Source organism: Vicinamibacterales bacterium, assembly GCA_036504215.1.
In the GTDB taxonomy this organism is placed as follows: Bacteria; Acidobacteriota; Vicinamibacteria; order Vicinamibacterales; family Fen-181; genus FEN-299.
Map to the genome: position 1 here is coordinate 1 of DASXVO010000086.1, position 57,671 is coordinate 57,671.

The following is a 57,671-nucleotide window of genomic DNA, read 5'->3' on the forward strand; positions in this document are numbered from 1 at the left end:
CTCGGTTGAACGGGGGGGGCGGGGCCAGGCCCCGCCCCCGTGGTGATGCTCAGAAGACCAGCTTGACGGCGACCTGGAACTCCCTCGGCAGGTTGTCCTGGGACGTGGCGATGCCAAAATTCGACGACTTCGGATCGAGGCTCACGCCACCCCAATAGATCTGGTTGAACGCGTTGAGGACCTCTGCGCGGAATTCGAGACGCATGCGGCCCTTGAGAGGCGTGCGCTTGATGAACGAGATGTTCCACTCGTTCAGCAGCGGCGTGCGCAGCCCATCGATGCGCTGCGGGAACGTGCGGACGTTGTTCGACAGGCTGATGCGCGAGTCGTTCCGCTGCTTCGCCGGGTCGACCACTCCGTTTGTCTGCACCGCCGCGTCGGCGAAGTAGAAACCGGTCGTGTCGAATACCGGGAGCCCGCTCCTGGCCTGCGACCAGTCCACCTTCAACGAGTTGGGATCCCCGTTGAAGTAGAGGTTGCCCAGCGTGTCGGTGATCGGCCGGCCGCGCTGGATCTGGAACGCGGCATTGACGCTCCAGCCGGCGACGAGCCCGTTCACCACCTTGTGCGACGCCTTGAAGGGCAGCTCCCACACGAAGCTGCCGGCGACGCGGTGCGGCGTGTCGTTGCGCCCGACGTTGTGCTGGTAGTTGGGGTCGGTCGCGTTCAGCCGCAGCAGGTCTTCGCGCAGGCGGGAGAACGTGTAGTTGACGTCGACCGAGTAGCCCTTCGCGAAGCGCCTGGTGAAGTTCAGGAGGACGGAGTCGTACTGCGTCGTTCCGTCGTACAACTGCCCCGTCACGCCGGTGAACTGCGGGTACGCCCGCAACAACTGGTTGGCCTGAACGGTCTTGCTGTTCAGGCTCACGCCGGGGATCTGGTTCACGAACGGGTTGGTGACGTTGCGGCTCAACTGGTCGATGACCGCCTGATCGCGCACCTGGCTGGTGGACAGGAACTGGGCCGGAATCGCGTTCATGTCCAGGCTCGTCTTCTGGTCGTAGCCCCGGTTGGCGACGTACGACGCCTCGACGACCCAGCTGCCCCGCAGCTCGCGCTGCAGGCTCACCGCCCATCGCAGGGAGCGGCCCGTCTTTCGCGTCGTCGGTGTGAACGTGATGCTGCGGCCGAGATACGTCGCCACGCCCTGGCTGTTGCCGGCCGGCTGGAGCAGGCCGCCCGGCCACGGATTCTGCGCGCTGGCGTTGAAGGTCAGCCCGCTGTCGGGGGTCACCGAGATTTGCGTGGACTGCGCGTACCCGTACTGCTGGACGCCGTCGATGACGAACGGCATGCTGTACAGGCCGATGCCTCCTCGGAGCACCGTCTTCTCGTCGATCCGATAGGCGAAGCCCGCCCGCGGCTGGAAGTTCGTCTTGTCCGGATTCCAGAACCTCGGGTTGTCGGCGCTCGTGTACTGCAGGCCACCCTGCACCTTGAAATCGCTCGCCGGCCGCTCCGGAATGGGGCTCGCCGCGTAAGCGGTCTGGACCGCGGGGGCGATGGCCTGCGCGGCGTTCGGATCGAAGCCGCGGATGTTCCGGTTCTGGATCTCCAGGGGAGCCAGTTCGTAGTCGTAGCGGAGGCCGACGTTCAGCGTCAGCTTGGGGCTCACCCGCCAGTCGTCCTGCACGAACATCGCGTGGTACCAGGACCTGGCGTCGCTGTCCGTGTCGATGTCGATGTTGTTGCCGTTTGGCAGGCCGAGCAGGAAGGCAGCCCACTTCTGTCCGATTGGCGCCGACGACGACGAACTGGTGGCCCGGGTGTAGTCGGCCGTGAAGTTCCACTGTCCGCCCGGGTTGCCCGCGGCCGCCGAGAACTCACGGTAGCGCCGGACGTCGTACCCGGCCCGAACCGAGTGGTTCCCGAAGATCTTCGTCATGGTCGCCTGCGCGGAGAAGATGTCGTCCTGGCTCCAGCTGCCCCAATTGTTGCCGAGGTCGCTCACGTCGCCGATTTGGAAGCGGGGCAGGTACGAGATGCCCTTCAGCTGGCCCACCGTCTGCGCGGAGAACCCCAGCGATGCCATGTCGACGTTCCCCTGGGAGGGGCGGATGTCGTGCTGTTCGAACCGCGACCAGCCTCCGCGGACGTTGAGCAGCGTCGACGAGGTAATCGTGTAGGTGTGGTCGGCCGAAATGCCGTAGTTGGTCCGGTACAGGTTGTTGCCCGTCGGCACGATGCCGTTGACCGCGCCGCTCCACTGGCTCCGCTCTTCGTGGCGCTGGTTGTAGACGTAGCGCACGAAGACCCGCTGCTTGTCGGTCAAGGTGTGGTCGACGCGACCGGAGAACGAGTTGAACGCGTCGGTGCGCAGTTGCGGGCTGGAGAAGTTGTTGCGGCCCTGCGAGTCGCCCGCCTGGTTCGGCGCCGGAAAGTACTTCATGTACGCGAGGGCGACGGGGCTGATGCGATCCAGGGGGATCACGTTGTTCTTGAACGGCTGGCGCACGATGACCGACCCCTGCTTCTTCGCGGTGAAGGGGTCATAGATCTGGATGCCGAGCGGCAGCAGGTACGACAGGTCGCCGCGCCGCATGGCGTCGGTCGGAACGGTGAACTGGTCGGGCTCGGGGAACCGGTCGTTCAGCCGTTCGTACGACGCGAAGAAGAACGTTTTGTCCCGGCGGACCGGGCCGCCCGCGGTGCCGCCCCATCGGTAGTACGACATGTCGGCCTTCGGCTTGCCGGCCTTCTCGAGGAAGAAGTCGTTCGAGGCGAGCTTGTCGTTGCGCAGGAACGCGTAGGCAGTGCCTTTGAGGGCGTTCGTCCCGCTCTTGAGGGCGACGTTCACGGTCGCGCCGGCCGTGTGCCCTTGCTGGGCGTCGAACGTCGTCGTCTCGACCTTGAATTCCTGCACGGCGTCCGACGGCGGCACGTACGCCACGCGCCAGCCCTCGCCCGTGGTCCGGTTCCCGGTGTTGGGCGCACCGTCGAGCGTGAACTCGTTCCCGCCCGGAGCCCCTGCCGACGCGATCGCCGAGGTGCCGCTGTTGTCGAACGGGCGGGCGAACTTGAGGTCGCCGAAGAAGACCGTGCCCGGCGCGAGGCGGGAGAGCACGAACGGGTTCCCGTCGCCGAGCGGCAGCGAGGATACGCGCCTCTCGTCGACGATCTGCCCGAGCGATCCGCTCTCGGTCTGGAGCAACTGCGTCTCCGCCCGGACCTCGATCGTCTCGGTGAGCCCGCCCGGATGCAGCTCGAAGTTCAGCTCCAGCCGGTCGGCGATCTGCACCTGCACCCGGCGCGCCTCCTTGCGGAAACCCATGAGCTCTACGTCCACCTCGTACTCGCCCGGCTGGAGGTACGAGAGGTTGAAGACGCCGTGGGCGTTGGTGACCGACGTCGCGGTGACGTTGGTGGCGATGTTGCGGGCCGTGACGGTCGCGCCGGGAATGATGGCCTTGGTCGCGTCGGCCACGCGACCGCTGATCGACCCGCGGAACTCCTGCGCGTTGGCCGGGGCCAGGAGCAGGAGTGAGCAAACTGCGACGAGGGCGACGAACGCCGAGTGTCGGTACACATGACGGTTCACAATCAACCCCCCTTTGGCGTGCAGTTCTGTTATCGATACGTCTCGATGAAGTCCTGATACGCCGCTTCCGCGCGGTCCGCGGTTGCGATGTCCGAGAGAACCAGCACGCGGTGCCGGAACGTCACGCTCGCGCCAGGAGCGAGCGCGAAATTCAGCGTCTCCTTCCCGTCACTGAGCGCCTTCTGCCCGAGCGGGTTCGCCGCGAACAGCCCGTAGCCCCGCGCGTGCCAGTACGTTGGAAAGCCCGGATTCGACGGATGATCGAGGATGGCGATGGTGACGGGCTCGTCGCCCACCCGTCCGCTCAGCGTGCACCACCGACCCCGGGTGCCCCAGACGGCCTCACCCTTCTTGCCCTCGCTGGTCAGGTACATGCCGCTGACGCCGGTGTTGTCCATCGCCTTGACGGTCGTCGCGCGCCCGCTGGCGTCTGTGAACACGTCGGGCTTGTTCGACGGCAGTTCGAGCGCCCGCGCCACGCGGAGGCCGATCACTCCCTCCTTGTTGTCGGCCAGGGCCACGCGGTCGGCGAGCGCCTCGAGCCGCGTGATGCGGTCCACGCTCCGCCACCCAGGCCCTCCTCGGAAAACGAACCGCGCGTGCTCGCGGATGACGACCTTGCCGTCGTCCATGACCCAGTCCATGTCGGTTTCGAGTTCACCCCTGTCCGACCCGCTGCGAACCGCCGTGACGGCCCGGTGCACGATGGTGCCCATCTTCGGCCGATCCTGCGGCTTGATGGCGTCCGAGTTGTTCCAGAAGTCGATGCCGTTCACGTCGCCATAGTTGAACCACAGGCCGACGTGGTGCGGATGATCCACGCGCTCGCCCGGACGCGGGTCGAGCGGGAAGCCGCGCGTCACCAGGGTTCCCTTCGCGCTGCGGAGCGGGTAGAGCACCGGCTTCTTGAGGGTCACCGGGTAGATGTACGACGTGAACGGCTGGCCATCCACCAACACATCCACCCGCTGCGTCGCGTCGTCACGGACCAGGCGGACGCCTTTTTCGTCGGCGGCCGAGCCGGCCGCGGCCACGCACCAGGCCACGACGGCGAGCAGGACGCCGAGGCGCATGGCGGTCCTGAGCGTCGATGTCTGCTCAGCCATGGGACGGCGTGCCCCCCACCACGACTTCCTGCTTCGCATCGTCGAAGGTGACGCGCTGGCCCGTCTGGATCGCGGCGATCGTCATGCAGAGGGCAACCGAGTGGCTGTAGCCCGCCTCGACGTCGGCATTCGGGGTCTTGCGGCTGCGCACGCACTCCATCCAGTTGCGCATGTTGGCACTGGTCGCGCTGTCGGCGCCGGTGTCGGCAGCCGTCTCCACGGCGGCTGCCTTCTCGACGAGCGTCTGTTCGGCGAGCAGGTTGGCCGGAAGCCCCATGGCGGTCGCCTCCCTCTCGCGGAGCCCGCCGCCTGGCGTCACACGGTTCTTGTCCAGGTCGAGGGTCCCGCCGTTGGAGTAGTAGAGTTCCTTGGTGCCACCCGCCGAATTCGTCATGCGCGATGAGTAGACGACCTGGAACCCCTTGGCCGGGTCGTTGAGCGGGCCGTAGTCGAACACCGCCGTCATGGTGTCCCAATTGCGGCGGCCGTCCTTCCAGACGTAGATGCCGCCGTTCGCGACGACACTTCGGGGCCGCGGGAAGCCGGTGAACCAGTGGACCGTGTCGATCTGGTGGACCAGCCACTGGTCCGGGATGCCGGACGAGTACGGCCAGAACAGCCTGAACTCGAGGTACTTCCTCGGATCGAAGGGCTCGACCGGCCGATTGAGGAGGTACCGCTTCCAGTCGGTGTCCTGTTCGCGAAGCTGCTTGACGAGCGCCGGCCGCCGCCACCGTCCGGGCTGGTTGACGTTCCAGCTCATCTCGACCATGACGATCTCGCCGAACTTCCCGGAGCGGATGAAGTCGTACGCCCGCTGGTAGACGGCTTCGCTCCGTCGCTGGGTCCCGATCTGCACGATCTTGCCCGTCTCCTTCACCGCCTGCCGGATCGCCCTGGCGTCAGCCATGGTGTTGGCGAGCGGTTTCTCGACATAGGCGTCGCGTCCGGCTCGGACCGCTTCGACGCCGTGCAAGGCGTGCTGGAAGTCGGCCGTGGCGACGATGACGGCATCGACGTCCTTGCGCGCGTAGAGTTCGTCGTTGTTGCGCACCGCGATCAGCCGCTTGCCGGTCAGCTTCTCCAAGTGCGAGACGGCTTCGTCCCTCCGCTGGCTCCAGATGTCGGATACCGCCACGAATTCGAAATTCAGGGCCTCGGCCTGCTTGAGGAACGCAGGAACGAGGGCGGAACGGCAACGGTCGGAGAACCCGACGATGCCAACCCGGACACGATCATTCGCACCGAGAATGCGGGCGTAGCTCGATGCGCTCGACGCGACCACCGCGCCGACCGCCCCCGCCCCGGTTGCCTTCATGAACGTCCGCCGCGAGACATCGGACATGCACTACCTCCTCCACGCATACAAGACGACAAACCACTGCCTGGCCGAATCGACCAGGCCAAGACCGTTCAGGGGCACGACGCTTCGCGGGCGTCGGACCGTGGGCCGCCCGCGTCTTCCAAGTCCCGCCGCCACTCAACGAGCAACGTCCGATTGATGTGAGCGACAGGGGACGACAACCGCCGGCAAGGGTTCGCGCGCGTTCGACGACCAATCCGCGTATCCGGAACTCCGCCGTTCAATGGCACGAGAACACGCGCGCCGACCGTGGCGCGAGGTTCAACGACAGTACGTTCCGACGGCCGAGCGACTCACCCGTCCACAGATCGGTTACCTCCGAGTGGCGAGGCAGCCTCGAGGTGATCGTCTGCGGGAGGTCATACCAGTTCAGGAAACAGACATGACGCCTGTCCGGAAAACGAATGACGCCAATCTGTAGCGAGTCGTCTTCGAACTCCGCGGCAAGACCAGTCGGCGGCAGCAGCCTCCGCAGAATGGCCAGGCGATCCGCGGACAGCCTCGTCAGATCGTCGCCGGACAGGACCATGCCGCCGCTCGCGTACACGACCGCCGCGTGGAACAGGAACTCATTCTCCGGGAGGTCCCCGATGAGAACGATGGCGTCCGGGTCGTTCCACCACAGGCGACCGTTCTGCCAGTTGCGGCTGAGGTTTTGGCGCCCGGTGCTCGCGATGCGATCCCAGGACCGCTTGATGTCGTTGGAGCTGCGCGAGCCGTGGATCGTCCCGATCGAAGGCCAGATCGGGTGATTGCAGCCCAGGAGGAACGCGTCGCCGGCGCCGCGCGCGATGGCCTGCATACCGCGGCGGTAGGCCTCCACCCGCGTGGCACGCGGGTCGTGGAACCGCCCGCCGTGCATGGCGCCCCAGAAATTCGCGTCGAGCTTGAAGTACGTGCAGCCCCAGGCGTTGCGCATCGTGCGGAAGAGGCGCTCGAAGTGCTGTTGCACCTCGGGGTGGGTGCCATCGAGCGCATACCAGGGGCCGCGACGCCACCCCCCGAACGTGACACGGTCGGCCCGCAGCGGCTCGCCGGCGTCGTCGGCGATGAACCAGCCGGGGTGCTCCTGGAAGACGTGCGAGCCGGCCTCCGCCACGAACGGCGCAACCCAGATCGCGGGCTCGAAGCCACGCCCGCGGATGTGCTCGAGCACCGTCTGCACGCCTCCCTCGAACGCGGGGCCCGATTCGAGCCAGTCGCCCATGGCGCGCTGGTACCCGTCGTCGATCTGGATGTAGCGCAGGCCCGGGACCGTCTTGGCGATCGCATCGAGATTGTCGAGAACCTGTCGGGCGGTGACCTTCGGCCCGAAGCAGTACCAAGAACACCAGCCCGTCGGCGGTAGGGGGGCCGGCGGGCGCGGGTGGTTCCTGGCCAGCCGCGCCGCGACATCGTCGAGCAGCCTGGAGCGGTCGGGCCCGACCGCAAACATGAACTCCTCGAGCGGCCACGCCTCACCCGGCCGGATCTCGAGTCCCTCGGCCTCGAGTACCACCTGGACCGACGACGCCCGCACCTGGAGCCGCCCGCTGAAGCGGGCGCACGAGGTGAACGCGAGCACGCTGGTCGGCTGGCCGGGCGGCGTGAGGGTGATGAGGCCGTAGAAGGCGCGGGCCCCCTCCGGCTGCGGAATCTTGTAGTGGCCGACGTCGGTGTACGAGCTCAAGCCGACCGGGTGCCCGAGCGTTCCGCCGGTCTGCGTGAGCATTTGGAACCCCTCGCCGTAGAAACGCGTGTCGGGCGGCACGGTCAGCGGCACGTCGAACAGCACGATCTCGTTCAGACGAACCGCGGCCCGCCCGCGGTGAACGGCGCGCGCGCTGCAGAACGGTCCGTTCCAGTTGCGGACGACCTCGATCTCCGCCGCCTGCGTGCCGTCGATCCCGATCGCAGAGGCTGGCGAACGGACCAATGCCAGCCGATCGAGGCCAGGCCGGCCGGCGCGACCGACGCTGGCGAGGCCGGCGAGCGCCGGAGATGCCAGCGCAACCTGGAGGAACGCGCGGCGCGACGGCTTGGCAGGCCGGCCGACGGCCCCATCCGCGGGGTCTGCCGGTACGGCAACACGCGCTCGTTCACCGGTCACAGCACTGCCCCCCAGGCGATGCGCCGCACGACTCTCGCACGACGAGGCGAGGTTCCACGATGACCCGACGGGTCCGGGTCTGCGACGGGTCAGCCAGATGGGCGAGGAGCAACGTCGCCGCGTGCCGGCCGACCTCCTCCCTGGACCAGCTCACCGTCGTCAGCGGCACGCGCAGCAGGTCCCCCAGCTTGATGTCGCCGGCCCCGACCACGGCAACGTCTCTCGGAACCCGGAGCCCGGCCTCCCAGATGGCCTTCAAGGCACCAATCGCGACCGGGTCGTTCACGGCGAAGACAGCGTCGATCCTCGGACGGACGCCCAGCAGGCGCTTCATCGCCCGGTAGCCATCGATCTCCATGAACCCCGTCCGCTCCAGCCACACCCCGGCCGGCCGGACGCCCCGCGCGCGCAAGGCGTCGCGCCAGCCGCGCAGCCTGCGCCTGGCGTGGGCGAGCGGGGGGCCGCCGATGTGCGCGATGGCCCGGTGGCCGAGATCGAGAAGGTGCGAGGTGGCGAGGCGGCCGACGCGGACGTCGTCGGTCAGCACCCGGTGGCAGGGGATCTCGGGGTGGTCATCGCGGTCGATCATGACGAGCCCCGTGCCCCCGCGGGTGAGCTGGAGGAGGACGTCGCCGTTGTTCGACGCGCGGGCGGCGGCGAGCACGACGCCGTCCACCTGGCGGCCGCGCAGCAACTGGAGGTCGGCGCGCTCCTTGCGGGCGTCCTCGTTCGAGTTGCACAGCAGCACGCCGTACCCGCTGGCGCTGGCGATCGGCTCGATCCCGGCGACGATTTCGGCGAAGAACGAGTGCATCAGCTCCGGCACGACGACGCCGAGGGTGTGGGTGCGGCGCAGGGAGAGGTTGCGCGCGAGAACGTTACGCTGGTAGCCGAGTTCCTCGACCTTGGCGAGAACCCGGGCGCGGGTACCGGGACCGATATCCCCACGGTTGTTCAGGACCTTCGAAACCGTCGTGACCGAGACCCCGAGCGCAATGGCGACCCGCTTCATCGTGGGAGGCGGCATCGATCTCCTTTAGCGCTAAAGTCCGTTCACTTTAACGATGAAGTCGATTGACTTGCTGAGCGGCGGCATGGTATCACATCCGCCACCGTCGGAACCACGGGATAGTCGATGGGGGACGCCAGCCGGTCGGCCGGCGATTTCTCCTCGTGCGTCACGCGTTCACCCGCAACCGGGAATTCATCATGAGCCGTTCTATGCGGCTCGCGCCGAGCGGCACCTCTCTTTCTCCGGCACCTGCGCCAAGGCCACAGCGGCCTGCACACACGGCTCCCGTGACCATGGAGGACCACGAATGATCGACCGACCCTCGCGACGCAGCGCACTGAAACTCCTGGCGGCATCCGGACTCGGCACGGCCGTCGCCGCGCGAGCCGCCGACGCTCACCTGGCGGCGCAGGCGCCGACGCCAGCCCCGCCACCCGACTCGTCCGCGCAGGCGGCCGACCGGGATCGCCGTCTGAAGTGGTGGCACGACGCGCGCTTCGGCATGTTCATCCACTGGGGGGCCTACAGCGTCATCGGCCGCCACGAGTGGGCGATGGAGAACGAGGCCATCCCCGTCGGCGAGTACGAGCAGGTCGCCAGGCGCTTCCAGCCGAAGCCGAATGCCGCACGCGAGTGGGCGAAGCTCGCCCGCCGCGCCGGCCAGAAGTACATGGTGATGACGACGAAGCACCACGAGGGGTTCTGCCTGTTCGACACGAAGACGACCGGGTACTGCGCCTCGAAGATGGGCCCGGGCCGCGACCTGGTCCGCGAATACGTCGATGCGGTGCGGGCCGAGGGCCTCCGGGTCGGCTTGTACTACTCGCTGATGGACTGGCACCACCCCGACGGCGCGCGCTGCGCCACCGACGAGGCGGCCCGGCGGCGCTTGGTCGACTATATCCACACCCACATCCGCGAGTTGATGACCAACTACGGAAAGATCGACGTCCTGTGGTACGACGTCGCCTGGCCCCTCGACGCCGCCGGCTGGGAGTCTGAGCGGATGAACGAGATGGTCTTCAAGCTCCAGCCCGACATTCTCGTCAACAACCGCAACAAGCTGCGCGGCGACTTCACCACGCCCGAGCAGCGGATCCAGGCGGCCGGGCAGGGCTACGCCTGGGAATCCTGCATGACGATGAACGGAAGCTGGGGCTACCATGCCGCCGACGACGACTGGAAGACGCCCAAGCAGATCGTGCGGAACCTGATCACGTGCTGTCGCGATGGCGGCAACTACCTGCTCAACATCGGTCCTCGCGGCGACGGCTCGGTGCCCGAACCGTCCATCCGGACACTCGAGGCCGTCGGGTCCTGGCTGGAGCGCAACGGGGAGTCGATCTATGCGAGCGATCGATGCCAGCCGAGCCGGTCGGCGTATGCGACCTACAGCCGGAAGGGGAACACCCTCTTCATGCACGTCCACGCGTGGCCCGGCGACACCGCGGTGATGGCGGGGCTCCTCGTCCGGGTCAAGTCGGCCAGGCTGCTCGCCACCGGCCGGGCGGTCGCGTTCGAGCAGGACCCGTTGCGGGTCCGGTTCACCGGGCTCCCGGTGCAGGCGCCGGACACGCCGGTCACGACGATCGCGATCGAGTGCGACGCGGAGCCGAAGCAGGACCAATACGTGGTGCGGAACGGGCGCGAACGGGCGACGTAACGCTGTTCCTGCGCGTCGACGGAGCCTGGGGCGCCGAGATCACGGTATCCGGCGGCGATTCGGCCTCCGGCGGCCGGCGGGGTCGACAGAGACAATCATGAGCGACACGAGAAGAGGCTTGTTCATCACCGGCGACGGAAGAAACCTCGCCTTGACGTTCGTCCTCGTCAGCTCCCTGTTCCTGCTCTGGGGGCTCTGCAACGGGATGATCGACGTGATGGACAAGCACTTCCAGACGGAACTGCACCTCAGCAAGTCGCAGTCCGCGTGGGTCCAGTTCGCACACTATCTCGGGTACTTCCTGATGGCGATGCCCGCTGGCTGGCTGGCGACCCGGCTCGGGTACAAGGGCGGCATCATCAGCGGTCTCCTGATGGTGGCGCTCGGCGGGTTCTGGTTCCTCCCCGCCACGCACATCAACGCCCTCGCCCAGGCGGGCAGCGTCTCTCCGACGACCGCGTTTGTCGGCTACCTCGCGGGCGTCTGCGCCATCGCCGCGGGGCTCACGTTCCTGGAGACCGTCGCCAACCCCTACACCACGGTGCTCGGACCGCCGCAATTCGCGGCCACGCGCATCAACCTCGCGCAATCCTGCAACGGGGTCGGGTGGATCTTCGGCCCCATCATCGGCGGGATGTTCTTCTACTCGACCGACGCGGCGGGCCGGAGCACCGGCAGCGAGACGCTGTACATCCCATATGTCGTCGTGGCGATCGTCGTGGTCGTCCTGGCGATCGTCTTCGCGTTCGCCGACATCCCGGACATCGAGGCCGAGGACGACTACCATCTCGACGACGGCGCGGCCGGCCCGGCGCACTCAATCTGGCGCCACCCGCACTTCGTGATGGCCGTGGCCGCCCAGTTCTTCTACGTGGCCGCGCAGGCCGGCATCTTCAGCTTCTTCATCAACTACATGACGGCCGAAGTGCCGCCCATTCCCGCTTCCTGGCGCTCGGACCTCCTGCGGAGCTGGTTCGAGTCGGGCCAGGCAGGGGCCCTCCGTCTCAGCGACCGGGGCGCGGCCAACCTGGCCTCGATCGGCTTCGTGTGTTTCCTCGTCGGCCGGTTCACCGGCGCGGGCCTGTTGAAGAAGTTCGCCGCCCACAGGGTACTCGCGCTCTACGGTGTCCTGAACGTCGTCGCCTGCTTTCTGGTGTTCCTGAAGCTCGGCTGGCTGTCGGTGGCGTGCGTGTTCGCCAGCTACTTCTTCATGTCGATCATGTTCCCGACGATCTTCGCGCTCGGGATCTTCGGCCTTGGCGCCCGTGCCAAGAAGGCCTCCGCCTACATCGTCATGGCGATCATGGGCGGCGCCATCCTGCCGAAGTTGATGGGGCACGTGGCCGACCAGTACGACATGTCGCGCGGCTTCATCGTGCCGATGGTGTGCTTCGCCTTCGTGGCGTTCTACGGGCACTGGTGGCCGAAGGTCAGCGGCGTGGAGTCGATGACGGCGCCGAAGCCAGACGCCGCCCGATGAATGCGGCGCGCGCCGCACGCCTCAGCCGGCGCCCGCGTCGTGCCCGGGCGTCGGAATTTCAGGAGGGTGTCAGTCATGGGTGCCAATTTCCCGCTTCCCGAGGCCATCGCGAACACGCGCGCTACCGCCCGCCCGCCGAAGATCGGCATCCGTCCGGTCATCGACGGGCGCCGCAGGGGCGTACGCGAGTCGCTGGAACACCAGGTCATGGCGATGGCCCGCTCCGCCGCAACGCTCTACGAGAGAGACCTCCGGCATCCCGACGGGCGGGCGGTCGAGTGCGTGGTCGCGGACACGTGCATCGGCGGCGTGGCCGAGGCATCGGCGTGCGCGGAGCAGTTCGCACGCGCGGGCGTTGGCGTCAGCCTGACCGTCACGCCGTGCTGGTGCTACGGCACCGAGGTGATGGATGCCGATCCGGTGACGCCGAAGGGCGTGTGGGGATTCAACGGCACGGAGCGGCCAGGCGCGGTCTACCTGGCGGCCGCGCTCGCGGGCTACGCGCAGAAGGGACTCCCGGCGTTCGGCATCTACGGGCGCGACGTCCAGGACAAGGACGACACGACGATTCCCGAGGATGCCCGGCGCAAGCTGTTGCTGTTCGCGCGCGCGGGCCTCGCCGTGGCGCGGATGCGGGGACAGTCGTACCTGAGCATCGGCGGCACGAGCATGGGCATCGCGGGCAGCATCGTGGACCAGGACTTCCTTCAGAGCTACCTCGGGATGCGAACCGAGGCGGTTGACATGTCCGAAATCGTACGCCGGATGGAGGAGGGCATCTTCGACCGCGCCGAGTTCGACGCGGCGCTGGCCTGGGTGAAGGCGCACTGCCGCGAGGGTGCCGACGCCAATCCAGCGTCGAAGCAGGCCAGCCGGGCACGCAAGGACGCGGAGTGGGAGACGTGCGTCCAGTGCGCGATAATCGTGCGCGACCTGATGGTCGGGAACCCCCGCCTGCGCGAGGCGGGATGGGACGAGGAATCGCTCGGCCATCACGCACTGGTGGCCGGATTCCAGGGGCAGCGGGCCTGGACCGATCACTGGCCGAACGGCGATTTCCTCGAGTCGATGCTCAACTCCAGCTTCGACTGGACCGGGATCCGTCAGCCGTTCATCGTCGCGACCGAGAACGACTCGCTCAACGGCGTGGCGATGCTGTTCGGTCACCTCCTCACGGCGACGGCCAGCCTCTTCGCCGACGTGCGGACCTTCTGGAGCCCGGCGGCGGTCAGGCGGGTCACCGGATCCGAGTTGGCCGGCAGGGCGGCAGCGGGCGTCATCCACCTGCTCAACTCCGGTGCCGCGGCGCTCGACGCCAGCGGACGCCTCGCGCGAGGGGGCCAGCCGTGCATGAAGCCGTTCTGGGAGATCACCGAGGAGGAAGCCGACGCCTGCCTGCGCGCCACCACGTGGTGCCCCGCCGTGCGCGACTACTTCCGTGGAGGCGGCTATTCGAGCCGGTTCGTCACCTGCGGCGAGTGGCCCCTGACGATGATTCGGGTGAACATGGTGAAGGGCCTCGGCCCGGTGCTCCAGTTGGCCGAGGGCTGGACCGTCGATCTCCCCGACCAGGTCCATGCGGCCCTCGACGCGCGCACCGACCCCACCTGGCCGACCACGTGGTTCGCGCCGAAACTGACCGGCAGCGGGGCCTTCACCGACGCGTACAGCGTGATGGCCAACTGGGGGGCCAACCACGCGGCGGCCACCTACGGGCACATCGGCGATCAGGTGCTCGCCCTGGCGTCGATGCTCCGCATACCGGTCAACATGCACAACGTCGAAGCCGGTCGAATCTTCAGGCCGGCCTCGTGGAGTGCCTTCGGCACCAGCGATCCCGAGGGGGCGGACTACCGCGCCTGCGCCGCCTACGGACCGCTGTACGCCTGACGCGGGAGAAGGTATGTTCATCCTCCGAACGTTCGCGTGCGTGGCGCTCGCCGCCTTCCCCGTTCTCGCCCAGCCCGCCCGGCCGACCCCGCCGACCGGGGCGCTGGCGGACTACCATGTCCACGTGAAGGGCGGCCTCACGCTCGACGACGCCCTCAGCCGATCGAGCCAGACCGGCATCCGCTACGGCATCGTCATCAACGGCGGCCTGGGTTTCCCGGTGAGCAGCGACGAGGGGCTCGAGGCCTTTCTTCGCGAGATGCGCGGAAAGCCGGCCTTCGTGGCGTTCCAGGCCGAGGGCCGCGAATGGGTGCGCCTCTTCTCCAGGCGGACGCTCGAGAAATTCGACTACGTCTTCACGGACGCGATGACGTGGACCGACGACAGCGGCAGGCGCATGCGGCTGTGGATCGAGGACGAAGTCGGCGCCATCGCCGACCCGCAGGCGTTCATGGATATGCTCGTCAAGCGCGCCACGGGGATCTTCGACAACGAGCCGATCGATCTCTACGTCAACCCGACGTTCCTGCCGAAGCGGATCGCGGCCGGCTATGACTCGCTCTGGACACCGGCGCGCATGCAGCGAATCGTCGACCGCCTGGCCGCGAACGGCATCGGGATGGAGATCAACAACCGATACCGCATCCCGAGCACCGCCTTCATCCGTCTGGCGAAAAGATCCGGCGTCAAGTTCGCGTGCGGCACCAACAACACCGGGCCGGACGACCTGGGCCGCAACGAGTACTGCGCCGAGATGATCCGGCAGTGTGACTTGCGCGAAGCGGACTTCTGGGTCCCGCCCGCCGACGGCAGGAAGGCGGTCCAGCGCCGGCCCTTCCCCCGTGGAGGCGACGGGCTGACGCCCGCGCGGGTGGACGCACTGCGCGCCGAGATCCGCGCCCACTTCTTCGTGCCGGACCCGCTGCCGGCGCTCGATGCGCGCACTCACCGTCGGTTCGATCCGGCGCCAGGTGTCACCGCAGAGGCTGTGAGCTATGCCACCGAGTTCGGCACGCGCGTGCCCGCCATCCTCTATCTCCCGACGCCGCTGCCCAGGGGAAGAATCCCCGCCTTCATCGTCGTCAACGGGCACGGCGGCGACAAGCACTCGTGGTACTCCTACTACACCGGCATCACGTTCGCGCGCGGCGGCGCGGCGGTACTCACTTACGATCAGGCCGGCGAGGCGGAGCGAAGCGCGCACCGCGCGTCGGGTACGCGGGACCACGATCGGATCGAGGGCGACCAGGTCCTGGCGCGCCGGCTATGCGGCCTGATGCTCACCGACGTCATGCAGGCCGTCTCGTACCTGTCGACGCGCACCGAGGTCGACCCGGCCCGGATTGGCGCCGGCGGGTACTCACTCGGGTCCTTCGTGCTCGCGCTGGCCGGGGCGGTGGAGCCGCGGCTCCGCGCCTGCGTGATGGTCGGGGGCGGCAACCTCGACGGCCGTGGCGGTTACTGGGACAAGTCGAAGCCGATGTGCCAGGGACTGCCCTACCAGTCGCTCGGATTTCTCGGCGACCGGGCGGCGGTGATCTACGCGCTGCACGCGGCGCGGGGCCCGGCGCTCGTCTGGAACGGCCGCGCCGACTCGGTCGTGAACGTGCCGGCAACGCTGGAGCCGTTCTTCGACGATCTGCGATCGCGGGTCGTGGCGCTGCGCGGGACGACCGATGGCGTCTTCGAGTTCGGCTTCGTGCCGGACGGCAGCCATCGACCCTATTTCCTGACGCGCCCGGTAGTGCTGTGGCTGGGGCTGCGGCTTGGCTTTCCGAATTGGACCGACGCCTCGATTCGCTTGATGCCCGAGACGAAGATCGGCGCGTGGGTGCGGGCGACCGGCGTGGCGGTCGACATGCAGTACGCGGCGGACGAGCGCGAGGGCGGGACGCTCGCCGTCGGCGACGGCGTCCCGGGCTACAGATGGGAAGACCTGTGCGTGTACACCCCGACCGAGTGGGAGCAGGCCAAGCGCCCGCTCGTTCTCGACACCTGGGTGGAGGCGGCGAGAGCAGCGGGCACCGGGCGCTAGCGAACCCGACAGGCGAGTGCGTTCCTCAGCATCGCGAGCGATTCGGGCGCCTGCGCGGCGAAATCCGTCGTGGACGCCTCGATGCTGAGACGCCCGGCGTAGCCGATCTTGCACAGATTCCCGAAGAATCCCGCGTAGTTCGTCTCATCCCGGCTCGACGGGTACACGCGCCCGTTCGGGTTGGCCAGGTGGGTGTGAACGATTTGCTTTCCAGCCTCGAGCAGCACGGCCGGGCTCTCCCCCTCCTCGGCCAGGTGGTAGTAGTCCACGAGGAGCCTGATCTCGGGGCGATCGACCGCGTTGACGAGCGCCAAGCCTTCGCGCGCGGTGTTGAGGATGTTCGTCTCCTGGTGACGGAGCGGCTCGATCGCGATGGTGATGCCGCGTTCCCGGGCCAGGGGGGCGATGCGTCGGCAGAAGTCCACGAGCTGGCCCACAGCCTCCTGCCGCGAGAACCCATCGGGCACGCGCCGCGCCCCGCCGCTGCCCAGGACGACCACCGACACGCCGAGCGTCTTGAGCCGGCCCAGGCACGCGCCGACGTACTCCTCCTGACGGCGCTTGTCGACATCGGGCCCGACAAGCTTGATGGCCGCCGGGATGAAGTTGTTGGCGGCGGCCACCGGGATGCGGAGGCCGGCGATGCGCGCGGCAAGCTGCCGGAACTCGTCGTCGGTCAGCGCGGCCACCTTCGACGCGGCGATCTCCACGTAGTCGAAGCCGGCCGCCTGGGCCGCCTCGAATCTGTCGGCGTCGAGGCAGACGCCGACCTGCACTCTCGACGGACCCTGCCCGAACGCCGTGCACGCCCAACACAACATCACTGCGACCGCATGTTGGAGTTTCATGAGGAGCAGCATATCAAACCGGCCATCCTGGCGATCGACCGGACGGCGAGACGGGGGTCACCTGCGCCGCGACGTCGTTCGGCACCGCGAGCGATGGAGGCCGCATCGCAGAGGTATTGAACGAATGGCGGCGTTACCATCCCAATCGTTGCTCCACCGGCTGGTTCCCTTGGCGCCGGTGGCTGGTGGTGCGCCACTCGTCGCGCATCAGACTGCCGATCTCTTTGGGCTCTGGACGACGTGGGAGGCGGAGTGCGGCGAACGATGCGGCCCACCGTTCTGGGCCGTGGTGTGGCCGGCGGCCAACGTGCTGGCAGGCTACCTGCTCGCGCACCCGGAGACGGTCTCGGGGCTTCGCGTACTCGACCTTGGATGCGGCGGCGGCATCGCCGGCATCGCCGCGGCGATGGCCGGGGCGCGATCGGTGATCGCCAACGACGTGGACGCGGTGGCCGAGCACATCGTCACGTTGAATGCCCGTGCAAACGCAGTCACCCTGACGCTCTCCGCGGAGGATTTGACCACGACGACCGAACGCGCGCCCGCGGACGTCGTCCTCGTCGCCGACATGTTCTACGAGCAGGCCCCATCGCGCGGGATGATGGCCTGGCTGCGCGCGTCGGTGTCGGCTGGCTCGCGGGTCCTGATCGCCGACGGCGGACGCCCGTTCTCCCCCACCAAGGGCCTGCTGGAGGTGTACTCCAAGCGCGTGACGGTATCGGCGGACGTCGAAGGCGTCCCGGAACGTCTCGTGCGAGTGCTCGAACTGCTCCGCTGAGCACCACCACACCATCGAAGCCGAGATTGGCGATGGCCGAGGACGAGCCGATCGTCCCTTACCGTGTAGCCCGTGATGCGATCGTCGTTGGCGGTACGGGCATCGTCCATGGGGTCTGCCGGAACGACTGCGACAGCCGGCCGCAGCTTGCGTACCAGCAGGGGACCATCTCGATATCGGGCTCGAAACGCCCGCCGCGCGTGTTGAGGCGCGAGGTGGAAGGCATCGCGGGGATCCAGACCAACCCTCGTCAGTCCCCCCCAGGTGGCGCGTACTGTCCGATGATTGCCTCGGCCACGCGGATGCCGTCGGCGGCGGCCGACGTGATGCCGCCGGCATACCCCGCACCCTCTCCCGCAGGGTAGATCCCTCCGATGCTCGCCTCGCACTGCGCCGAACGGGTCATGCGCACGGGAGAGGAACTGCGGGTTTCCACTCCGGTCAGGACGGCATCGGGCAGATCGAATCCCGCGACGCGCCGGCCGAACGCGGGCAGCGCAAGGCAAATGGTGTCGATGACGTATGGCGGCAGACAGCGGCGCAGGTCCGCGGGCAGCACGCCCGGACGGTAGCTGGCAGACACCCTGCCCAGCGCCGCGCTCGGCACGCCGCGCAACAGATCACCAACCAACTGCACCGGAGCCGCGTAACCGCCGCCGCCAAGCGCAAACGCGAGCGCTTCCCAGTGTCGCTGGAACTCGAACCCGCTCAACGGCGATTCGCCGGGGCAATCGAGCGGCGTCACGCCCACCAGCACCGCCGCGTTGGCATTGGCCGCCCCGCGGGCCGACAGGCTCATCCCGTTGGTGACCACGCCCCCCGGCTCCGATGCCGCCGCAATCACCTCACCGCCCGGACACATGCAGAAGGTATAGGCGCTCCGGCCGTTGGGCGCATGGAAGGCGAGTTTGTAGTCGGCGGGTCCCAGGCGTGGATGCCCCGCGAAGCGGCCGTATTGCGACGCGTCGATCAGCGCCTGCGGATGCTCGATGCGCACGCCCACGGAAAATGGCTTCGGCGCCAACTGGAGGCCGCTCGCGTGGAGCATGGCCACCGTGTCGCGCGCGCTGTGGCCGATGGCCAGCACGCAGACCTGCGCGGGCAGCGCTTCGCCGTGGTGAAGCCGTAGCCCGGTGAGGGCACCGTTGTCCAGCGCGAGGCCGGTCACCCGCTGCCCGAACAACACCGCCGCGCCGAGCGATTCGAGCTGGCGCCTGAGATTGACGACGATGCCGCGGAGCCGGTCGGTGCCCACGTGAGGTTTGGCCGCGAACAGGATCGAGGGGTCGGCTCCCGCCGCGACGAACTCCTGCAGGACCTTGCGGCACCGCGTGTCGTTGATGAGCGTGGTCAGTTTGCCGTCGGAGAACGTCCCCGCCCCGCCCTCGCCAAACTGCGCATTCGATTCGGGGTCGAGCCCCCCGCCGTTCCAGAAGCCCTCCACGTCGCGGCACCGCTGCGGCACCGGTTTGCCGCGCTCGAGCACCATCGGCCGGTAGCCGGCCTGCGCCAGGATCAGCGCGGCGAACAGCCCGGCCGGACCGGTCCCCACCACCACGGGACGATGGCGCAGCCGACGCGATCCTGGAGTGACTGGCTTGTAGGTTTCATCGGGGGTCGGAATGACTTTCGGCGCGGAAGCCGAAGCGAGGATCTGGCGTTCGTCCGCCACCGTCACGTCAACGGAGTAGGTCAGCCGGATCGCGTGCTTCTTTCGCGCGTCGATCGCCTGCCGACGAACCTCGCAGTGCTGCACCGCCGAAGGCCTCAGCCCCAGTACCTGCGCCACGGCAGCCGCGATCGCATCGGGTGTGTGGTCGAGCGGCAGATGGATGTCGTGAACACGAACCACGGTTCATCCCCTGCCCGCGCCGGCCGCGCCGTCTGCGCGCCCCGCGGTCCGCGCAGCCTCCACGCCAGCCACATGTCCGGACGACCACGCCCACTGCAGGTTGAATCCGCCGCAGTCGCCGGTGACGTCGAGCAACTCGCCGGTGAGGTACAGGCCGGGGACCGTGCACGACTGCAAGGTGACGGGATCGAGATCGGCGCAATCGATTCCCCCGTGCATGACATGCGCCTCGTTGTACGACAGCGACCCGGTGACGGTCATCGTCCATGCCTTGAAGAGAACCGCCAGCCGGGACGCGAGTCCGCCACTGCCAACGGCTGGCGCGGTCTTCGAGATCCCGGCCATCGCCAGCAGGGGCAGGATCAGCCGCTTGTGGCACAAGCCGATGAGCGCCTGCTCGAGTGGTGCGTCACCCGCCCTCTCGAAACGCGATCGCAGGTGATCGGTCAGTGTCTGCTGGTCCCAGTCTGGAAACAGGTCGAGCATGAGTCGAACCCTGTCGCCGGATTGGAGCGCCGCCGTCGCTGGCACACTGAGTTGGATCAGCGGCGGTCCGGACAGGCCGTATTCGGCGAAGAGCACTTCGCCCGCCTGTGATCGCGCCGCGGCGCCAGCGATGTCGAGGGTGACGACCGCATCGATCTTGGTCCCCTTCAGTTGCCGGTTGTAGGGACAATCCGTCTTCAAGGGCACCAGGGCTGGATGGATCGGCACGACCCGGTGGCCGAGACTCGTCGCCAGACGCATGCCGCTCTCGCTGCCGCCCAGTTGCGGCATGGCTTTGCCGCCCGCCGCCAGCACGACGGCCCGCGCTTCCGTCCTCGAGCCTTCGTGCATCAGAGCAAACCCCTGCGCACCGGGCGCGAGGCGAGTCACCTCGGTGCTCACCATCGTCTGGACCCCGAGTCGCTGCACCTCGAAGCGCAGCACGTCGAGCACGGCTGACGCCTGTGCACACCGGGGATACACCTCGCCGTCCGCCTCAACGGTCGTCAGAATGCCAAGGCTGTCGAAGAAGGTGAGCGTGTCCCGCACCGCGAATTGCCGCAACACCGAATTGGCGAAGCCAGGCGTTCTCCCGTGGTAGTGCTGCTCGGCGATGGAGGTGTTGGTCAGGTTGCACCGGCCGTTCCCCGTGGCGAGCACCTTTCTCCCAACCCGGTCCTGGCGTTCGAGCAGACACACCGATGCGCCGGCTCGTGCGGCAGCAATCGCAGCCATCAGGCCCGACGCGCCGCCGCCCACCACGGCAACGGAGTATTTCGCTCTGCTCATGCACCCGTGTCCAATGACGGACCGACCGGCGGACGTTCCGAGACGATCACTTCGAGGACGTCGACCAGCTCTCCTTGGCCACCTTCCACGCGCCGCCCTCGTTGACCATCGTCACCGTCGCGGTGGACTTGCCCGCCGTCTCATTGAGGCCTTCAACCGTGACGGTGGCCGTGGCACCCGTGATCGTCGGCTTGCCGATGCGGATCTCGGCCGGGTTGCCCTTCATCAAATCCAGCAGCATGCCGCGTTTCTGCGCGTCGACCGCGTCGAAGTCCTTCCGGCGCTCCGCCACGAAGGCCGCCCGGATCTTCCCGACATCACCGGCCATGGCCGCGCGGTAGTACTCGGCGTAGGCCAGCGCGGGCGGCGAGGTGTCGCCGCTCACCTTGACGGCCACCGGCGGCGGCGCCGGCGCGGCGGATCCGAGGGGGAGGTTGAATGTCGCGTCGAACGAGTAGGTCACCTCGCTCAGCGTCACCGGGTTGGGCGTGAAGATCCGCCCCTCGATGCCTGTCGCGTCCAGGCGCTTCACCTGCAGCGTCGCCACGCCCTCCGCCATCCCGACAAACCCCATGTCGGTACCCGGGTAGAACACCCCTCCAAACGTCCGGACGATCGCGCGCTTGGCGCGGGAGACCGTGAAGGCCACCGCGTGGATCTTCAGTTTTCGCGCGACCTCTTCGCCGATGAATGGCACCACGTCGCGCGGCACTTCCTTGGAAGCCAGGACGACGATGATGTCCTCTGGCGATTCATCGACGTACGCCAGGATGAGCGGTACCTTCTGGCCGTTCGTGGTGACCGAACCCATGACGGTGCCGGCCGCGCCCGCGTCGGCCACGGGGCCAGGTACGAATCCGAAAACCGCCAGACCGACGAGCACCAGGAACCTGCGCATGAGGGCCTCCCAACCGTCCGCCGAGTCTCGCGCTGCACCGCACTTGGCCAGGACCGGGGACCGGCACAGCGTAGGGCGCCCCGGCGTCGGATTATCCCACGATTCCGGGGAGGCGGCGGGCCGCCGTTCGCGGTATCCTCGACGGGTTGAACAATCTCGAACCCGTCCTGACGCCACGCGGACACTTGCTGCTGACCGAGGCCGCCGACTCTTCGGCGATCGACGCCACCGTGGCCGCGCGTCTCGATGAGGCGTTCACCCGCAGCCAGGGCGACGGCCTCCTGCAGCTTGGCGCGGGCGAGGTCTCCACACCGCTTCCGCCCGCGCTCGGATACTGGCGGGACTTTGCCGCGAGGTTCGTCACCGCGGTGTGCGCCCAGCCGGACGCGACCGCGACGCCCGTCTCCGGAGAGGCCGCGACAGATGTCCCCCCGCCGCCTGACGGGGACCTCGATGCGCTCGTTGCCGCTGCACCGCCGATGACGGGCGCGGAGTATCTGACGCCCGACGTCCTGCGCACGCTCTGGGCGGCGCTCGGCCATGCCCTCGGCGCTCGGCTGGCCGCGTCGAAGGCGTCGGTCCAGGACACGTTGCGGAGCTTCAACCCGGCGTGGAACACGGTCGGGCGCGTGCACTTCCACCTCGCCGAGAACCGCAAGGATCCGGATGCACCGTTCGCGTTCCTCGCCACGTACACCCACGGGCTCTCGGCTCACGCCACGCCGCAGCACGTCCCGCTCGGCCAGGCGCTGCGCGAGTACGCCGGCGCCGCCAGCAACAGCCGGCTGCTGTCGCTGCTGCTCCCGGTGCAGCGCGCCGCCGAGCGTTGCGCCTGGCTGAAGACGATGGTGGACGATGGCGAGATCTTCCATCCGCTGCGCTGGACGCCGCGCGAGGCCGTCGCGTTGCTCCACGACGTCCACGTGTTGGAGCAGTCAGGGGTCGTCGTCCGGGTGCCGGCGAACTGGAAGGCGGGGCGTCCACCGCGTCCCACCGTGACGGCCACCGTCGGCACGAAGGTGCCGGCCGGCCTTGGCCTCGACACGTTGCTCGACTTCCGTATGGACGTGACGCTCGATGGCGAGGCGCTGACGCCAGCCGAGGTTCGCGCGCTCCTCGAGTCGGTCGACGGCCTGGCACTGCTTCGCGGACGCTGGGTGGAAGTCGATCGCGAACGACTGCGCGGCCTGATCGACGAGTTCCGCCGCGTCGATCGCGCCGCCGCCGACAACGGCCTCACCTTCGCCGAGGCGATGCGGCTTCTCTCAGGCGCCGACGCGCGTGCCGCCGGGACGACCTCCGACGAAGACCGCGCGTGGTCGGGGGCGGTCGCCGGGCCGTGGCTCGCCGGCGTGCTGCAAGCCCTGCGCGGACCGGAGGCGCTGGCGCACGTCGATCCGGGCGATGCGCTCCACGGGACGCTGCGCCCGTACCAGCAGGTGGGCGTGCGCTGGCTCCACTTCCTGTCGTCGCTCGGCCTGGGTGCCTGCCTGGCCGACGACATGGGGCTCGGGAAGACGATCCAGGTCCTCGCACTGCTGCTCGTGCTCGAGCGCGAGAGGGCATCGCGCGCCGGCGCCTCGAGGGGGCAGCCGAGCCTGCTCATCGCGCCAGCCTCGTTGATCGCGAACTGGGCCTCCGAGATCGCCCGGTTCGCGCCCGGGCTCTCGGCTCTCGTCGCGCACCCCTCCGCCCTGACAGCCGAGGCGCTGAAGGCCATCGACGACACGCACGTGCGGGAGACGGACCTCGTCATCACGACGTTCGGCTCGGTGCGCACGCTACCCTGGATCTCCAGCCTCGACTGGAACCTCGTCGTCGTGGACGAAGCGCAGGCCATCAAGAACCCGGAGGCCAAGCAGACCCGGGCGGTGAAGGCGCTGCGTGCGAGAGCGCGCATCGCGCTGACCGGCACGCCCATCGAGAACCGACTCGGCGACCTGTGGTCGATCTTCGACTTCATCAACCCGGGCCTGCTCGGTTCCGCCAGGCAGTTCACCGCGCTGACCAAGCGTCTCGCCGATCGTCCGCACAACGCGTACGGCCCGCTGCGCGAGCTGGTGCGGCCGTACATCCTGCGGCGGATGAAGACCGACCGCTCCGTAATTGCCGATCTGCCAGACAAGACGGAGGTCAACGCCTACTGCCTGCTCAGCCGCACCCAGGCGGCGCTCTACGAGCAGGCGGTGCGCGATCTGCGGGACCGACTCGCGGTCGCGGACGGAATCGAGCGGCGCGGTCTCGTGCTGGCGTCGCTGATGCGCCTGAAGCAGATCTGCAACCACCCGTCGCAGTGGCTCGGCGACGGCGCATGGCGCCCGGCCGACAGCGGGAAGTGGGCGCGGCTGTCCGAGGTGGCGGAGGTCATCGCGGCGAGGCAGGAGAAGGTCCTCGTCTTCACGCAGTTCCGCGAGATCACCGGCCCGATTGCGGCGCACCTCGGCACCGTGTTCGGCCGGCCCGGGCTGATTCTCCACGGCGGGACGCCGGTCAAGTCCCGGCGTGATCTGGTGCGCCAGTTCCAGGACGACGAGCGTGTACCGTTCTTCGTGTTGTCGCTGAAGGCCGGCGGCACCGGGCTGAACCTGACGTCGGCATCCCACGTGGTACACTTCGACCGCTGGTGGAACCCGGCGGTTGAAGACCAGGCGACCGATCGCGCCTTCCGCATCGGCCAGACCCGCAACGTGCTGGTACACAAGTTCGTGTGCCGAGGCACGGTGGAGGAGCGGATCGACGAGCTGATTGCCTCCAAGCGCGGCCTCGCCCGCGATTTGCTCGAAGGGGGCGCGGACCTGCTGCTCACCGAGATGAAGGACGAAGACCTGCTGCGGCTCGTCGCCCTCGACGTGAATGCCGCACTCAAGGAGGGTTGATGGCACGCCGGGGACCTCGAGGCGGTTATGGGCGCTACGACAGGTACAGCGACTATGGCTGGGGAGGGTTCGCACCGTACGTTCCCGTGGCGACGCGCAGAGCCCAGGCGAAGCAGAAACTCCAGACCCTGCGGAAGTCGGGTCAGGACGTGTCGCCCGTCGAGATCGCCGGCCGCAAGATCGCGACGACGTTCTGGGGTGGCGCGTGGTGCGACAACCTGGAGCGCTACTCGGACTATGCGAACCGCATTCCCCGCGGTCGCACCTACGTGCGCAACGGATCGGTGATCGACCTGCAGGTCGGCGCGGGCCAGGTGGATGCACTCGTCAGCGGGTCGAGCATCTACACCATCGCGGTGAAGGTCGCGCCGGTCCCGGCGCCCCGGTGGCGGGCGATCTGCCGCCAGTGCGCGGGCGGCATCGACTCGCTCGTCGAGTTGCTGCAGGGGCGGTTTTCGACGGGCGTCATGGCACACCTCTGCAAGCAGGGCACGGGGCTCTTTCCGACGCCATCCGAGATCACGTTTGCGTGCAGCTGCCCGGACTGGGCCTCGATGTGCAAACACGTCGCGGCGGTGCTCTACGGCGTCGGTGCCCGTCTCGACCAGCGACCGGAATTGCTCTTCCGCCTCCGACAGGTGAACGAGCAGGAGTTGATCGCCCGTGCCGGCGCCGATGTGCCGCTGTCCAGGAAGGGGCCTGCGGCAGGCAAGGTCCTCGAGAACGCGGACCTTGCCGATGTGTTCGGCGTGGAGCTGGCGCCAACGGCCTCAGCACGAGCCGCTGCGGCCAGGAAGCCCACCAGCGCCGCGCCGCCTGCCAAGCCGGCCGCGACACCTCCCCGCCCGAGTCGCGGGCGGACGGCGAAAGCCGTGCCGCGGAGCGCCACAGCGGCACCGCCGCCCGACGGCGAACCGGCGCGGCGGCGGAAGAAGAAGCCCGCCGGGATGACGGTGGCACAGAAGAAGGCCGTGTCGGAACGGATGCGGCGCTACTGGGAAGAGCGGCGGCGGCGCTGATGGGCCGGCCGTTCGGCCGCGCGTCAGCCTCGTCGAAGCACGACGACCCGGTTGGTGTTCGTGCCGCGCTGGTTGTTGCTGACGCCCCAGCAGTTCGCGGTCTTCGTGAACGTCTGGGCGTTGACCAGGACCAGTTCCGGCTCGAACCCCACGCTGGCGGCGGCCGGAATGACGGTCTCTTCGAGCTTGACCGTGCCGGCGCGTACTTCACCGACCTCGAAGGCCACATGGCCACCCGGCCGAACAACGCGGTGCAGCTCCGCTAACACGCGAGTCATGGCGTCTCCCCACCGGTCGACTCGCTTCGCGATCGTGATGTTCACGGCCCCAGCCTCGACTCCACAGAACCAGCATCGCAACCAGTTGTCCGCCGAGTAGTTGACGACGTCCAGGAAGGGAGGCGAGGTCACGACGAGATCGACCGAGCCGTCCTCGAGTGCCGGCGTGTGGTCCGCGGGACCGACCATCAGCAACGGCGCCCGACCGCCCAGGCTGAGCGTCCGCCGGGTCGCGGCGTCGCAATCGAGGAGCAGCGACTTCGTCTTCCGCGCGATGATGTGTTTGACATCGCGACGCGGAGGCACCTGCTTCCGGTCCGCGTTGATCTTGAGCTGCCCTTCAACCGACACGGCTTGGTTCGGCGGCAACGTGTAGACCGAGAAGAACCCTGGAGAGTGTCCCGTCAGACGGTTGACCGCGACCATCCTGATCCATCGATCAACCGGGTCGAGCGTTCCGGCTGCCTCTCCTTCGAGGAAGTAGTCTCGAAGGGCGCAGATCTCGGACAGGGTCTCCGGATGAAAGAACGCCAGCAGGTCTCCGCGTGATTCCGCCGAACTCGACAAGTCCAGCCGCCGAAGCCGCTCGTCAACAGATGCGGCATCTGGAGGCTCGAGGCGAGGCCCGACGAGCACGCGGCTGAGCGGGTTGATGTCGTTCCCGGCAGGACGCCGGCCCAGGAGGGCCGCCTCGAGCGGGGTGGTGCCCCGACCCATGAACGGGTCGAACACGCAGGCCCCTGCCTCCGTCAGGCGCTCGATGAAGAACCGTGGCAGCTGGGGCTTGAAGCAGGCTCGGTAGGATACTTCCTGGAGACTGTGAGCGGCCCGCTGGCGGCTGGTCCAGAACTCGTTCGTGAACGTCGGCACCTGCACTTCACGGCCGTCGACCGCCATCGCCGCGGTCGTCGAGACGACCGTTGTCCGGCCATCGTAGACGAAGTCGGTCAGCTCGCCGGCCAGCGATCCTGGCTCGAGGCATCGCTCCGGAGGCTTTGTCTCAAACAAACCCAGCTGTTCGCGCATCGACCCACGCCTGCCTGCAGACTGATAATCACTCCGGGAGAGATTATAGCCCCCTACTCCTTCTCGGCCGTGACCCGCCCGATGCGGCACAGCATGCCGCCCCACTCACTGCGGTCGACGACATCCTCGTAGTGGATCACGCGGAGGCCTTCGAACGACTTGAGGAGCGCGTTGGCAGGCCCGTTGTTGGAGGCCTTGTCTGGCGCCGCATTGAACTGCTCGACCACGACGATGCCTCCCGGCTTGAGCGACTCGCGGACCCGCCGGAGGAAGGCCGGGTCGTCCATCGGTGCGGCGGCGTAGGCCATCACGATCAGGTCCCACCGCGCGGTGCCGAAGTCGAAGTCGTCGTGTCCCGCGAGCACCGCATTCAGCGCGACACCCTGCCTGGCCGCCTGCGCACGGGCGGATGCGAGTCCACCACCCGACAGATCGTAGCCGGTGACCGTCCATCCTTTCGACGCCAGGTAGATGGCGTTCCGCCCCTGCCCCATCGCCACGTCGAGCGCCGTGCCCGGCGTGCGGCCCTCGACGGTGCGCACGAGGTAGGCGCTGGGCTCGGTCCGGAACGGCACCATTGGACTGGCGTAGATCTTGTCGAAGTGGATGCCGGTGAGATCGCGCGAACGCGTCCTCGCAGTCTCGCGAAGAAGCGCAATCCGTTCGCCGACGGCTGCCTCGCCAAGGCCGTCGTGCTTCAATTTCTCGGCGTAGGCGGCAAACACCTTGCCCGGATCCGCGATCGCCGCAGCCTTGTACCAGGCGAGGAAATCGTCCCACGCCGGCGCCCCGGCGGTCTGGCCTTGGACGACGGAGACCGCAAGGAGGAGCGCCACGAACAACAGGCTGGCGCAACGGGCGAACGACCGGTTCATAGAACTCCCACGGGGAATTGGCAACGAGTCCCTACCCATTTCCCTCGAGTCCGGCGCAGCTGGCATTGGTCCGGATGGTGTGCGTGGTCAACGGCGCCACGTTGACCGGGTTCTCACCGGTGTTGGCGGCCTCCACGCACACAAAGCCGCGCCACTCGCCTTCGCCGATGTCGGCCATCGAGGCGGCGCGCGTCGCCTGTGGGTTCCAGACCACCATGTCCTTGCAGCCAGCGTTGTTCACTGTCACGCGGCGGCCCCACGCCGGATCCTCGAGCACGGCCATCGAAGGGGCGTTGACGTAGATGCGGTTTTGGTACTCCTTGAACCTGAGCTCGCGGTCGAGCTGGACGGAATGCCGCATCTCCTTGACCTTGTCCACGTAGGACGCGTGTTGCAGGCCGGTCAGCAGGACCTGTTCCGAGTCGTGGACCCGGTAATACGTGTGCAGGGCCTCCGTGCAGACGAAAGCGTCCGGCCCGGAATTCTGGACGCTCAACTCGGCGTCCAGGCTCGTTCCGACCACGACAGTGTAGGTCAGCACGAAGTCATGAGCGAACAAGGCCCAGGACTCCGGGCTGGACACCAACCGCAGGACCACGCGGGTGCGGTCATCCGGAATCTGCGCCACGTCGAGCAGATCCCAGACCATGCGGCGCGCGAACCCGTGCTGGGGTTTGTCCTTGTCCGTTAAATGCTCGCCGAACCAGGGCCAGCAGATGGGAATGCCGCCGCGGATGGGCGTGTGGTCGGCAAAATGGCTCGTGCTGGACAGCCACAGCAGGGGTCGCTGCCCCTTGGGTCGAAAATGCGTGACGGTGGCGCCCTGGAGATAGATGTCCGCCTCGGCCAAGGGATTGCGCACCGTCACGCAAGCCATGCCGCCCAGGCCAGCTTCAACGGTGACCCTGCCGGGAACGTCGAAGCGGCCGTACTGCTCGGCGATTGTGCTCATATCAGCCTCGAGTGAGCTCATGGTCCTGACTGCGCCGCAACGTGCTGACCCGCTCCACGATCTGCCTGATCTCAGGATGGACCTTCAGGAGGTCGTCGAAATCCCGCTTCGCCAGGCTCAGGAACGAGCTGGGCTGGAGGGCGCGCACCGTGGCCGTGCGCGGCGCGTCGAGGAGCAGCGCCAGCTCGCCGAAGAAGTCGCCGTCTGAAAGCACCGTGAGGCGTTTCTCCGCCTGGCCGGCGGTCACGAACGCCTCGGCCTTGCCGCGCGCGACGACGTAGAAGCGATCCCCGACTTCGCCCTCCCGAACCACGATCTCACCGGCCTCGTGCCGCACGAAGACGAATCGCCGCGCCAGCGCTTCGAGCGATCCGGCGTCGAGCCCGGCCAGCAGCGGAACGCCGGCGAGCCGCGCCGGGCCGATGTGGCCGTCCCGTCCGTCGGGACTGATCTCGATGCCGCTCTGCTTCTGCCACAGGCCATGGTAGAGCCCGCCGCGCGCCAGCAGCTCGTCGTGCGTCCCGCTCTCGATCACACGGCCACCGTCGAGCACGATGATGCGATCGGCGGAACGCGCCGAGGCGAGACGGTGCGTGACCAGCACCACCATGCGACCGGCCGCGAGGCGGTCGAGGGTGGCGTTGATCGCCGCCTCCGTCGCCGGGTCGAGCGCTGAGGTCGCTTCGTCGAGCAGCAGGACGGCGGGGTCGCGCAGCATCGCGCGCGCCAGTGCGACGCGCTGCCGTTGGCCGCCGGAGAGCCGGCCGCCCAGCTCGCCGACCGGCGTGTCGTAGCCCTCGGGCAAGGATGCGATCACCTCGTCGATCTCGGCTGCCCGGGCGGCCGCGCGGATCTCCTCGAAGCCGGCGCCCAGCTTGCCGAGCCCGATGTTCTCGCGGATCGTGCCGGCGAACAGGAAGCTCTCCTGGAATACCGCCGCCATCTGGCCGTGCAGCGAGTCGAGCGTGACGTCACGAAGGTCGTGTCCGTCGGTGGTCACGTGCCCCCTCTGCGGGTCGTAGAAGCGCAGCAGGAGCTGGAGCACCGTGCTCTTGCCCGACCCCGAGGGACCAACCAGGGCGACCCGCTCGCCGGGTGCAACGCTCATCGTCACGTCTGTCAGAACCGGACGATCGGCCACATAGCCGAAGGTCACGCCTTCGAGCGCGAGCGGACCCGCGATGCGATGCAGGGTCCGGGCGTCCACACGATCGGCAACGTCTTCAGGTTCGGCGAGCAGTTCCTCGATGCGCTGCAGCCCTCCGGACGACGCGATGAGACTGGGAATGACCTTCTTGGTGAGGTCGTACGCGTCCTTGCTGACCACCGCGTGCAGGCTCAGGAACGCAACCAACGAGCCGGTCGTCAGATGGCCCGAGTACGCCATCCAGGCGCCGACGCCGAGCACCACGACCTGGGCCACCAGGACGCCCAGGCTCGACGCGCTGCCCACCAGTTCGGCCATGAACTCGGCACGGATGAACCGATCGGCCAGGTCGGACAGCTGCGTCTCGAACCGGTCCAGCAACCACCCGGCCAGACCGAAGACCTTGACCACGGGCTGCGCTCGAACGGTCTCACCGACCGTACTGGCGATGCCCGCCTCTCCCTGCTTGAGCGCGTAGCGGGCCGCGCCAGCCCGGCGGCCAAACACCCGTGTCCCGAGCCCCGCCAGCGGCATGCCGAGCACGATCACGGTCGCGAGCCGCCAGTCGATTGCGAACGCCACCGGAATGTTGATCAGCAGACCGAGCGTGGCAATCACCGCGTCGACCAGGCGGGTGGTCAGACTCTTCTGGATGTCCGCAAGGTCGCTCGTGAACCGCGCGACGATGTCGCCACTTCGGGCCCGGGCGTAGTAACCGACCGAGAGCCGCTGAAGGTGGTGGAACATCCGCAAGCGAACGGTGTTGAGAATGGCGGCGCCGATGCGGGCGCCGAGGTAGTCGGCGAGAATGCTCGCGGCGGTGGCGAGGACGAAGCTGATCGCGAGGGCAGCCAGCACGCGCACGAGCAGCGTGAAATCGTGGCGAATCAGCCCTTGGTCGATGATCAGGCGCTGACTGTAGGCAAAGAACGCCTTGAACCCCTGCGGAACGGCCAGCACCACGAGGAGGAGCAGGCCGATCCGCACGTGCGGCCGCCAATAGCGCAAGGCGTGGCCAACCGTCGCGAGCAAACCGATGGGCTTGTGGTTCTCCATGTCCTCCCTGCCCCTGATCGCCGTGGTCCAGTATGCGCCGCTATTTCTTGCGCCGCTCCTGCGGAATGCTCCGCCACGCCGGCCGCTTCGGCTGCGCCGGCGGATTCTTCTGGAGTTCGTCCAGCACCACCCGGATCGCGCGCTCGAGCTGCGGGTCCTTGCCCGCCATGACGTCGGCCGGCGTCTGCTCGACCTCGATGTCCGGCGGCACACCGGTGTTCTCCACCACCCAGCCCTCCTCGGTCCAGATGGCCAGGTTGGGCGCCGTCACCCCGCCGCCGTCCATCAGCACCGGGAAGCCGAGGATGCCGACCAGGCCGCCCCACGTGCGCTTCCCGACAATCGGTCCCATCTTGAACTTGCGCCACATCCACGGGAAGAGGTCGCCGCCCGAGCCAGCCGTCTCATCGACCAGCAGCACCTTCGGCCCCTGGATCGACGCCGTCGGCGTCTTGATGTCCGCGCCGTAGCGCGTCGCCCAGAAGGCCCCGAGCGGCCGACGCAGGAGGTCGGTGTAGTAGTCGGCCACCGACCCGCCGCCGTTGAACCGCTCGTCCACGATGATGGCGTCGCGGTTGGCCTGCGGGTAGAAGTACCGCTTGAAGTAGGTGTGACCGAGCGTGCTCGTGTTCGGCACGTAGACGTATGCCACACGGCCCTTGGTCGCCTCGGTCACGCGTTTCAGATTGCCCTCGACCCAGTCGCGATTCCTCAGCGCCGACTCGTTGACCACGGGTACGACCGCCACGGTCCTCGCCCCCGTGCCGTCGGCATTCGGCCCCACGGTGATCTCGACGATGCGCCCCGACGTGTTCTCGAACGCGGCGAACAGGTTGGCTGGCGGCTTGAGGTCGTTTCCATTCACGGCCAGCAGGTACTCACCCGCCTTGACGTCCACGCCGGGCTCGGTCAGCGGCGACCGGAGTTCCGGGTTCCAGTTCAGGCCCCCGTAGACCTTTCGGAACCGGTAGCGGCCGTTCTCGACGGCATAGTCCGCGCCCAGCAGGCCGCCAGGAACCGTCGTCGGCTCGGTGCGCACGTCGCCTCCGCCCACGCGGTGGTGACCCACGCCGAGTTCACTGCACATCCACTGCATGACGCGGTTCAGATCGTCGCGCACCGCGAGGTCGGGCAAGAACACCGCGTACTTCTTCCGCATCGCCGCCCAGTCGACGCCGTGCATCGTCGGGTCGTAGAAGTAGTCGCGATTGATGCGCCAGGCCTCCTCGAAGATCTGTGGCCACTCGGCCCGCGGCTCGACCTTCACCTCGATCGCCTCGACGTTCATCCGGCCCTGGCCGGGCTCGATCTTCCCCTTCGCGGGACCGGTCGCCCAGGTCGTGCCGCTGCGGTACAGGATCTTCTTCCCGTCCGCAGAAATGACGTAGGTCGCCACCTCGGGCAACAGGGTTTCGTCCTTGCGGGTGGCGAGGTCGTAGTGATGGAGGGCGGCCTTGTTGTCGATGGTCCTCAGGAAGAAGATCTGATTCGCTTCGCCGACCTCGAGGTTGCCGAGATCACCCGACGGCAGCGGCACCGCGAGGATCCGGTTGGCGAGGCCCTCGAGGTCGATCGTGACGGCCGTTGCTGTCGGAACTGACGGCTTCTCGGCCGACTTGTCGGTGGGCTTCTCACCGGGCTTGTCTGCTGGCTTGTCGTCCTTCTTCTTCTCCTCGTCGCTCTCCTTGGCCAGGGGCGACGGCAGGTCTTTGCGGAGGACAGCCAGGTAGAGCGCGCTCGTCACCTGCATGTCAGCGTTCGACATGGCGAACCAGTCCTTCACGGGACCGGCGTCGGTGGACCCGAAGAAGTAGAGATACTTGCCGCTCGCGTCGAAGACCGGCTCGGACACGTCGCTGAGACCATCCGTGACGGCGAACGACTTTTCCTGGTCGAGCGAGTAGACGTAGACCTGCTGGATGTAGGTGCGTGTATTGAGCGTGTAGGCCATCCACTTCGAGTCCGGCGCCCACGCGGGCGCGAGCGTGCCCAGGGGGCCGTAGATGGGCTCGGAAGCGACCTTCTTCGAGACGCCCGTCGCCAGGTCGATCCAGAACAGCGACCACGCATTGTCGGTGTACGCCACCTTCTTGCTGTCGGGCGACCACGCGGGCCGGCCGTAGAACCCAGCGCCAGGCAGCTTGTAGGCCTTCGCCTCGCCCTTGCCGTCTTGCGGCTCGACGACGAGGCGGTACTCGCCGCCGCCGTCGGAGAAGTAGGCGACCGAACGGCCGTCTGGCGACCACACCGGCGACCGCTCGTGCACGCCCGGCGTGTTCGTCAGATTGCGAGGGTCGCCTTTCTCGGCAGGCACGGTCACGATTTCCCCGCGGAACTCGAACACGGCACGGGCGCCGGACGGCGACAGCGCGGCCGCGCGAACGTAGCGGGCGCCCTTCACGAATCGGGGCCTCGTGTCCGGCAGATCGGCGGTCACGCCGACGGTCACCTTCGCGTGCTTCCCACTGGCCGGGTCGAAGATGTGCACGTAGCCGGCCTGCTCGTAGATGATCTTCCCGCCCCCGGCCGACGCCCACAGCACCGGGAAGTCGTCGTGGTCGGTGAGCTGCCTGATGGCTTTCGACTTGGTGTCGAACGAGAACAGGTTGAACTCACCGTTCCTGTCGGAGACGAAGTACACGGTGTCGCCGATCCACATCGGGTAGACATCGTTCGGGCGATCCGGCGGCTGCGGCAGCGACTCGACCGCCCGCGTCGCGGTTGTATAGAGCACGATGGTCGAGTGCGTGCCGCCCCGGTAGTGTTTCCACTGGGTGAACGCGTCGTAGAGCGGGTTGTAGGCGATGCGCTTGCCATCCGGCGAGAAGACGCCGCGGAAGGCGTTCGGCAACTCGATCTGCGTGGGGAAGCCGCCCCTGACAGGAACGGTGAACAACTGCGCGTACCGGTTGCTGAACACGGCGCGCGCCGACGTGAAGACGACGGCCGAGCCATCGGGCGTGAACCCCTGGACCGCGTCGCGGCCCGGGTGCCACGTCAACCGGGTCGGGACGCCGCCGGCAACGGGCACGACGTAGACGTCGGCGTTCCCTTCGTACTGTGCGGTGAACGCCACCAGCGTCCCGTCCGGCGAAAAGGCGGGAGCGCTCGCCCCCTGGCCGCTGGTCAGCCGACGGACGTTCTTGCCGTCGAGTCCCGCGATCCACAGGTCACCCGCGTACACGAACGCGATGGCGGACTTGCTGATGGCTGGCTGGCTGAGCAGCCTCGTATCGGAGGTGTCGATGGCGTGAGTCGGCACGGCCCACAGGAGCGCGATGAGAAGCGCGCCGGAGGCGAGGCTGGATCGACGGATCATGAGTGCCCCTCCAGGAAACGAGTTCACCGTCCGAGCGGATGATAGCTCAAGGACGGCACACAGGGATCGGGGATCGGGGATCGGGGACCGGCGTATGATGGAAGCCAGGGTTCACCAGGAGGCCCACTATGACGGGACGCAGAATTCTCTTGCTCGCCGGAGACTTCGTCGAAGACTACGAAATCATGGTGCCGTTCCAGGCACTTCAGGCCGTGGGCCACTCGGTGGACGCCGTATGCCCGGCGAAGAAGAAGGGTGACAAGGTCCGCACCGCGATTCACGACTTCGAGGGCGATCAGACCTACAGTGAAAAGCCAGGGCACAACTTCACGCTGAATGCGACGTTCGACCAGGTGCACGAGCAGGACTACGATGCGCTCGTCATCCCCGGCGGCCGTGCGCCCGAGTACATCCGCCTCAACCCCCGCGTGCTCGACATCGTCCGACACTTCGCGACCGCGGGCAAGCCGATCGCCGCGATCTGCCACGGCGCCCAGTTGCTGGCCGCGGCAGGCGTGCTCGACGGGAAGCTGTGCGCGGCATATCCGGCGTGCGCGCCGGACGTCACCAGGGCCGGCGGCCGCTACGCGGACATTGCCGTGGACGATGCGGTGGTGGATGGAGTGCTGGTGACCGCGCCTGCCTGGCCCGCGCATCCGAGATGGCTTGCGGCCTTCCTCGAGGTGCTCGGTACGAAGATCGACCACGGCGCACCCGCGCGCGGCTGATGGACCATCCGGGCGTCTCCATCCTGCGGGGGCGCCCGGCCCAGTGTCAGCGCTGCTCGGCCGAATCGGGTACTGTCAGGCGGCCGTCGCTGATACGTCGGCCGCCCGTGCAATCCTGTCGGAGATGGAAGGACTGCTGTCCAAGGGGGACGTCGCGAACGTCCACCTCGCCGACGTGTGCGCGGGCCTTGGCGAGCGGACGATGGAGTACCTCGTGCGGTTGGGGCTCCAGTCGCCGGCCCGCTGACGGAGATGGCGTGATGAGTGACCAACAGATCGTCCGCGACTGCAGGGCGGCACTGCAGGCGTCCATCGAGGGTTCGTTGGGCCTGCTGAAGCTGAGTCGCCAACTGTTGGAGAGGATGGAATCGGCCGACCCCCTGCCCGCGGAGATCATCGGTGAGTACCGCTCGCATTTCAACGCGACCGAGGAGCAACTCCGGATGCTCCAGACGGTCCTCGATCGGTGGGCGTTCCTGGCCGCCACGCCCACACAGATACAGTAGGTGCCGCGACCGGCGCCATTCGGGCGGCTGATGGTGTACGATCGCCCGGCGGAGCGACTGGGAAATCACTCCTGGAGTGTTCCTCCCACAATCAATACGACTCGCCATCGAGAAAGGGACCGGCGGATGAGCACGGAAAAGAAGAAGACACCGTTGTTCGACTGGCACAGCACGAACGGCGCCAACATGGTCGAGTTCGGCGACTACGTCATGCCCGTGTGGTACTCGAGTGCCAAGGACGAGCACATGGCCGTCGTCACGCATGCCGGCCTCTTCGACACCAGTCACATGGCCGTCGTACGCGTGCTCGGCCCGGGCTCGTTCGACCTCCTCCAGTGGTGCTTCACCCGGGATCTGACCTGCTGCGTGGGCAAGGACAACGCGCCACTCACGCCGGGCAAGTGCGTCTACGGGGCATTCCTCAGCGCGCAGGGCGACGCCATTGACGACAGCCTCGTCTACAAGGTCAAAGACGACGAGTACGTGGTCGTCGTCAATGCCGGCATGGGCGGAGTCATCGCCGCGCACCTGGAAGCAAACAAGAAGGACCTCCGCGTCCAGTGCGTCGATCTGACCGACAAGCTCGGGAAGATCGACATCCAGGGGCCGTTGGCCATCAAGACGATGCGGAAGGTGTTGAAGGCGCCCGACGCCACATTCGACAAGCTGACGTACTTCTCCTTCAAGGGGCACTTCGACAAGAACGCCGAGTTCGCCCGTGACGTGCAGCTCCTGGATGGAACGCCTGTGCTGCTCTCCCGTTCGGGCTATACCGGCGAGGTGGGCTTCGAGCTGTTCGTCGAACGCGAGCACACCGTCAAGGTCTGGGAGACGCTGATGGCCGCAGGCCGCGAGTTCGGCCTGACGGCGTGCGGGCTGGCGGCCCGGGACTCGCTGCGGACCGGCGCCGTGCTGCCGCTGTCACATCAGGACATCGGCCACTGGACGTACATCAACCACCCCTGGCCGTTCGCCCTGCCGTTCGGCCAGGCGGGGAATCGGTTCACGAAGAGGTTCCTGGGCTCCGACGTCCTCGAGAAGTCCGCCAACGCACCCTACACGCTGACCTTCGTCGGGAACGACCTGCGGAAGATCGATGCGCACGAGGGCGTGGTGCTCGACCTCGACGGGCAGGAGATCGGCAAGGTGCTCACCTGCGCGACCGACATGGCCATCGGCCGCCACGACGGGCGCATCTACAGCGTCGCGACGCCCGACAAGCCTGAGGGGCTGCAGATCAAGGGACTGAGCTGCGGGTTCATCAAGGTCAGGGCGAATCTGCCGCTCGGCACGGTCGTCCAGCTCAAGGACCGCAAGCGGACGATTCGGGTATTGATCGAGAAGGATGTCCGCCCGGACCGTTCCGCCCGCAAGGCGCTGAAGAACTTCATGTAGGACGAGGAGAGGCCGATGCGGCATCGCCGAGTCTTGGGAGCAGCACTCGTGGCGGTCGCGACCCTCGCGGCCGCCGCGTTCGGACAGTCGCCACCAGGCCGAACGAAGGGCGTGCTCCTCGAAGATCTCACCTGGAAGGAAGCCGAGACACGGCTGACGCCTGACACCGTCGTCGTCATCCCCATCGGCGCGCAGGCCAAGGAACACGGGCCGCACCTGAAGCTCCGCAACGACTTCACGATCGCCGAGTACCTGAAGCGCCGTCTCCTGGACCGCACGGACGTCGTGGTGGCGCCGACGGTCAACTACCACTTCTATCCGGCGTTCGTGGAGTATCCCGGCTCGACCACCTTGAGGCTCGAAACGGCTCGCGATCTGATCGTCGATGTCTGCCGCAGCCTCGCCCGCTTCGGGCCGCGACGCTTCTACGCCCTGAACACCGGCGTCTCGACCGTACGCGCCCTCACGCCGGCCGTCGAGGTGCTGGCGGCCGAGGGCCTCGTGCTGCGCTTCACCAACATCGGCACGATCGTCGGGGACGTCGAGAAGAGAGTGCAGCAGCAGGAAGGCGGCACGCACGCCGATGAGCTCGAAACGTCGATGATGCTCTACATCGATCCCGCGTCCGTCGACATGAGGAAGGCCGTGAAGGACTATCACCCGGGCCCGTCGCCGCTGACGCGTGTCGACAACGGCCAGAACACGTACTCGGCGAGCGGCATTTTCGGCGACGCCACGCTCGCCACGCGCGAGAAGGGTCGGCAGATCGTCGAGGCCATGGTCGATCGCCTCGTGAAGGAGATTGCCGATCTCCGTACCGCCAAGTGACAGGGTGGGGCAAACCATGTTCGAAGCCGCCGAACTCGGACGCAAGGTGTCGAAGGAGGAGTACAAGGCGCGTGAGCCGGTCCTCCGCGGCGAACTGCTCGACGTGCAGAACCAGTTGCGCGCCGCCGCTGCCTGTTCGGTCATCGTGGTCTTTGCCGGCGTCGACGGTGCCGGCAAGGGTGAGACGGTCAACCTGTTGAACGCGTGGATGGATCCGCGCTGGATCGTGACGCAGGCGTTCGGCGAGCCGTCGGACGAGGAGCAGGAGCGGCCCGAATACTGGCGCTTCTGGCGTGCGCTGCCGCCCCGCGGGCGCATCGGCCTGTTTCTCAGCAGTTGGTACTCACGACCGGTGCTCGACCGCGTCTATCGCCGCCTCTCGTCCGACACCTTCGAGCAGCATCTTCACCGCATCGTGGACTTCGAGCAGATGCTCGCCTCGGATGGCGCGCTCATCCTCAAGTTCTGGATGCACCTCGGCAAGGCCGAACAGAAGAAGCGGCTGAAGGCGCTCGAAAAAGACCCCCTGCTGCGGTGGCAGGTGGACGACCTCGCGTGGAAACACTGGCGGATGTACCCGAAGTTCATCGGCGCCGCCGAGCACGCGATCCGCGAGACGAACCGCGGAACCTCCCCGTGGACGATCGTCGAGGGCGCCGACGCACGCTATCGGAGCCTGACCGTCGGCGAGGCGATTCGCGATGCCATCCGGGCGCACCTCGCCGAGATCGACGCGTCGAAGCCGCGGGGAGCCGGGGCCAGGTCGCCCGTCCGGCCGGCGACGGCCATGGCGGCCAAGCCCGCAACGGTCGTCTCGATCCTCTCGAGCCTCGACATGACGCAGAAGACGCCGCCGCCACGCGCGACGACGGACATGGATCGGCAGCAGGGACGGCTGCACGAACTGGCAGCCAAGGCGCGGGCGGCAGGCGTCTCGACCATTCTCGTCTTCGAGGGCTGGGATGCCGCCGGCAAGGGCGGCGCCATCCGCCGCGTGACGGCGGCGCTCGATGCCCGCGACTACCAGGTCATCCCGATTGCCGCGCCCACCGACGAGGAGCGGGCGCACCACTACCTCTGGCGATTCTGGCGGCACCTCGGGCGTGCCGGACGTGTCACCATCTTCGACCGCAGTTGGTACGGCCGCGTGCTCGTCGAACGCGTCGAGAAATTCGCCTCCGAGAAGGAGTGGATGCGTTCGTACGCGGAAATCAACCAGTTCGAAGATCAGCTCGCCGACCACGGCATCGTCCTCGTGAAGTGCTGGATGCACATCACGCGCGATGAACAACTGCGGCGCTTCAAGCAGCGTGAAGCCACGCCACACAAGCGGTGGAAGTTGACCGACGAGGACTGGCGCAACCGGGAGAAATGGGCGACCTACGAACGCGCGGTCAACGACATGATCGAGCGGACGAGCACGCGCCACGCGCCGTGGACGCTCGTCGAGGCCAACGACAAGGCATTCGGGCGCATCAAGGTGCTGCGCACGCTGTCAGACCGCCTGGCGCGCGCGGTCAGTCGGCGCACGTGATCACGTCCAGGAAGCCCTTGCCGAAGCGCTCGGCCCTCGACGGTCCGATTCCATAGATGCTCTCGAGCTCCGAGAGCGTGCGCGGGCGGAACGTGGCGAGTTCGCGCAACGTCCGATCGCTCGCGACGAAGTAGGGCGGCACACCGAGGCCGCGCGCCACGTCGAGGCGATGCCGGCGGAGCGCCTCGAACAGCGCGTCTTCCGCTTCGCCCGTCGAGTCGCCGGCCGCCCGTGCTCCCGCCACGACCGTCGGGCGTGAGGCCGGACCTCCCCGCCGCGGCGTGGCCGCGCGGCCCGCCACGCGGTCGCGCCGCGTGGCTGTCGGTGGCAGGAGAAGCCGCGCGGGACGGTCGGCCTTCATGACCGCGCGCCCGGCGTCCGTCAACCGCACCACCGGCCGGTCACCCGTCGAGAAGTCGATCCAGCCGGCGGTGACGGTTCGTCGCAGCAGCCTCAACAGCCACTCCTCCGAGTACTCCTTCAGGACGCCGAAGGTCGTCGTCCGATCGATGCCGGCGCGAACGAGGCGCTCGTCCGGCATCCCACGCAGGAGCTGGACCGCGGCCGTCATCCCGAAGCGACCGTGCACGCGCGCGACGCCGCTGAGCGCCTTGCGCACGATCAACGTGGCCGTCTCAGGGTCCTGATCGGACTCGCCGCCCGACAGCGCCTCGCACACGTCGCAGCGCCCGCAGCCAGCCAGCGTCTCGGCCTCGTCGCCAAAGTATCGGAGGATCGCGTCGTGCCGGCAGCTCCCGCCCTCGGCCCAGCGCATCAGCTCGAGGAACAGTGTCCACTTGTGCTCGATCGTCTCGGCGCTGGCGCCTTCCGCGCGCTCGAGCAGTCGCCGGCGCAGCGCCATGTCGCCGGGAGAGACGAGCAGCAGCCCCCACGCCGGATCGCCATCGCGCCCCGCCCGCCCCACCTCCTGGTAGTACGCCTCGACCGATCCCGGCGGCGAGAGATGCACCACCGCGCGCACGTCCGGACGGTCGATGCCCATCCCGAACGCGACCGTGGCGGCAACGATGTCCACCTGGCCGTCGATGAAGGATTGCTGCGCACGGGCCCGTACGTCGCGGTCGAGGCCCGCGTGATATGAGGTCGCACGCCATCCCCGAGCAGAAAGACGCTCTGCCTCCTCCTCGGCGCCTGCCCGCGTCATCGAGTAGACAATCGCGACGCCATTCGCGCCGCCCGGCCGCCCGAGAGCTTCGGCCAGCTGTCGGTCCACGTGCACCGCTCGCTCGCGCGGTCCTGAGATCTCGAGGGCGCGCAGGATCAAGTTCGGCCGCGCGAAGCCGCGCAGGATCTGCGGTGTGTCCGCGCCGAGGCCGAGACGCTCGAGGATCTCGTCGCGAACCACCGGGGTGGCCGTGGCCGTGCACGCGAGCATCCGAGCCGGGCGCACGTCGCGCAGCAGGTCGCCGATCTGCAGGTACTCCGGCCGGAAGTCGTGGCCCCACTCGCTGATGCAATGAGCCTCGTCCACCGCGACGAGCGGGATCTGCAGGTTCCGGAGCAGGCCCTGAAACCCGGGATAGGTCAGGCGCTCCGGCGCCACGTAGAGAAGTTGGAACTCCCCCGACGCCGCGCGCGCCATGCGCCGCCTCATCTCACCGGCCTCGAGCGTGGACGACAGGTACGTCACACGCACGCCGCGCTGCTCCAGCGCGTGCGCCTGATCCTGCATCAGCGCAATCAGCGGCGAGATGACCACCGTGGTGCCCGGCAGCAAGGTCGCCGGCAACTGGTAGATGAGGCTCTTCCCGCCGCCGGTCGGGGCGACGAGCAGGAGGCGTCCCACGGTGAGAAGGGTCTCGATCGCGTCGCGCTGGCCGGGCCGGAACTGCTGATACCCCAAGCGAACGAGGGCGTCATCGAGATTGTGGGACGGAGACATGGATCGGCTTCAGGCTCTGGACTCTGGGCGCACGGCGCCGGGCCGCACACTCGGGCTGGCTGACGCCAGGCCTGCCGCGCCCGCAGTCCGACACCGCGGCAGTCACACCCATATCGTACGTCACAAACGCGTCCGGATGTTCGCGCACGGCCGGCACTACGGCGTGAGAGGCCAAACCGTGAAGTCCCGCAACGCGCGCCGCTCGAGACCCGAGCCCATCGCATCGAGCGCCGCGTCGAGTTCGAGCAGGTGCGCGCGGCCGAGTTCGAGCGAGTGCTCGTCGGGCTGGAACGCGGTGCCCTCCGGGTAATCGAGAAACGGCGTGCGCCTATTCTCGATGTGGGCGCCAAGAATGTGCGCCACTGGCCGGGTCCGGGTGAAGGCGACCAACCGTTTCACGCTGGCGAGAAATGCAGCGGCGTCGCGAACGTACAGGCGGCCGGGATAGAGGAGATCGCCCGAAAGCAGGATGCCCGTCCGGCGATCGTAGAACGCGACCGAGGCCGCCTCGTGGCCGGGAATCGGAACGACGTCAACGAGCCGACCGCCAAGATCGATTGACCCGACATCGTCCGGCCACCGCTCGATCCCGAAGAACTTCGAGACATCGACAATGGACGTGCCGACAAGCGTGGTGTCCGGCATGCCCGCGAACTGTCCGTCGCCAGCCACGTGATCGCCGTGTCCGTGCGTGTGCGTGACGATGAGCGGCCGAGTGGCGCGGGCGTCCCGCCCGAAGCCGAGCAGTCTCCGCACCTCCGCCCCCACCTCCACCCCAGGCGCCCCCGTGTCGACCAACATCGCCCGCTCCTCGCCAACCAGCAGGTAGAGAAACGGCTTCTCGAAGTGCGTGCGGCCAGACTGCCGCACGACGATCAGGCCTGCGTTGAAGAAATGCACGCGGAATGCCGGCCCGCAGCCGCCGACCGCGTCCCGCTCATCGGTCCACGCCGTCGGGAGGCAGCCCGACTCGAGATTGGCGCCATCAGTGTTGTTGGTCACAATTCGATCATACCCGTCGCTCGCCTTTCCCGTCCTCGGGGCGACCGCACCGGACGCCGCTTCGGCGGGGTACGTCCGCCTTCCCGCCTGTCCCCCCGTCCGCGTCTCAGCAATGATAGAGTACGCTCCTGTCCACTTTCCCTGAGGAGGCACTTCCATGTCCGATCTTCGCGCGCCGCTCCGCCGTCTCGTGATCGAAGCCTTCGAACTGGCGCTCGAACGGCTTGCGTCCGGCGATCATCGCCCCTTCATCTTCTTCGCGGACGAGCGCGGCCGGAAGGCGCTCATCGATGTCGAAGCCGCCAGCGGTCGAATCGACGAGAAACTGGTCGCGGAAGCCCGTGAGATCGTCGCAAAGGGAATTGGCAAGGCCAAGCGGTACGCGTTGGCGTTCGACGGCCTCCTGACGTCCGGCAAGGAGAAGATCGATGCCGTGCTGCTCGAGGCCGGTGAGCAGGGTGAACCTGAAGCGCTGCTCGTCGCGCAGCCCTACGGCGTCCAGAAGAAGGCGCTCACCACGCTCGGCGATCCGGTCCTGCTCGGCCCGGTGAAGCAGCTGCTGAAGGCGGACAAGAAGCATGGCGTGAAGTCGGATGGGCGAAAGGGCGGAACGTCGGCAAAGCGGACCCTCGGGGCGACGAAGACCGCCGCCAGGAAGGCATCCACGAAGAAGCCGGCGCGGCGGACACGGTAGTCGTAAGTTCTCTCATTCGGTGCAGAAGCAGGGCGCCGTACGTCACTCTCCTTCCTGCACCTGTCTTTCGACGAGGTCTCACCATGCGTCTTCGCGCCTTCGTCCTGTTCGCTCTGGTTCTGCTCGTGCCCGCACTCGTCATGGCCGCCGACACCCGACCGCTCAAGGTCGATGACCAGTTCGCCTTGAGAGAGGTGGGTGACCCTCGCATCAGCCCGGACGGCAAGTGGGTGGCCTACACCGTGACGCGGCGCGATCCAATCAAGGACAAGGCCGACACCGACATCTACACGGCCCCTCTCGGCGGGGGCGCGTCCATTCGGCTGACGACCAGCGACAAGCCGGAGCACCGGCCGCGGTTCAGCCCGGACGGCAAATGGCTGGCGTTCATCTCGGGGCGCGAGGGCTCCCACGCGCAGGTATGGTTGCTCAACCGCGCCGGTGGCGAAGCCTTCAAGCTCACCGACTACAAGGCGGGCGTCTCGGACCTCGCGTGGTCGCCCGACAGCACGCGCCTCGCGCTCGTCGTCTCGGACGTCGACCCGGACGCACCGGGAGACGAGGCGCAGGCACCGACGGGCGACAAGAAGACCGAGAAGCCGATCGTCATCAACCGCCTGCAGTTCAAGCGCGACACCGAAGGCTACCTGCGGGAAATCAGGAACCACATCGTCGTCTTCGACATCCAGGCCAAGAGGAGCATGGCCGTGACGTCCGGGGCGTTCGACGATGGCGAGCCCGCATGGTCACCCGACGGAACTCTCGTCGCGTTCTCGAGCAACCGGACGCTGCCAGACCCTGACGTGAACCAGAACACCGACATCTTCGTGGTTCCCGCCAGGGGAGGCGTGCCGCGCGCAATCGCCAGGTCCGCGCGCGCCGAGTCCAGCCCTGTCTTCAGCCCCGACGGGAAGCTGATCGCGTACGTGGCGAGCGGCGACCCGAAGGACATGTGGTACGGGGCCAGTCACATCGAGGTGGCTCCCGTCGGCGGAGGGACGCCCAGGGCGCTGACCGACGCGCTCGACCGCAACGTCGCGAGCCCGCGGTTCTCGGCCGACGGCGGAAGCGTGTTCTTCATGCTCGAAGACGGCGGGAACCAGCATGTCGCGCGCGTGCCGGTGGGCGGTGGGACCATCGAGCGCGTCGCGGCCGGGGAGCGCGAGATCTCGGCGTTCGATCTCGGCCCGAACGGCGAACTGGTGGTACTCGAGAGCACGTGGCTCCATCCCGAAGAGGTCTCGTCTGTCCGGGACGGTGCGCTGAGACGCATTACGACGGTCAACGATGAAGTGCTCGGGGGCGTCGCGCTCGGAAGGCTGGAGCGGTTCAAGGCGAAGAGCGCCGACGGCACGATCGTGGACGGCTTCCTGACGCTGCCGCCCGGCTACGCGGCAGGTGTGAAGCTGCCGGCCATCCTGCGGATTCATGGAGGCCCAACCTCGCAGTACACGACAGGCTTCAACTGGGAGTGGCAGATCCTCGCGGCGCAGGGCTACGCCGTCATCGCTGCGAACCCGCGCGGCTCGACCGGCTACGGGACGGCCTACAGCCGCGCGATCTGGGCCGACTGGGGCAACAGGGACTTCCAGGACGTGATGGCCGCGGTGGACCATGCGGTCGCCATGGGCGTTGCCGATCCCGATCGGCTCGGCGTGGGCGGGTGGAGCTATGGCGGCATCCTGACCGACTACGTCATCTCGAAGACCACGCGGTTCAAGGCGGCCACCTCCGGCGCGAGCGCGTCGAACATCCTGGCCGGCTACGGCACCGACCACTACCAGTATGAGTACGAGGTCGAGATCGGGCTGCCCTGGAAGACTCGCGACACCTGGCTGAGGCTGTCGTCGTTCTTCGACGTGGAGAAGGTCGTTACGCCAACGCTGTTCTTGTGCGGCCAGCAGGACATGAACGTGCCGTTGCTCAACACGGAGCAGCTGTATCAGGCCGTCCGGCGCGTCGGCAAAGCCGAAACGGAGTTGGTGATCTATCCGGGCCAGTGGCACAGCATCCGGACGCCGAGCTACCGCAAGGACCTCGACGATCGCTACATCGCGTGGTACAACCGCCACCTGAAGCCGGCAACGCTGCTGGCCGGCGAGCGCAGGCCCGAGGCCACCTCCCTGGCCGGCGTGCCGCTGTACCCACCGGATCTCACCGCTGAAGCCAGGAAGGCCGCGGACGACAATCTGGCAAAAGCGCGGGAGGACTTCGTGCAGGCGCCCGACAGTGCCGATGCGATCGTCTGGCTGGGACGCCGGGCCGCCGTGGCCGGTCACGTGCGCGAAGCGATTGACATCTTCACGCGCGGCATCGCGAGGTTCCCGAACGACGCGCGGCTGTATCGCCACCGCGGTCACCGGTATGTCACCGTGCGCGAGTTCGACAAGGCTGTCGCCGACCTGACGAAGGCGACGCGGCTCGTCGAGGGCAAGCCCGATCAACCCGAGCCCACCACGTCGGATCCGAAGGTGATGTCGAGCGAGACGCTGAACTACGCCATCTGGTACCACCTGGGACTGGCTCACTACCTGAAGGGAGACTTCGAGAGGGCGCTCGAGGCCTACCAACAGTGCCGGGCGGTGGCGCGGGGCAACGACGATCAGGTCGTCGGCGCGAGCGATTGGCTCTACATGACGCTCCGTCGTCTCGGGCGGGCCGACCAGGCCGCGAAGGTCCTGGAGGCCATCGTCCCCGGCATGAAGGTGAAGGACGACCAGCAATACTATGACCGGCTGATGATGTACAAGGGCGCCTACGAGCCGGAGGACCTCCTGCGCGCCGGCGGCGACCCGGTCAGCGCGGCGACGTACGCCTACGGCGTGGCGAACTGGTACCTCTACAACGGGCGCAAGGACGAGGCAAAGGCGCTGTTTGCCCGCATCGTGAAGGGGCCCAACTGGATGCCATTCGGCTTCATCGCCGCAGAGACGGAGCTGGCGCGCATGAAGTAGGACGAAGACGGCCAGGAACCCACCCATGTCGGCACCGTCTGTTTGTCACTGACCATTTCCTTCAGGGTCCGCATGGGACACCATCCTCGTCCGTCAGGACGTGTTGTGGCTGGACGGTACTCGTGCTGGGGTTGTCGCCCAGGCGGCCCGACACGTCGTCGATGGTGCTTCGGACAGCAAGGCCCCGCCTTGGCGCGTCAAGCCGCCATGCGGTCCAGGAAGTCGTCGAGGCGCACGGCAGCCGCGCGCACGGGACGCCGCGGGAAGGAGGTCGTGCGTGGCGTGATGAAAGCAGTGTGGTGCGGGAGTGCGGGAGTGCGGGATCCGGCAAGCTGGCCCGCGGGGTGCAGAGACACGAAAGGCCCGCCGAGAGGCTCTATGATGGAACCGACCTCTCGACGGGCCTAATGAACACCCGGCGGTTGTGTGTCAGTCGTCACTGCCTCCTTCTGGTTCTGAGATGGAACATCTGACGAGTCGCGCGACTCGCCTGTCTATCTCACGTGCCTCCTTTCAACAGAACGTTTCCGTTGCTGGCACATCCTCGAGCCGTGAGCCGACGCGACCGGCGAGCGTGCCGCAGCCGCTGTGCCGGTGGCTTGGGGGGTCGAGATCCAGTGGATCCAGCCCCGGCCCGCAATCGGCTAACCGGACTTGAGTAACCCGAACATACGCCCCACGGTCCTCCGCGTCAAGCTGAGCCGTGGCTGCCGCGCCGGGCGTCGTCGAAGCGTGTTGACCGGTCCGCGACGCTGTCCCGCCGCCCCATGAGCCGGGCGGGATGCCTGTGCCCACTCCGATCGGGGTATCATGCGCTCGCCCCTCGGAGGCTCCATGAGAACCCGCCTGCTTCTCGTCGCGCTCGCCATACTCGTCCTCGCCGGAGGTCCCGCCGGCCAGCCGGTGTTCACCGGGCTCGAGATCTTCCCGCCCGAGGAGTTCGCCGCACGGCGCACGCGCGTCATGGATCGCATCGGCGACGCGGTCGCGGTCCTGCAGGGCACCAGCGAACGCCCGGGCGAGCAGCCGCTGCGCCAGGCCAATCAGTTCTTCTATCTCACCGGTGTCGTCGAGCCGCGCGCGCTGCTCGTCATCGACGGCCACGCGAAACGGTCCACGCTCTTCCTCCTCCCGAAGAACGATCGCCGCGAGCGCAGCATGTTCGGCGTCGGCCTCGGACCCGGTCCGGACGCGGCACGCGCCACCGGCATCGAGTCCGTCCTTGCCCGCGACGCGTTCGCTGCCGCGATCGCTGAGGTCGGCCAGGACGGACGACGGATTGTGACGCCGTTCAGGCCGGAGGTGCTGGGTGAGGCGTCGTCTTCCGACCCTGCCGCGCTGTGGCGCGCCACGGCGAACGACCCATGGGACGGGCGCATGTCGCGCGAGCAGGCGTTCATCGCGAAGCTGAAGGCGGCCGCGCCGCGCTCCGAGATGACCGACCTCGACCCCATCCTCGACGCGATGCGCGTCGTCAAGAGCCCGCGCGAAATTGCCGTGCTGCGTCAATCGGGCCGGATTGCCGGACTTGGCGTCATCGAGGCGATGCGCGAGGCGAGCCCCGGGCTCTACGAATACGAACTCCAGGCTGCCGCCGACTTCGTCTTCAAGAAGCACGGCGCCTACGGGCCGTCGTACTTCGGCCTCATTGCCACAGGGCCGAACACCTATTACTCCCACTACCACAAGGGCACCGCGCGCCTGGCCGAAGGCGATCTGGTGCAGATGGACTACGGTGCGGACTACAAGTACTACCAGAGCGACATCACGCGGGTGTTTCCCGCCAACGGCCGCTTCACGCCGCGCCAGCGCGAGTACTACTCGATTTGCTTGGAACTCTATCGCGCGATGATGACATCCATTCGCGTCCATGCCGCGCCCGCCGCCATCCTCCGCGACGCCGTCGTGAAGATGGACCGCATCCTCTCGACGTTTGCGTTCGCCGATCCGAAGATCAAGGCCGCGGCGGTGGACTACGTGGAGCGCTTCCGGAAGAGCAGCGCCACCAGCCTGGGCCACGCCATCGGGATGGAGGTCCACGACGTCGGCGGCCCCGCGCAGTTCGCCACGCTCGAGCCGGGACAGCTCTTCTGCATCGAGCCCGCAATGCGGCTCGAGGACGAGCACCTGGGGATTCGTATCGAGGACACGATCCTGATGACGGAGACGGGCTACGAGAGCCTCACCGGCTTCGTGCCGATCGAGATCGCGGACATCGAGAAAACGATGAAGAAGACGGGCCCGGGGAAGGGGAAATCGCTCCCGGAGTGACAGCGCGGCGGCCTCGGCGGCCGGCTGCCGACACGGCAACCGGCCACCACTGTGGCCTTTTCGCTACTTCTGCAGCGAGATCTCGGTGACACTCATCATGTCACCGTCGATCGTGCCCGTGACGCTGACCTTCCAGCCGGTGTCCTTCTCGGTGTCCTTGATGAACTGGAGGACCTTCCGGTTGCTCTCGGTGTCGAACTTCAGGAACTTGCCCTCCTCGGTCAGCACGGCGTACCCGCTGGCGACGCACTTGTCCATCAGCAGGCAGTCCTTGTCATGGCCGTCCGCGAACCCCGCCTCGCCCCGATGCTTCGTGCCGCACGCGACATCGATCAGGTTGCCACTAATCGTCTTCGATTCGCTCGCGACCGCCAGCGTTGCGAGGCCGGTAACCAGCGCGAGCGTGAATACCGCCGCCAGTTTCTTCATTGTCACTCCTCGTGTTCGAGCCAACCGCCATCTGCCAAGCCGTTGAAACGGGCGAGACCGAAGCGGGTCTCCGACGATCGAGACAGGCCAAGCCCTTCCGCGGCGATGAGACACCATGCGTCGTTCGTGCCAACCCGCGGACCGCGTTATCCCGAGGAATTCCAGCCCCGCGCGGCCGATGTCGTCGCGAACGGTTACGCTGGAGGTAAGTGGTTCACCGCGGACGTAAAGAAGCGGCGTTAGAATGGCAGGCATGACGCTCCGAGCCTGTCGCGTGTACGAGAAGGACAAGGGTGTTGATGCCCGCATGGTCGAGATGGCCGTCGACGATCTCACGTCTGGCGAGGTCGTCATCCGCGCCGAGTGGTCGGGCATCAACTTCAAGGACGCGTTGGCGGTGACCGGCCGCGGGCGGATCTTCAAGCGCCTGCCGCTCAATGCCGGCATCGATGTCGCCGGCTGCGTCGAGTCATCGTCCGACGGGCGGTTCGCGCCGGGCGACGAGGTGCTCGTCAACGGCATGGGGCTCGGTGAGACGCAGGACGGCGGCTTCGCCGAGCGCGTCCGCGTGCCGGCGGACTGGGTCGTGCCGATGCCCGCCGGCCTCGACACGCGGCACGCGATGATTCTCGGCACCGCGGGCTTCACCGCGGCGCTCGCCCTCCATCGCATGGAGACCAACGGTCAGTCTCCGGACAAGGGCCCAATCGTCGTCACCGGCGCGACGGGCGGCGTCGGGTCGGCCGCCGTGTCGATGCTCGCGCGGCGCGGCTACCGCGTGATTGCCGTCTCGGGACGCTCCGAGCACCACGCCTACTTGCGCGAACTCGGGGCCAGCGAGGTGACGACGGCGGACGGCCTCGGGCTTGGATCGAAATCGCTCGAGAGCGCACGGTTCGGCGGCGCCATCGACAACGTCGGCGGGCAACTCCTGCAGAAGCTCATCCCGCACGTCGCGCTCTGGGGGAACGTGGCCGCGATCGGCAACGCCGGCGGAGCCGCGTTTGACGCCACGGTCTTCCCGTTCATCCTGCGCGGCGTCAGCCTGCTCGGCGCCAGCTCGGCAAACTGCCCGATGACGCTGCGGACCGAGATTTGGCACATGCTCGGCGACGACGTCCAGCCGGGTCGACTCGAACGGATCGTCGGAGGCGTCGTCCCGCTTGCCGAGGTGATTCCCGCCTGCAGCACGCTGATGAACAGAACGGCTCGCGGACGCGTGCTGGTCGACTGCCGGTAGTGCGCACGGGCGGGAGGCCCGTGCCACTCCGTGCGCGCGGCTTCCACGCCGTTCAGCTTCCAAACGGCGTCGTTGACCGGTGCCCGGCGCTCGGGCACAATCGAAACTAGGCAATCCACCGCATCTCGACCTGCGCACCCTCGCGACGGCGACCAGCCGTCCCCGCGAGTGGTCCGCGGGAAGTGTCACGACGCTGCCCCCGTTCGGCGGGCGCACGTTCGGGAAGGAGTGAGAGATGAGCGCCGTGCGAGTACTCGTCGGGACGCGCAAGGGCGCGTTCGTTCTGGCGTCGGATGGCAAGCGCAAGCGATGGAAGGTCAGTGGTCCGCACTTCGCCGGCTGGGAGGTCTACCATGTCAAGGGCTCACCCGTGGACCCGGATCGGCTGTACGCGTCGCAGTGCAGCGGCTGGTTCGGACAGGTGATCCAGCGCTCGAACGACGGCGGCAAGACCTGGGAGGCGGTCGGCAATCAGTTCGCCTACGACGGCGTGCCCGGTACGCACTTGTGGTACGACGGCACGCCTCACGCCTGGGAATTCGCGAGGGTCTGGCATTTGGAGCCGTCTTTGAGCGATCCGGACACGGTGTACGCCGGAATCCAGGATGCAGCCCTGTTCAAGACCTCAAACGGCGGCCAGACGTGGCACGAACTCGCCGGCCTTCGCTGTCACGACACGGCGACCTCCTGGCAGCCTGGCGCGGGCGGGATGTGCCTGCACACAATCCTTCTCGACCCGAGCGATCCCCGGCGGATCTTCATTGCCATCTCGGCAGCCGGCGCGTTCCGGACAGACGATGGCGGAACGACCTGGCGGCCCATCAACCGTGGGCTGAAATCCGAGGGCATCGCGAAGCCTGACGCCGAGGTTGGCCACTGCGTGCACCGCATCGCACTGCACGGGTCGCGCCCGAACGTGCTGTTCATGCAGAAGCACTGGGACATCATGCGCAGCGACGATGCCGGCGAGTCGTGGCACGAGGTGAGCGGGAATTTGCCGACCGACTTCGGCTTCGTCATCGACGTGCACGCGCACGAGCCCGACACCATCTACGTCGTGCCTATCAAGAGCGACTCCGAGCACTATCCAGTCGATGGCCGGCTGCGCGTCTACCGCAGTCGCGCGGGCGGTCACGAGTGGGAGCCGCTCTCCAAGGGCCTGCCGCAGCGGAACTGTTACGTCAACGTCCTGCGCGACGCGATGGCCGTCGACTCGCTCGATTCGTGCGGCGTGTATTTCGGCACGACCGGTGGCCAGGTCTACGCCTCGGCCGACGCCGGGGATACATGGTCGCCCATCGTTCGCGATCTTCCGGGCGTGCTGTCGGTGGAGGTGCAGACGCTGCCATGATCCGAATCGTGCTCCCGACTCACCTGCGAACGCTGGCTCGCGTCGACGACGAGGTGCGGCTCGAGGTCGCGGGTCCGGTCACGCAGCGGACGGTCCTGGACGCGCTCGAGGGCGCCTACCCCACGTTAGGCGGCACGATCCGCGACCGCGTGACGCTCCGACGACGTCCGTTCATCCGGTTCTTCGCGTGCGAGCAGGACCTGTCCCACGACGCGCCCGACGCCCCCCTGCCAGACGCGGTGGCCGCGGGGGCAGAACCCTTCCTGGTCGTGGGAGCGATGGCTGGCGGCTAGGAGGACGCTGAGCAGCGCGGCGCTTTCGTGTTTCGAAAGCGCTTTCGGCACGCTGGAACCGACGAGCCGTCATGTCGTCGAACGACGCCAGTTCGCTGACAAAACCCGCCGGAGCACCTGGCACCGCTGTTGCTCTCTTCCAGAGCGAGGCCTTCGCCTCGGACAAGGAACAGAACATGAAACTCCGGATCTTCAGCGGCGTCGCCATCGCCTTCGCACTTGCCGGGTGGGCCTGCAGCGGCGGCAGCAACTACTCAACCAGCCCGTCACCAACGCCGACCCCGGGTGGAGGAGGAGGCGGCTCGGCGTCCACAACCATCAGCATCGTCGGCAACCTCGGCGGTGGGTCGTTCACGCCGAACCCGGGCGACGCAGCGAACGGCACGACGATCGCGTGGATGAACAACGACTCGCTCACTCACCGCATCGTGATGAACGACGGTTCACTCGACACCGGCAACCTCGCCCCCGGGCAGACCAGCGCGGCGTTGACGATGAAGAGCAACGGCGGGAACTATCACTGCACGATCCACCCGTCGATGGTCGGTTCCATCAAGTCCTCCACCGGTCAGCCGCCACCGTGTCAGGGTTTGTACTGCTGAAAGTCGCAGCGTGCTGCGTGCTGAGTGCGCACCCAGCTCTTCTGCGCACTCAGCAACCGGCACTCAGCGCGCGGCTCTTCTGCGCGCGGAGCACCCATCACTTCCCTCCGCCTCTCACACCACTCACTCGCCGCGATCTCGACGACAGTGGAAGAAGTGGGAGGGCGTTGACTACTTCTGGGGCGTCGCGTTCTCGATGATCACCTGATACTTGTAGCCGGCCGTGAAGTCGCGGTCGGTTCCGACCCTGCCGGTGAACGTCACCACGTCGCCCATCTTCACCATCGCGGCGGTCGTGAGCGTGATGTCGTTCGTCCCGTCTGCCGCTTTGCCGCTGCCGTCCTGGATGTGGACCCAGTTGCGGTCGAGAATCTGCGCGTTGAACTTCACCACCGTGCCACGCACCGTCACGGTCTTGCCGTTCAGCGACGCGCGCTTCTGCCACACGTCTGCCACCGACATCCCCCCGGTCGGCGGCGCCAGCGGCACCACCGTCAACCCGGGCGGCACCCGCGTTCCGTGCGGACTCCCGCCCATGGCCGGTGGCATCTGGGCCTGCCCGTGTCCCACGGCCATCGGTGGTGCCACCTGCCCACTGGCGGCGGGAACGTGGCCTTCGGGCGTGATGGCCGCCACGAAGTAGATGAGCGGGAAATCGCGGTTCAGCGACTGGCTGTGGAAGTTCTGCATCGGTGTCTCGAGCGGCACCGACACTCGGTCGCCGACCACCACCTTGAAGCGCGCGGACGCGGCCCAGAGCTCGCCCGACCCGGTCTTGACGCGCACGTAGGTGTAGTTCGAGGCATCCATCGTCTCTTCAACCCTGCCAGTCGCAATCTGCACGCCGCCTGCCGGCAGCGTGGGCTGCGCAGCCGCGGGCGCGCCGGCAGCCGACTGCCCGGCAGCAGCGGTCGCGGCGGGCACCGGATGGTCGGTCGACACCCGCGAGCAGCCGAATGATGTGGCAGCGGTCAGAACGAGGCACAGCACGGTCAGTCTCATCTCGGTCAAGCAGATCACCCCCTTCGAACACGGTACTACAACTCCCACCCCGAATCCCACGGGGCCAGCCGTCGGTGTGCCTCAGTGGGACGTGGCACGCAGCACTCGGCACAGTCCTCAGAGTAACAACGCATCCACCCGGTGCGCATGCACCGTCTCGTCGCAGGGGGACCATGCAAAGACGGTGAAGCGGCCGTCCTGCGAGGCGACGAGGGCGAGGCCTTGCTGCTGGTCGCGGACGAACTGCGCGGCGGACAGATGCCGTGTCCCGCCGAGTTGGGACGGGACGATCGCCGTCGCCACGCTTCCCTCGATCGGCTCGGTCATCGTCACGCGATCCACCTGCTGGAACCCGTGCCGTCGCACGATCTTCGCACCGAACGCCAGGAGCTCGTAACGGTCCGTCACGACGGCCGCGCCATCGACTGCGGTCAGGCCAGCGATGGCGTCCACTGTCCGGTCGAGCGACTCGCGCCACGCCACGTCCCGGCGCCGCGACTCGGGCTCGTCGAGCAGGGTGCACAGCGTCGAGAACGGCGGGGCGAGCGCGTACGGGATCGGTCGGACGATTGATTCGCGCCACCTCTCGTCGCCGGCCGGGACCACGAGCAGCGTGCCGCCGCGGCCGTGAGCCCGCATCGAGACGGCGAGCTGGACGATGACGTTGACCGTGTCCACCCAGGTCGAGGGGGCCTCGAAGGCGAGTAGCGCCTGCAGCAGCGCCGGGCAATCCGGCAGGCTCGACGCGTACTCGTCCACGATCTTGATCTGGTCCCCCTCGAGCACGGCCACGTTGACGAACTTCCCGGACTCGTCACCGCGATGGTGCTTCACGACCAGCAGCCCCGGCGCGGCCACCTCGAGGACAAAGCACATCGCGGGAGTGCGTTGTGTGGTCCCCCATACCCGGAGTTCATCGCCGTCGCGCCAGACGCCGAGGTGGATACCGGCGCGCTCGACCGCCGGTGCCACCTTCGTGAGCGCCCCCGGCGTCAGCGGCAGCGGACGCTCGAACCGTAGCGGGTGGGGTGACTGGTCCGGCGCCAGGAACGCGAGCGAGATCTTGGGCACGTAGATCTCCTCGCGGCGGAGGCTGGCCCAGAAAGCGGCATCCACCATGGCCTCGATCGTGTGAACGTCGGGCAGCACGGCCGTGGCTTCGACGCCGTGCTGTCGCGCCTGATCCAACTGGTGCGCGAAGTGAGCCTCGAGCCGCGCCGCCACGAAGCGCGCGGCCGGGTACGCCGCCGGAGTGAGGGACATGGAGACAGTATGACAAAGGCGGGCGGAGAAAGGGGAACTCGCCCTGCAGAGCAGGCCCCATGGTCTGCTCCGGCCGAAGATCCCTCGCCCCGGTGTTGGTTCCTGGCCTCGGTCGCCGTGTTGCCAGCCTGCCCTGCGACACCGAGGCCGGCGGACGGAGCATGGCTTCAGCCATGCTCTGACAGATCATCTCCCTGGGATCGGTCGCAGCCGGAACGAATACGAGTACGCCTTCTGCCCCGGCAACCGATAGCTCTCCATCGGGTGCGCCTGACGCGACCAGCTGTCGATGCCGCCGACGCCCATCTGCGCGAGATCGAGGTTCAGGTACGTCTCGGGTCGCTTCGTAATCTGGAACGAGTAGGCGGCGGCCTCGATGTCGCGACGCGACGCGTGGTGCGCCGTGACGTTCAGCAGCGGCATGCCTTCCGCGCGCAGACCCATGCCGCTCGCGTTGGTCAGCTCCACCCACCGCACGTCGGTCCGGTTGCCGTTCTCCTGCGGCCGCGAGTATTCCACCCAGGTGTCGGACACCGTGGACGCGTAGACGCCGACGCGCTCGAACTTGCGGTCCGTGTACGTCTCGACCGGGCCGCGGCCGTACCACCGGAGCTGTTCGAAGCCGGGGCTGACGACCAGCTCGAGGCCGAAGCGCGGCATCATTGGGAGCGGCCGCGCGCCGGGCTCGTACGACACCGCGACGAGGAGTTCGCCGCTCGCGTACACGGTGTAGGCCATCGTGTACTTCGCGTCGACGGTCGGCAGCAGCGCCTGCACGGTGATCGTCGCGCTCGCCTCGTCCACGCGCTTCACCTTCACGTCGGTGACGCGCCACGCAGCACCTGCCTCGCGCCAGACGAGCAGGTTCCGCTCGGGGTCGGGCCTCGCCGCCCAGCCGATCGACTTCCACGCTCCGCGGTCGTTGTCCGTCATCGCCCGCCAGAAATCGGGGAGCGGCCCGCGCCCGATCAGCGGATGGTTCCGGTACGCGTAGCTGACCAGCACGCCGTTGAGCCGGTCGAAGACGAGGGCGAACTCGCGCCCGCTCATACGCACCATCTCCGAACTGTCCACGATCGCGAGCGGGCCCGCATCCGCAGCCACGGGTGCCGCGGCGGCGAGACTCGCGACCGGCAGCTTCCACTGCTCCCACGCCACCTCGTGTCCCTTCTTCGCCCACGGCGCATCGGCCTTCAGCCGGAAACTGAAGTTCAGCCAGTACTCCGCGCCAGATTCGGGCGCCAGCGTCGGAATCTGGACAGAGAACGCCTTCTCCTGGCGCGGTGCGACATCGAGTTCGGGGAGCGAACCGGACGTCACCGGGATCCCGTTCTTCGTCACCTCCCAGATCCCCTCAACGAGGTCCTTCGGGTTGATGGCGTCGAACCAGCTCTTCACCTTGAACTGTCCGGTGGCGAGATCGACAGGTGTGACGTGGATTGAACGATAGACGTACTTGATCGCCAGCAGCCCGGGATGCGGCGTCCGATCGGGACCCACCAGGCCGTTCTGCGAGAAGTTGTTGTCGTTGTGCATCCCGATGCGGTCTTCCCAATAGCCGCCGTAAGCGAGGAACGTGGGACGCCCGTCGAAGCCCGCCTTGTACTCGGGCGGCACCGGCTGGCGGATCCCCTGGTCCACCCAGTCCCAGACGAAGGCTCCGCGCGCGTTCGAATCGCCGTAGAAGATCTCCCAGTACTCCTTCAACCCGCCGTTGCTGTTCCCCATCGCGTGGCTGTACTCGCAGAGGATCAGCGGCATCGTCGGGCGCTTCGCCGCGAGCGTGGCCACAACCTGCGGCGACGGGTACATGAACGAGTTGATGTCGGAATTCGAGCCGCCGTTGGATGTGCTGCCGCAGTAGTGGACCGGACGCGACTTGTCGCGGCCCTTCAACCACTGGTAGCCGGCGGCGAAATTCGGCCCATCGCCCGCCTCGTTCCCCATCGACCAGATCACGACCGACGGGTGGTTCTTGTCGCGCTCCACCATCCGTTCGATCCGATCGAGATGCGCCGCCTTCCACGCCGGATCGTTCGCCAGCCGGTTCTTCGTATCGTCGCCGTACCCGTGGCTCTCGATGTTCGCCTCGTCGATGACGTAGAGACCATACCGGTCGCAGAGGTCGTACCACTCGGGATCGTTTGGATAGTGGGACGTGCGGACGGCGTTCACGTTGTGCTGCTTCATCAACTCGATGTCGCGGATCATCAGCGCGCGGCTGACCGTGTGCCCGGCATCGGCGTCGTGCTCGTGACGGTTCACGCCTCGAAAGACAATCGCCTGGCCGTTGATGAGGAGGCGGGCATTGCGGATCTCCACCTTGCGAAACCCGACGCGGACCGGCACAACCTCGATCGGCTTGCCGGCGCCGTCCTTCAGCGTGAGGAGCAGCGAGTAGACGTTGGGCGTCTCGGCAAACCACTTCATCGGCGCGCGGACGGGCAACTCGAAATGGACGGCTGCCTCTCCCCCGGCGGACACGCTCGCGCTCTTGGTCACGGCGGTGAAGACCTGGCGCCCGGCCGGATCGTACATGTCGAGCGAGACGCGAACCGGGGCCGAGGTCGTCGCGACGTTGCGGACCATGATGGTGGTGTCCAGCGTGCCGTCGCGGTACGCCGCGTCGAGATCGGCCCGGGCCTCGACGTCGCGGATGTAGGTCGGCGCCGCGCTCCAGAGGTACACCTCGCGGAAGATGCCGCTCAGCCGGAACATGTCCTGGTCTTCCAGAAACGACCCGTCGCTCCAGCGATAGACCTCGACGGCCAGCGCGTTCGCTCCCGGCGCGAGGAACGGCGTGACGTCGAACTCCGCCGGCGTCCGGCTGTCCTCGCTGTAGCCCACGCGCTGCCCGTTCACCCACGCGTAGAACGCCGAGTCGACGCCCGCGAAGTGGAGGTACACGCGACGGCCGCTCCAGCCTTCGGGCACGGTGAACGACACGCGGTACGAACCGACCGGATTGTCGGCGCGCGGCACGCGGGGATCCTTTCGATCGAACGCGAACGGATACGTCACGTTGGAGTAGATCGGAATGCCGAACCCCTGCAGTTCCCAGTTGCCGGGCACGCGAATCGTCTTCCACGCCGAATCGTCGAAACCCACGCGCTCGAACCCGACCGGGCGCGCGGCGGGCCGCGGCGCATAGTGGAACTTCCAGGTGCCGTTGAGCGACTGGACCCACGGCGAGGCCGCGGGTTCCCCCTGGCGGGCGAGTTGCGACGACGGGTAACGCGTGAGGGTGGCGTGCGGCCGCTCGGTGTTCACGTGAAGGACCGCCGGGTCGTCCCACTCCTCA

At 67.7% G+C, this 57,671-nt stretch carries 40 protein-coding genes (1 of these 40 running past the window's edge); 20 read left to right on the forward strand and 20 right to left on the reverse strand.

The features are described from left to right. Positions 1–49: 49 nt before the first annotated feature. The 5 genes from VGK32_22790 to VGK32_22810 form a co-directional block, all read right to left on the reverse strand. Entirely contained in the window at positions 50–3,538 is a 3,489-nt protein-coding gene (locus tag VGK32_22790) for a TonB-dependent receptor (protein HEY3384597.1), read from the reverse strand. Positions 3,539–3,567: 29 nt separating this feature from the next. Continuing rightward, positions 3,568–4,644, reverse strand: a complete 1,077-nt coding sequence (locus VGK32_22795; GenBank protein ID HEY3384598.1) for a PmoA family protein — start codon at positions 4,642–4,644, stop codon at positions 3,568–3,570. Next, the gene (locus VGK32_22800) at positions 4,637–5,989 is read right to left on the reverse strand and encodes a Gfo/Idh/MocA family oxidoreductase (protein ID HEY3384599.1); all 1,353 of its coding nucleotides are present in this window, start codon (positions 5,987–5,989) and stop codon (positions 4,637–4,639) included. Before VGK32_22800 ends, VGK32_22795 begins: the two co-directional genes overlap by 8 nt. Positions 5,990–6,227: 238 nt before the next feature. Continuing rightward, positions 6,228–8,096 carry a glycoside hydrolase family 36 protein gene (locus VGK32_22805; GenBank protein ID HEY3384600.1) on the reverse strand — a complete coding sequence of 623 codons (1,869 nt, stop codon included), beginning with the start codon at positions 8,094–8,096 and terminating at the stop codon, positions 6,228–6,230. Next, the gene (locus VGK32_22810) at positions 8,086–9,123 is read right to left on the reverse strand and encodes a LacI family DNA-binding transcriptional regulator (protein ID HEY3384601.1); all 1,038 of its coding nucleotides are present in this window, start codon (positions 9,121–9,123) and stop codon (positions 8,086–8,088) included. Before VGK32_22810 ends, VGK32_22805 begins: the two co-directional genes overlap by 11 nt. Before the next feature lie 292 nt (positions 9,124–9,415). On the opposite strand from VGK32_22810, the gene VGK32_22815 reads away from it, so the two are divergent. The 4 genes from VGK32_22815 to VGK32_22830 all read left to right on the forward strand — a co-directional run bounded on the left by VGK32_22815 (position 9,416) and on the right by VGK32_22830 (position 16,176). Continuing rightward, positions 9,416–10,771 carry an alpha-L-fucosidase gene (locus VGK32_22815; GenBank protein ID HEY3384602.1) on the forward strand — a complete coding sequence of 452 codons (1,356 nt, stop codon included), beginning with the start codon at positions 9,416–9,418 and terminating at the stop codon, positions 10,769–10,771. A 97-nt stretch (positions 10,772–10,868) separates the two neighbouring features. Continuing rightward, positions 10,869–12,251: an MFS transporter gene (locus VGK32_22820; protein HEY3384603.1), complete on the forward strand. Its 1,383-nt coding sequence runs from the start codon at positions 10,869–10,871 to the stop codon at positions 12,249–12,251. Positions 12,252–12,326: 75 nt separating this feature from the next. Then, positions 12,327–14,141, forward strand: a complete 1,815-nt coding sequence (locus tag VGK32_22825) for an L-fucose isomerase (protein ID HEY3384604.1) — start codon at positions 12,327–12,329, stop codon at positions 14,139–14,141. 13 nt (positions 14,142–14,154) lie between these two features. Continuing rightward, a complete protein-coding gene (locus VGK32_22830; GenBank protein ID HEY3384605.1) occupies positions 14,155–16,176 on the forward strand; it encodes a prolyl oligopeptidase family serine peptidase in 2,022 nt (673 codons plus the stop codon). On the opposite strand, the gene VGK32_22835 is transcribed toward VGK32_22830, so the two are convergent. After that, positions 16,173–17,024 carry a sugar phosphate isomerase/epimerase family protein gene (locus VGK32_22835; GenBank protein HEY3384606.1) on the reverse strand — a complete coding sequence of 284 codons (852 nt, stop codon included), beginning with the start codon at positions 17,022–17,024 and terminating at the stop codon, positions 16,173–16,175. The two genes, VGK32_22830 and VGK32_22835, sit on opposite strands and share 4 nt — an antisense overlap. A gap of 124 nt (positions 17,025–17,148) precedes the next feature. On the opposite strand from VGK32_22835, the gene VGK32_22840 reads away from it, so the two are divergent. Next, positions 17,149–17,802, forward strand: a complete 654-nt coding sequence (locus VGK32_22840; protein HEY3384607.1) for a 50S ribosomal protein L11 methyltransferase — start codon at positions 17,149–17,151, stop codon at positions 17,800–17,802. A gap of 250 nt (positions 17,803–18,052) precedes the next feature. On the opposite strand, the gene VGK32_22845 is transcribed toward VGK32_22840, so the two are convergent. From VGK32_22845 to VGK32_22855, 3 genes are read right to left on the reverse strand one after another with little or no spacing between them, the layout of a single operon-like run. Next, a complete protein-coding gene (locus VGK32_22845; protein ID HEY3384608.1) occupies positions 18,053–19,654 on the reverse strand; it encodes a hypothetical protein in 1,602 nt (533 codons plus the stop codon). 3 nt (positions 19,655–19,657) lie between these two features. After that, positions 19,658–20,929, reverse strand: a complete 1,272-nt coding sequence (locus tag VGK32_22850; GenBank protein HEY3384609.1) for an NAD(P)/FAD-dependent oxidoreductase — start codon at positions 20,927–20,929, stop codon at positions 19,658–19,660. Positions 20,930–20,975: 46 nt separating this feature from the next. After that, a complete protein-coding gene (locus tag VGK32_22855; protein HEY3384610.1) occupies positions 20,976–21,827 on the reverse strand; it encodes a hypothetical protein in 852 nt (283 codons plus the stop codon). A gap of 146 nt (positions 21,828–21,973) precedes the next feature. Between VGK32_22855 and VGK32_22860 the strand changes: the two genes are divergently transcribed. After that, positions 21,974–24,703 carry a DEAD/DEAH box helicase gene (locus VGK32_22860; protein ID HEY3384611.1) on the forward strand — a complete coding sequence of 910 codons (2,730 nt, stop codon included), beginning with the start codon at positions 21,974–21,976 and terminating at the stop codon, positions 24,701–24,703. Next, positions 24,703–25,722: a hypothetical protein gene (locus VGK32_22865; GenBank protein HEY3384612.1), complete on the forward strand. Its 1,020-nt coding sequence runs from the start codon at positions 24,703–24,705 to the stop codon at positions 25,720–25,722. The genes VGK32_22860 and VGK32_22865 overlap by 1 nt, the downstream gene beginning before the upstream one ends. Before the next feature lie 23 nt (positions 25,723–25,745). On the opposite strand, the gene VGK32_22870 is transcribed toward VGK32_22865, so the two are convergent. The 5 genes from VGK32_22870 to VGK32_22890 are packed head-to-tail and all read right to left on the reverse strand — an operon-like array spanning position 25,746 to position 34,375. Then, complete coding sequence (locus tag VGK32_22870; GenBank protein ID HEY3384613.1) at positions 25,746–27,026, reverse strand: DNA methyltransferase; 1,281 nt, start codon at positions 27,024–27,026, stop codon at positions 25,746–25,748. 53 nt (positions 27,027–27,079) lie between these two features. Further along, entirely contained in the window at positions 27,080–27,901 is an 822-nt protein-coding gene (locus tag VGK32_22875) for a methyltransferase domain-containing protein (protein ID HEY3384614.1), read from the reverse strand. Positions 27,902–27,932: 31 nt separating this feature from the next. Further along, positions 27,933–28,853: a D-hexose-6-phosphate mutarotase gene (locus VGK32_22880; GenBank protein HEY3384615.1), complete on the reverse strand. Its 921-nt coding sequence runs from the start codon at positions 28,851–28,853 to the stop codon at positions 27,933–27,935. A gap of 1 nt (position 28,854) precedes the next feature. Then, the gene (locus tag VGK32_22885) at positions 28,855–31,056 is read right to left on the reverse strand and encodes an ATP-binding cassette domain-containing protein (protein ID HEY3384616.1); all 2,202 of its coding nucleotides are present in this window, start codon (positions 31,054–31,056) and stop codon (positions 28,855–28,857) included. 40 nt (positions 31,057–31,096) lie between these two features. Further along, positions 31,097–34,375 carry a PDZ domain-containing protein gene (locus tag VGK32_22890; protein HEY3384617.1) on the reverse strand — a complete coding sequence of 1,093 codons (3,279 nt, stop codon included), beginning with the start codon at positions 34,373–34,375 and terminating at the stop codon, positions 31,097–31,099. A gap of 128 nt (positions 34,376–34,503) precedes the next feature. Here VGK32_22890 and VGK32_22895 point away from each other — a divergent pair, with 128 nt between their 5' ends. The 6 genes from VGK32_22895 to pap all read left to right on the forward strand — a co-directional run bounded on the left by VGK32_22895 (position 34,504) and on the right by pap (position 39,366). After that, positions 34,504–35,103, forward strand: coding sequence for a DJ-1/PfpI family protein (locus VGK32_22895; GenBank protein HEY3384618.1), 600 nt, complete (start codon positions 34,504–34,506; stop codon positions 35,101–35,103). A gap of 43 nt (positions 35,104–35,146) precedes the next feature. Beyond that, complete coding sequence (locus VGK32_22900; protein ID HEY3384619.1) at positions 35,147–35,350, forward strand: hypothetical protein; 204 nt, start codon at positions 35,147–35,149, stop codon at positions 35,348–35,350. Between the two features lie 13 nt (positions 35,351–35,363). After that, positions 35,364–35,609, forward strand: a complete 246-nt coding sequence (locus VGK32_22905) for a hypothetical protein (protein HEY3384620.1) — start codon at positions 35,364–35,366, stop codon at positions 35,607–35,609. A gap of 126 nt (positions 35,610–35,735) precedes the next feature. Next, the gene (locus VGK32_22910) at positions 35,736–37,004 is read left to right on the forward strand and encodes a hypothetical protein (protein HEY3384621.1); all 1,269 of its coding nucleotides are present in this window, start codon (positions 35,736–35,738) and stop codon (positions 37,002–37,004) included. A 48-nt stretch (positions 37,005–37,052) separates the two neighbouring features. Further along, the gene (locus VGK32_22915; GenBank protein ID HEY3384622.1) at positions 37,053–37,832 is read left to right on the forward strand and encodes a creatininase family protein; all 780 of its coding nucleotides are present in this window, start codon (positions 37,053–37,055) and stop codon (positions 37,830–37,832) included. Positions 37,833–37,848: 16 nt separating this feature from the next. Beyond that, positions 37,849–39,366, forward strand: coding sequence for a polyphosphate:AMP phosphotransferase (pap, locus tag VGK32_22920; protein HEY3384623.1), 1,518 nt, complete (start codon positions 37,849–37,851; stop codon positions 39,364–39,366). Here pap and VGK32_22925 read toward each other — a convergent pair. Beyond that, positions 39,350–41,269, reverse strand: coding sequence for a RecQ family ATP-dependent DNA helicase (locus VGK32_22925; GenBank protein ID HEY3384624.1), 1,920 nt, complete (start codon positions 41,267–41,269; stop codon positions 39,350–39,352). The two genes, pap and VGK32_22925, sit on opposite strands and share 17 nt — an antisense overlap. 156 nt (positions 41,270–41,425) lie before the next feature. Continuing rightward, the gene (locus VGK32_22930) at positions 41,426–42,271 is read right to left on the reverse strand and encodes an MBL fold metallo-hydrolase (GenBank protein ID HEY3384625.1); all 846 of its coding nucleotides are present in this window, start codon (positions 42,269–42,271) and stop codon (positions 41,426–41,428) included. 157 nt (positions 42,272–42,428) lie between these two features. On the opposite strand from VGK32_22930, the gene VGK32_22935 reads away from it, so the two are divergent. The 3 genes from VGK32_22935 to VGK32_22945 all read left to right on the forward strand — a co-directional run bounded on the left by VGK32_22935 (position 42,429) and on the right by VGK32_22945 (position 48,190). Then, on the forward strand, positions 42,429–42,965 hold the full coding sequence (locus VGK32_22935; protein HEY3384626.1) for a hypothetical protein: 537 nt from the start codon (positions 42,429–42,431) through the stop codon (positions 42,963–42,965). An 83-nt stretch (positions 42,966–43,048) separates the two neighbouring features. Further along, positions 43,049–45,919: a prolyl oligopeptidase family serine peptidase gene (locus VGK32_22940; GenBank protein HEY3384627.1), complete on the forward strand. Its 2,871-nt coding sequence runs from the start codon at positions 43,049–43,051 to the stop codon at positions 45,917–45,919. An 834-nt stretch (positions 45,920–46,753) separates the two neighbouring features. Further along, entirely contained in the window at positions 46,754–48,190 is a 1,437-nt protein-coding gene (locus VGK32_22945; protein ID HEY3384628.1) for a Xaa-Pro peptidase family protein, read from the forward strand. A 63-nt stretch (positions 48,191–48,253) separates the two neighbouring features. Here VGK32_22945 and VGK32_22950 read toward each other — a convergent pair whose 3' ends face one another. After that, positions 48,254–48,619 carry a hypothetical protein gene (locus tag VGK32_22950; GenBank protein ID HEY3384629.1) on the reverse strand — a complete coding sequence of 122 codons (366 nt, stop codon included), beginning with the start codon at positions 48,617–48,619 and terminating at the stop codon, positions 48,254–48,256. Positions 48,620–48,872: 253 nt separating this feature from the next. On the opposite strand from VGK32_22950, the gene VGK32_22955 reads away from it, so the two are divergent. The 4 genes from VGK32_22955 to VGK32_22970 all read left to right on the forward strand — a co-directional run bounded on the left by VGK32_22955 (position 48,873) and on the right by VGK32_22970 (position 52,105). Continuing rightward, complete coding sequence (locus VGK32_22955) at positions 48,873–49,859, forward strand: YhdH/YhfP family quinone oxidoreductase (protein HEY3384630.1); 987 nt, start codon at positions 48,873–48,875, stop codon at positions 49,857–49,859. Positions 49,860–50,094: 235 nt separating this feature from the next. Continuing rightward, entirely contained in the window at positions 50,095–51,210 is a 1,116-nt protein-coding gene (locus VGK32_22960; protein HEY3384631.1) for a hypothetical protein, read from the forward strand. Next, positions 51,207–51,503, forward strand: coding sequence for a MoaD/ThiS family protein (locus tag VGK32_22965; protein HEY3384632.1), 297 nt, complete (start codon positions 51,207–51,209; stop codon positions 51,501–51,503). Before VGK32_22960 ends, VGK32_22965 begins: the two co-directional genes overlap by 4 nt. 71 nt (positions 51,504–51,574) lie before the next feature. Continuing rightward, a complete protein-coding gene (locus tag VGK32_22970) occupies positions 51,575–52,105 on the forward strand; it encodes a hypothetical protein (protein HEY3384633.1) in 531 nt (176 codons plus the stop codon). Between the two features lie 171 nt (positions 52,106–52,276). On the opposite strand, the gene VGK32_22975 is transcribed toward VGK32_22970, so the two are convergent. The 3 genes from VGK32_22975 to VGK32_22985 form a co-directional block, all read right to left on the reverse strand. After that, positions 52,277–53,116: a hypothetical protein gene (locus tag VGK32_22975; protein HEY3384634.1), complete on the reverse strand. Its 840-nt coding sequence runs from the start codon at positions 53,114–53,116 to the stop codon at positions 52,277–52,279. Positions 53,117–53,224: 108 nt separating this feature from the next. Beyond that, the gene (locus VGK32_22980; GenBank protein HEY3384635.1) at positions 53,225–54,370 is read right to left on the reverse strand and encodes a hypothetical protein; all 1,146 of its coding nucleotides are present in this window, start codon (positions 54,368–54,370) and stop codon (positions 53,225–53,227) included. Between the two features lie 186 nt (positions 54,371–54,556). Continuing rightward, positions 54,557–57,671 carry the 3' portion of a glycoside hydrolase family 2 TIM barrel-domain containing protein gene (locus VGK32_22985; GenBank protein ID HEY3384636.1) on the reverse strand. 83 nt of this gene lie beyond the right edge of the window, so 3,115 of the gene's 3,198 nt are visible here — the last part of the coding sequence; its start codon lies off the right edge, out of view — the gene reads right to left on this strand; the stop codon is at positions 54,557–54,559.

Bases quoted from the DNA above. Each gene is read 5' to 3' on its own strand.
- VGK32_22960 (HEY3384631.1), top strand. From the start codon at position 50,095: ATGAGCGCCGTGCGAGTACTCGTCGGGACGCGCAAGGGCGCGTTCGTT.
- pap (HEY3384623.1), top strand. From the start codon at position 37,849: ATGTTCGAAGCCGCCGAACTCGGACGCAAGGTGTCGAAGGAGGAGTAC.
- VGK32_22950 (HEY3384629.1), bottom strand. From the start codon at position 48,619: ATGAAGAAACTGGCGGCGGTATTCACGCTCGCGCTGGTTACCGGCCTC.
- VGK32_22905 (HEY3384620.1), top strand. From the start codon at position 35,364: ATGAGTGACCAACAGATCGTCCGCGACTGCAGGGCGGCACTGCAGGCG.
- VGK32_22910 (HEY3384621.1), top strand. From the start codon at position 35,736: ATGAGCACGGAAAAGAAGAAGACACCGTTGTTCGACTGGCACAGCACG.
- VGK32_22820 (HEY3384603.1), top strand. From the start codon at position 10,869: ATGAGCGACACGAGAAGAGGCTTGTTCATCACCGGCGACGGAAGAAAC.
- VGK32_22825 (HEY3384604.1), top strand. From the start codon at position 12,327: ATGGGTGCCAATTTCCCGCTTCCCGAGGCCATCGCGAACACGCGCGCT.
- VGK32_22935 (HEY3384626.1), top strand. From the start codon at position 42,429: ATGTCCGATCTTCGCGCGCCGCTCCGCCGTCTCGTGATCGAAGCCTTC.
- VGK32_22880 (HEY3384615.1), bottom strand. From the start codon at position 28,853: ATGAGCACAATCGCCGAGCAGTACGGCCGCTTCGACGTTCCCGGCAGG.
- VGK32_22955 (HEY3384630.1), top strand. From the start codon at position 48,873: ATGACGCTCCGAGCCTGTCGCGTGTACGAGAAGGACAAGGGTGTTGAT.
- VGK32_22875 (HEY3384614.1), bottom strand. From the start codon at position 27,901: ATGAACCGGTCGTTCGCCCGTTGCGCCAGCCTGTTGTTCGTGGCGCTC.
- VGK32_22940 (HEY3384627.1), top strand. From the start codon at position 43,049: ATGCGTCTTCGCGCCTTCGTCCTGTTCGCTCTGGTTCTGCTCGTGCCC.
- VGK32_22970 (HEY3384633.1), top strand. From the start codon at position 51,575: ATGTCGTCGAACGACGCCAGTTCGCTGACAAAACCCGCCGGAGCACCT.
- VGK32_22800 (HEY3384599.1), bottom strand. From the start codon at position 5,989: ATGTCCGATGTCTCGCGGCGGACGTTCATGAAGGCAACCGGGGCGGGG.
- VGK32_22850 (HEY3384609.1), bottom strand. From the start codon at position 20,929: ATGAGCAGAGCGAAATACTCCGTTGCCGTGGTGGGCGGCGGCGCGTCG.
- VGK32_22870 (HEY3384613.1), bottom strand. From the start codon at position 27,026: ATGCGCGAACAGCTGGGTTTGTTTGAGACAAAGCCTCCGGAGCGATGC.
- VGK32_22945 (HEY3384628.1), top strand. From the start codon at position 46,754: ATGAGAACCCGCCTGCTTCTCGTCGCGCTCGCCATACTCGTCCTCGCC.
- VGK32_22865 (HEY3384612.1), top strand. From the start codon at position 24,703: ATGGCACGCCGGGGACCTCGAGGCGGTTATGGGCGCTACGACAGGTAC.
- VGK32_22830 (HEY3384605.1), top strand. From the start codon at position 14,155: ATGTTCATCCTCCGAACGTTCGCGTGCGTGGCGCTCGCCGCCTTCCCC.
- VGK32_22980 (HEY3384635.1), bottom strand. From the start codon at position 54,370: ATGTCCCTCACTCCGGCGGCGTACCCGGCCGCGCGCTTCGTGGCGGCG.
- VGK32_22795 (HEY3384598.1), bottom strand. From the start codon at position 4,644: ATGGCTGAGCAGACATCGACGCTCAGGACCGCCATGCGCCTCGGCGTC.
- VGK32_22810 (HEY3384601.1), bottom strand. From the start codon at position 9,123: ATGCCGCCTCCCACGATGAAGCGGGTCGCCATTGCGCTCGGGGTCTCG.
- VGK32_22835 (HEY3384606.1), bottom strand. From the start codon at position 17,024: ATGAAACTCCAACATGCGGTCGCAGTGATGTTGTGTTGGGCGTGCACG.
- VGK32_22885 (HEY3384616.1), bottom strand. From the start codon at position 31,056: ATGGAGAACCACAAGCCCATCGGTTTGCTCGCGACGGTTGGCCACGCC.
- VGK32_22855 (HEY3384610.1), bottom strand. From the start codon at position 21,827: ATGCGCAGGTTCCTGGTGCTCGTCGGTCTGGCGGTTTTCGGATTCGTA.
- VGK32_22925 (HEY3384624.1), bottom strand. From the start codon at position 41,269: ATGTCTCCGTCCCACAATCTCGATGACGCCCTCGTTCGCTTGGGGTAT.
- VGK32_22895 (HEY3384618.1), top strand. From the start codon at position 34,504: ATGACGGGACGCAGAATTCTCTTGCTCGCCGGAGACTTCGTCGAAGAC.
- VGK32_22815 (HEY3384602.1), top strand. From the start codon at position 9,416: ATGATCGACCGACCCTCGCGACGCAGCGCACTGAAACTCCTGGCGGCA.
- VGK32_22840 (HEY3384607.1), top strand. From the start codon at position 17,149: ATGGCGGCGTTACCATCCCAATCGTTGCTCCACCGGCTGGTTCCCTTG.
- VGK32_22965 (HEY3384632.1), top strand. From the start codon at position 51,207: ATGATCCGAATCGTGCTCCCGACTCACCTGCGAACGCTGGCTCGCGTC.
- VGK32_22890 (HEY3384617.1), bottom strand. From the start codon at position 34,375: ATGATCCGTCGATCCAGCCTCGCCTCCGGCGCGCTTCTCATCGCGCTC.